This is a genomic window from Planktothrix rubescens CCAP 1459/22 (assembly GCA_904830895.1).
Classification (GTDB): domain Bacteria; phylum Cyanobacteriota; class Cyanobacteriia; order Cyanobacteriales; family Microcoleaceae; genus Planktothrix; species Planktothrix agardhii.
In genome coordinates, this window is record LR882958.1 from 1 (window position 1) to 57671 (window position 57671).

Here is a 57671-nt window from a genome sequence, read left to right on the forward strand (position 1 = left end):
AAAGCCAAACCACTAACAGTATAGAGGAGATAAAATACTGCCATATCGACAAAAACCCCACTAAAACCCACAACCCCAAACCGCAAAAACCGCGTTATAGGCCATCTGGCTAAACGTAATTTAACTAATGTTGTAAATATTCAATATACTGTTTCCAAGTAACTTTGCTTTCTCCTTCCAAGCGTTCTTGGAACACATAACCCACTTCTCCCACCCAACGAATTTGCCCCCGACCTAACACTTCAATCAGGATTTTATAACCAATAGGATCAAGAGTTCTTCCAGCAATTGCCTCCCTTCTCACCATAAAATAACCACTCATCGGATCAGAAACTCTACCAATAACACCGGGTAAAATAATTAAATCCTAAAACCTGCGCTCCCCTCGATAAAAAGCGCCTAATCACACTCCAATCACTAACACCACCGCCTTCAACATGGCGACTACCAACGGCTAAATCCGCACCCCGTTCTATTTCAGATAAAAGTTGTAATAAACTTTCTGGAGGATGTTGTAAATCCGCATCAATTACCCCTAAAATTTCCCCTCTAGCCACTTGCCAACCCCTAATTACAGCAGTTGATAATCCCCCGTTCTTCCTGACGTCGCATCACCCGCAATTGTGGGAAATTCTGGGATTAACTCCGCCGCAACTTTCCAAGTTAAATCCGGGCTATCATCATCAACAATAATTAACTCATATTCATGAGGAATTACTCCGTCTAATAACTGAGTTAATTGTTGAACAATGGTCTAACATTTTCGCTTTCTTTGTAAGTGGGAATGATCAAGGATAATCTAATCGCAAACTCACTAATTTCCGTTGAAATATTGGCTTGGGCAGGAATCTGTAATGGCCCAGTTGGAACCGGAATTAAATTATTGACTTCAGGAAAATTCATATTGGGTTTGACCTCATTAATTGTTACTGTTTACATATCATTAAATCTAACACGACCCGTCTGAACATAATCAAATACTCGATTAATTTGGTTACGTTCAGATTCGGTAATATCTTTATCAGATAAAATAGCCGACATTAATCTCAAATAATCAGCATGACCCAGTTGACCAGAATTGACAATCCGATCCGTCACTTGACTAATTGAGATTTTAGAGCGAGTGGGAAGTGTCCACAACATTTTAATCTTAACCTCTCTAATTTAACTATTGACTAATTTTGCGATAAAATTTGCTAAACTAACGAATTAGGCTCCGCAAAGTCTTAACTATTCTAAACCCTAATCAAATCATTTGGTGGAGATTGCTTTTTATGCAAATTGAACGAATTCCAGTCCTCTCTGATAACTATATTTTTTTACTGCATGATCCTGATCGGAAAATTGCCGCCGTTGTTGACCCCGCAGAAGCCGATCCCGTTTTACAACATTTACAGAGATTAGACGCTGAATTAGTTGCAATTTTTAACACTCACCATCACAGCGATCATATTGGGGGAAATACTCAACTGATTAAACAATATCCCCATCTTACCGTTTATGGAGGTGAAGAAGATCGAGGCAGAATCCCCGGTCAAATGGTATTTTTAAAACCGGGTGATCAAGTTCAATTTGGGGATCAAATCGGGCAAGTTTTATTTGTTCCCGGTCATACAAAAGCCCATATTGCCTATTATTTTCCGCCCCAAAATCCCGATCAACCGGGGGATTTATTCTGCGGGGATACCCTATTTGCCGGGGGCTGTGGCCGTTTATTTGAAGGTACTCCCCAACAAATGTTGACATCTTTAAATCAATTCCGAAATCTCCCAGAAACCACTAGGGTTTGGTGTGCCCACGAATATACTCTTAATAACTTAAAATTTGCCTTAACGGTTGATGCTGATAATCGCTAAAATTATAGTTAATAAAATTAATCAGGACTTATACAAAAAGATTGGCTGATAGAATCCTACAAGAAGTTTTAGAAATAGATTTAGAGAAGTCGGAATTAATTGCCATCCTCGAAAAAAGAACACAAGAAGAAATCAAAAAAGTGTTGATGAGATGGGGAACATAAGTGTTAGAAAAGATAGAAGAAGTCAGCATAGATCTGTGAAAAGGATACAAAAGCTTAGTCTTAAAAAATTTACATCTAAATTAAAAGTATTCCTGATCTACAAATTTGAACTAGAAAAGTAGAGTGTTAAGACTGGAAAACTCAATTATTCATGAACTGGGTAGTTTAGGTTGAAGTCAATAACATCCCCACTTATTTTAGAGGAATGAAATCCGGTTATTAACCCCCCTTAATTAAAATTTTAAGCCCGTTAAAACGCTTATTTGTGTGCATTAATTCGTGGGTTTAATCATCGGATTTATTCTGCCATCATACCAAAAGGAGTCTAATTATGTTACACCAAAGTCTGATCTCTTTAACCCTAATCGGGTTATCGGTGATTACAGCAACTCAAGCAAAAGCTTCAGAGTTGACTATTTCCAATTCTATTGTTAAGTTTCCCTGTAGCATTCACAACAATACGACCCTAAAACAACAGCATTTACCCTCTATTTGTTCTCAAGCTAGGGAGGAAGGTCAAGAAATAATTAAAGATACGGGTAGACCGCCACGAGATTAATATATAGCAAGAGGCAATAGGGAATAGGCAATCTCGCTATAGGTAAATACTTACTGTGAGCAGCTTTTAGCTTTCAAGAATGTCCTAATAGATGCGGCAACTGCTAAGTAGTTGCACAAAATAAATTACCTAGTTGAGAAAGGGAACAGCCCCCCCAAACCCCCCGTGCACGGGGGGCTAGGGGGGGAGGGAACAGGGTATAGGATGTGTAATTAATTTTGTTTAGGTACTTATAAATCCATAATTAGTTGCAAATCCATCTTTTAGTAGAGACGTTGTATACAACGTCTCTACAATTTTAGCGAGAATGATTAAACTCATCACAATTTTTTTTGTTTCTATCACTAATATTAGGATTAGTTTCTAAATAATTAGAAAGCTGATCACAAGCCTGATCTAGTAAAATATCAGGATATTTATTCACTTTATTAGTATCAATATTCCAAATACTAATTCGACTAACTTGATTCGGATCTGTTTTTTGAATTCCGACTAAGCTTTTCCCATCAGGGCTAAAATTAACTGATAAAATAGGTTCTAAACTTGGCTTTAAAGTTGTAATTAAATTTCCATTAACATCCCAAAGCTTAATTGTACCATCTGCACTGGCAGAAGCCAAAATTTTACTATTAGGGCTAAAATTAACTTCATAAATTACTTTCCAGTGTTTTCCTAAAACAACAGAAGTTTGCAGGGGTTCCCAGGTTGAATTTTGCTTTTTCCAAATTGAAATAGATTCTCCATCTTTACTAGCTGCAATCAATTGTCCATCGGGACTAAAACTAACAGAACTAAATCGAATTTTAGCCGCAATTAAGGAAGTGATAAAACGCCCTTTACTGACATCCCATAGGTTAACAGTTTTATCATTACTCGCAGAAGCTAAAATTTTACTATCGGGACTAAAACTTAAATCATTGATTTGTTCTTTATGACCCTCCAAAGTCTGTTTTAAGGTTCCATCAATTCCCCAAATCCGAATTTTATTGTCATTGCTGGCGGTCGCAATAAACTGATTATTAGGGCTAAAAACCACAGTCCAAACAGCCGATGGATGAACAATAGTATTAATTTTCTTACCTTCTAAATCCCAAATTTTTACTGTTTTATCGTCGCTGGCTGATGCAATCATTTTTTGGTCAGGACTAAAACTGACATTATTAACCGTATCACTATGACCCCTAAACGTCTGTTTTACTTCTCCATTTAAAGTCCATAATACAACAACATGATCATTGGTTCTTAAATCTTTGCCAGGAGAAGCAACTAAATCACTATTTTTACCCAAAAAATTACTACTATAAATTTTATAATCTTTCAGTTGAATCATTCGAGGTAGGGCTTGTAAATTCCAAACTCTAACGATACCATCTTGACTTGCAGAAACCAACATCTCTTTTTGCTTAGAAAAACTGACTTGATTAATCCCACCCTTGTGTCCTTGCAGAGTCGAAATTAACAAACCTTCCTTTGTCCAAATTTTAATCATTTCATCCGTATTTCCCGTAGCAATTAAATTACCATCTCGACTAAAATCAACACTATTAACCGCTTGTTGATATCCTGCTAAACTTCTAATTAATTGACCTTCTCGACTCCATAATTTCACGGTTTTATCATCACTCGCCGAGGCAATTATTTGACTATCAGGACTAAAAATAATACTCCAAATTGGTTTAGAATGGGCTGGAATTGTTTTAATGAGTTCCCCCTGGCGAGTCCAAATATTAATTATGCCATCTTCACTTGATGAAGCAATAAGTTGATTATCAGGACTAAAAACAACGCTGAGAACAGGTGTTTTATGTCCATTTAAGGTTTTAATTAAGTTACCATTTAAACTCCAAATTTTAACTGTTTTATCTTTACTTGCGGAAGCAATTTGTTGACCATCAGGACTAAAACTAACCCATTTGACTTCATCTTTATGTCCTTCCAATGTTCTAATAATTGTTCCATCTTTTGTCCAAAGTTTTATTGTCTTATCCTTACTCGCCGAGGCAATAAGTTGACTATTCGGACTAAAGGTAACAAACCAAACAGACTTTTTATGTCCTTTTAAAGTCTGAATAACTTTACCTTCACGATTCCATAATTTAATCGTTTTATCTTCACTTGCAGAAGCAATCAGTTGATTATCAGGACTAATACTCACACTTAAAACATTATTTTTGTCATGTCCATCTAAAATATTTTCCTCTTGAATCACTTGAACAGCAATACTTAATTTGCTCTGAGTTTCTTGCTCAATGGCAGATTTAGGGGTTTGATGAGATAACAACTTTCCGGCGGTGACTAAGGTTAATAAGGCTTCAAGCTAATTATTTTCTGTGGTTAAAGCTGTGTATTTAGTATTTTCTAAAGCTAAGTTAACTTGTTTATTTTTAACTTCTGAAATTCTTAAAAATCCTAATGCTAAGGTTAATAAAAGTGCCATTCCACCACCAATTATCGTCGAACGGGCAAAAAGTTGCCAAAGTTCTTTATTTTTGGCTTCTGCTTGTTGGCGTTTTTTGGTTTCTATCTCCAACTGTTCTAAAATTACAGAACCACGATTTTGACGAATTAAACCGACTAAATAATCATGTACCAGTTGATACCGTTCCACCGGAATTTCAGGTAAAAGAAAAACTAAACCAGAGAGGACAAAAATCTTCAGAACCGTATCCAAATTTTGATTAATATTGTCAAAATGGTTGGTTATTTCTTTGATTCCTCGGACTAAATCAGCGCGAGTTTTTAAAGGACGAGTATTATTTTCATCCGTTAGTAAATAAAGCACTAACTCCGCTAAACTTTTATTACTTAAACCACAATCTTGAATCACTTCATCTAAATAGTCTTCAACTAACTGTTTCTTTTGTCCCGCTTGTTGATATTGTTGTAATGTGTTAATATTTTGAGCCTGCAACTGAGAACCCACAACTTGTAATTCTATTGGTCGAATTTCTCCTAAATCTTCAGCTAAATCTTCAACTAATTTTTCAATTAGAGCAGGTTCAAGGACACATTGAGTTCTTTCTGTTAAACTTTGAATCACAGATTTAGCTTCTTCTCGTGTAAAGTTCCCAATATATGATAGAATGTTTTTATCTAAAATATTATTCCCAATACTTTCTAAATAGCCTTGACGACTACATTCTAATAAATAGTGTAAGTAATCTTCTCGTAAGGATAAAACAATTTTTACATAGGGAATATCTAAGCAATCTTTGATGAATTTATAACAGGTTTGTCGCTGTTGATTATCTTTGCAAGCAAAGAAAAATTCTTCAAATTGGTCAAAGATAATCACAACCCAGAAATTTTGATTGACTAAAGCTCTAATTTGCTCTAAAATTATCTCTTGATTATTGAAAATAGAAGAATCTAACTCAATATTTTTAAACTCCCTAATTCCCTTGGCTAAAGCCCGAGAAAATTCCCGACTAAAATTGGTATAAACTTGCAGTAATACTGGGATACAGTAACGAGTTTCAATCGTATTTTTTTGTAATTCTGGAATAAATCCCGCTTGCAAAATCGAACTTTTACCCACTCCAGACTGTCCATAAATCACTGTTAATCGACAATCATTTCTTCTAATGCGTTCACACAGCCAATTTACCACGGATAAACGACCGGAAGCACTAATTTCGGGATTAATAATTTTGGGGTAGTTAACTGGGGGTAAACCGGGGTTAGTAATGCTTTGAATATGTCCGAGTCTTCCGGCTCCGATAAACGCTCTTAATCTAAATTGTTGTTCAATTTCCCGACGTTTTTGTTTGATTTCATAAGCCATTAAATATTCGCCTTTTTGGAAATATAAATCCTGTAAAAGTTGTAAAATTTTAATATAGAGGTCTGGGTCATAGTGAGGTTTAGTTCGGAGATTTACAGGATCGTTTTCAAGAAGTTACCGTAGCCCGCAGTCAAAATCAAGCCACAATTCCTTCAAATATTGGTTTAGAAAAACGCACTAATCCTTTTTTGCGTTGGGATATTCCCAGTCTACAAATGGCGGTGAATAGCCATGATCCCGTTCAAACCTTTGCTCGTTTACGGGGAATGAAGGATCAATTTTAAGGTTAAATCAAAGTTCCCAATCTTCAATTTGTAAGTTGGGAACTCGACTAAATTCTGTGGTATTGTGAGTGACTAAAACTCAAAACAAATTCTCCCTAATTTCATATTGTCCTTGATTTTCTCGGACTAATGGTTCACCCACCCAGCCACCAATTACCTCCTCAAAAAACCCAGGTTGCCAATTTTCATGTTTCAGGTTTTCACTAGCGGCTTGAAAGATCACAATAGCTTCTAAGTCTCTATCTTTAAATTCTGCTGGCATTTGTACTCGTAATATTCCATCCTTACCAATGCGTCCTTTGAACTGAATACTCTGCATAGCAGCCTCCGGGGTGAATCCTGATCCAACTCAGTCTGTATTGTATAGCAGGGAACACCGGAACAGCCCCCCCAAACCCCCCGTGCACGGGGGGCTAGGGGGGAGGGAACAGGGAGAGTATCCTCAACCGGGGTAAGTTGATCATGGACTTGCGATCGCACCCTAATTTTGTTAATATAGAGTGTTTGGGTTAAAAAAAATATAGGAACTGATCATGGCAAAGCGGACTCAAGTGGTTCTGACCAAAGATGTGATTAAATTGGGAAAAAATGGGGATCTCGTAGAAGTCGCCCCGGGTTATGCTCGTAACTATTTGATCCCTCAGAGTATAGCAGTTCGGGCTACCCCTGGGATTCTCAGACAGGTAGAACGGCGTCGAGAAGAAGAACGTCAACGTCAACTAGAACTGAAACAACAGGCTGAAGCTCAGAAAAAAGCCCTGGAAGCGGTGGGTGTGTTCAAAATTGCCAAACAAGTTGGGGAAGAAAACGCAATTTTTGGTACTGTTACCGAAAAAGAATTAGCAGAATTGATTCAACAAGCAACGGGTCAAGAAGTTGATCGTCGGGAAATTACTCTCCCCAGTATCAGTAAATTAGGAACCTATAAAGCCAATATTAAGTTACATTCTGACGTGACGGCTGATGTGGAAGTTGAAGTGGTTTCTCTGTAAATTTCATCAATTTCAAAGGTTTTTCCCTAAGCCCGAACTTGAGTTCAGGGCTTATTTTTATTCTTGTTCTTTGAAATAAGGTTCTTCAGTATCTAGTATAGCTTTGGCTTTTTCCAGAATATTAATCGCTTCTTGCTGTTGATTCAATTGTTGATAGGCGTGAGCTAGGGTAAATAAATACCATCCTTGATGATAGGAGGTTTCCCAGTCTAAAATCGACTGTTGCTCTGATGTTTTAGCCTGATAAGTGGAGCAGGTTTTAATTAACAAATTTTGAGCTTTTTCTGCTAAATTTCTGGCTTCTGAGGGAGAATTTTGAGCCAAAGAAACTTCTGCCAAAAAATGATAAGCCCGAGCTTCTCGGAAGGGATAACCGTAAGTCCGATTATAATGAATCGATTCTTTAGCAACGGTTTCTAATTCTTGCCATTGTTTTAATCCAAATAAAATATCAGCTAAAGCATTAATAAATTTAGCCACTAAATCCCAACGGTCAGCTTGTTTAAACCCTTCGATAGATTGAGTATAATAGGTTTTAGCTTGATGATAAGCAGATTCTTTTTGAAATCGATGTAAAATTCCGTAACTGTGCCACCAAAATCCAACATAAAATAATAACTGACTATGGCGAATTAAATGATTAGTTTGTTTCCAAAGCTGCAAACTTCGTTCATAATGTTGTAAAGCAACTGGATTAAAATGATCAGAAATTCGACCCAATATAAACTCTAAACCAGCCTCTAGTTCAATATCTAAGGGTTCTCCCCGCTTCTGTAACTCTTGGCGAGCCGATTCTAATTCTAATCTTAAAGGTGAACCAAACTCTAAATTAAAAGAAGAATTCGCCAAAAAAATACCAGCACCACTATCTAATACTTTAACAGAAACTTGCTCTGTCATTTGTTTGATAAACTGTAATAAATCCTCCGTACTAATTTCAAAAGAAACTGAGGTTGACCAACTATGAAAATCAGGAGCCAAGCGAATTAAAGATTGTAAGAGAAAATCTGTAACCCACAATACCAAAGGAAATTCAAATTTCCGGCGAAATTCCTCTCGCATTTGATTCATAATTTTAATCAAAATTTCCAGTTGTTCGTTAGACTCCAAACCGGATATGATTAAAGCTATCGGGGGATTTTCTTCTCTTTCAATGGCTTTAACCAATGTATTATAAAGATTAGTAACATCGGCATCTATGACAATATTTTTAATTAAGTTAGAATGTTGTTCTTCTAATTGTTTAATAAATTTTTCTCTAACCATTCTATAATTACAATGGGCTAAAATCAGAGAAAAATCGTGATTAAATCTGGTGAAAATTCGATTTAAAGTTTTTAAAGAATTTTGGTTATTTGCTTGTATTGCTTTCATAAAATTTGGTTGGCTTCCTTTTCCATAAGGCGATAACTGTACTCAAATGTTTAAGTTGATAGGTCGAATCAATCAGTAAACGTTTACTAGACCACCCTCACATCTCCCACAAGGATGATTCTTGTCGGTTGATTAATTAATCCCCATCTACTGAGTACGGCAATTGATCATTCAATTCAGGAATCGGAATGCACCCAATACTGCGGTTTTACTTTTACCTTCGCAGTTCTATTGATTTTTCCATGTTATAACTTATCCAAACTTTCTACAACAACACGACGAAGAATTTCTGTGACTTCTGCGGCCATTCGAGCATCTAATTCCAATGCTTGCTGAGTAAAATCCCCCTTATTATTAATAGGAATTACACCCCTTAAAGCAAGTGCTAAGGTTCGGAATTCCGCAGGTTTTTGATTAGCATTGGGTAGGGGGTCAATAAACTGTACAAATGCCACATAGCAGAGTTCTACCGTTTGCCGAACTGTACTATCTCCATAACCCATTTTAGAAAGAATAACTGGAGACGTAATCACCTGTTCAATTCCCAAAGTTTTTAACGCCACATCCACATAACGGGCCGGGTCTTCACCTAGGGCTTTAATCAAACAATTGAAGTTTTTTTCTGGAAGGTTAGGAAGTTGAGATTGGGCGGGTAAATAATTATGCCATCCAATTAAAGAAATCAGACGAGTTAAATCATAAGTCGAAATGAAATTATCTCCTTATCAATATCAGGAATTTTTCCCAAGGCAGGATAGGGACTATATTGTAAAGGTTTACGGTTTAAATATTGGGGATAATTTTGAATAGTATTTTGATAGGGAGATTGCTCAAATCCTTGATCTAAAAAAGCAAATTTATCTAAATTCGCCCCAACTTCATGCTCAATTTTCAGAAAATTATCGAATACTTGCTGTCTATTTTTGGCTTGTTCTAAACTGTCGCTATTCATCGAGCATATTTCCTAAGTTAAAAGAAAATTGGGTGCTTCAGTAGAGACGTGCCTGAGCGCAGCGATACCGTAGGCTATTGGCACGTCTCTACTGTTACTTACAACAAATACAGCAAAATGAACAGAATAATCCAAACTACATCAACGAAGTGCCAATATAATTCAGCCGCTTCTGGGCCAAAATGGGACTCTTTGCTATAATGGTCAGTATTGCGCCCGCGCCAGAGAACCGCTAAAATTAATACCACTCCAAAGGTCACGTGCAAACCGTGAAACCCGGTTAAAACATAGAAGCAACTGGCGTATAAATTGGTGGTTAATCCAAACTCTAACTGGCTGTATTCGTAGGCTTGACCTGCTAAAAAGGCTAACCCCATAATTGCTGTAGCAATAAACCAATTTCGCAACCCCGCAGAGTCATTTTTCTTAATAGCAATTGCCCCTTGGTTCATGACAAAACTACTAGAAATCAGAACCACAGTGTTAATCGCTGGTAGTAGTAATTCTCGTTCTGTTCCTTCAGGGGGCCAAACCGGGGACATGGCTCGATAAATTAAATAGGCGGAAAATAACCCCAAAAAGATCATACTTTCCGCCACCAGGAAGACCACCACCCCCAACATTCGCAAATCGGGATGTTCTTCGTGTTCATGTCCAGAGGCAGTTGCCTCCTGTGCATATCCCAGAACGGTTTGAGAATCGTTAATGGCTGAACCTTGCATGAATTGAATTAATAAAAGGGAACACCGGAACAGGGAACAGGGAACAGGGAACAGGGAACAGGAATCAAGATTGATTTCCTAATTCCCAATCCCTTTTAATGACTGGGATCGTTAATGTCTTTTTCCGCTTCTAACACCTTGGTTGAACCGGAGTCTGTAAATAAAGTCGAAGATTTGGCTTGAGACATAGGAATCCCAACCTCTTTGGGACGGTCTCCGGTCATTTGTTTTAACCGTTGACGAATCGCCAAGGTTTTGCGACTACCGTAGTCATAGGGCCCAGTTTTTAATACTGGGGTAACTAAGAAATTTTCAATCGGAGGGGGAGAAGACGTCATCCATTCTAGGGTTAAAGCTTCCCAGGGATTATCGGGGGCTTTCGGCCCTTTGAACCAACTCCAAGCCGCATTAATTAAGAAAGGGAAGGTAGAAACGGCCAGAATATAACTACCCAGGGTGCAGACCTGATTCAGCGTAGTGAATTGGGGGTCATACATCGCCACCCGACGGGGCATTCCCATTAATCCCAAGGCGTGCATGGGCATAAAGGTTAAGTTCGTACCCACAAAGGTGAGAGCAAAGTGAACGATTCCCCAGGGTTCATTCATCATCCGTCCGGTCATTTTCGGGAACCAATGATAAATAGCGGCAAACACCCCAAACACCGCCCCACCAAAGAGAACATAGTGGAAGTGGGCCACGATAAAATAGGTATCGTGAACGTGAATATCAAAGGGAACCGACGCCATCATAATTCCGGTGACACCGCCTATAACGAAGGTAGCCAGAAACCCCATGGCAAAGAGCATGGCACTATTCAGACGCAGTTTTCCGCCCCAAATGGTGGCTAACCAGCCAAACACCTTAATTCCAGTCGGTACGGCAATGATCATTGTGGTGATCATAAAAAACATCCGTAACCAGCCCGGAGTTCCACTGGTGAACATATGGTGCGCCCAGACAATTAAGCCTAAAAAGCTAATGGCTAAACTGGAATAGGCGATCGCTTGATAACCAAAAATCGGTTTGCGAGCATGAACCGGAAGCACATCGGAAATCACCCCAAAAAAGGGCAAGACCATGATATACACCGCCGGATGGGAATAAAACCAGAATAAGTGCTGATAAACAACCGGATCACCGCCCCCGTTGGGATTAAAGAAACTGGTTCCGGCAATTAAATCAAAGGATAGGAGAATTAAAGCCGCTGCTAAAACCGGAGTCGATAACAGCACTAAGGCGGAAGTGGCGATCATGGCCCAACAAAATAGGGGCATATCGTTCAATCCCATGGTGGGAATCCGCATCTTGAAAATTGTGACGGAGAAATTCACCGCCCCCAAAATCGAAGAAGTTCCCAACAATAAAACGCTGAGAATCCAAACTTCCTCTCCGAATTGGCCCGATAACAGACTTAAAGGCGGGTAAGATGTCCAACCAGATTGGGGAGCTTCCACCAAGAAACTAGCTAACAGCAAAATTCCCCCCGGAGGAATTAACCAAAAACCCACGGTATTCAAACGGGGAAAGGCCATATCCTTCGCCCCTACCATTAAGGGGATCAAATAGTTGGCCAAACCGCCACCAGCCGGAACGATCCAAAGGAAGATCATCACCGTGCCATGAACCGTGAATAGGCTGTTATAGACTTCAGGAGTCACAAAATCGGGATCGGGGGTTGCCAGTTCTGTCCGAACGGCCGTGGCCAAGGCTCCACCGACTAAATAAAAGAAAAATGCCGTGACGAGATATTGAATCCCGATGACTTTGTGATCCGTACTAAAACCAAAAAAATCTTGCCAACGTCTTTCTTCCTCATGATGAGGTTTAGGAACATTAGCCGTGAGATCAAGTTGTGCTTGTGCCATAGGAATTCAGTAATCAGTAATCAGTAATCAGTAATCAGTGTTAGAAACAAAATCAAGATTTTGTTGACTCGAAGCAACAGTCAACTGTCTCATCACTGATAACTGTTCACTGTTGACTGATAACTGATTTTCGTTGGCATAGGGGGCTAAAAATTCGCCCTCGCTGAGTTCTGCGGGATTAATCGCAACGGCTGTTTGCAGGTCAGGGTTACTTGCTACTAAATTTTCTGCAACCCAGGCTTGATAATCCTCTGGGGTATCGACAATCATTTGCGATCGCATCGCCCCATGATAACTACCACACAATTCGGCGCAGACAATCGGATAGGTTCCTAGTTTGTTAGGGGTAAACCGGAGTTCTGTAATCCGACCGGGGATAGTATCTTGCTTTAACCGTAATTGCGGAATCCAGAAGGCATGGATCACATCTTGGGCGCTCATATTTAACTGCACTTCTTGACCGATGGGGACATGAAGTTCCCCCGCGTTAATGCCTGTTTCTTTGTAGTTGAAAAGCCAGGCAAACTGTAACCCGGTAACATCCACATTCACGGCCGCGGCTTTCCCTTCTTGGCTAGGAGATGCCCCAATTCCCAAGGCAATTTGGGTGAGTTCTGGCTTCCCCCCCACCCCTCGTTCACGGGGGGCTTGGGGGGGCTGACCGTCGATTAAGGGGGCTGCGATCGCCGCTCCATTCATTTTGCCGTGGGCGTGCATAGAGTGTTGACCCGATGCCATCGGATCAAGTCCCCCCATATTGTTATAGATTTCAAAACGTTAGAGTCGATTAGAGGGTTGCCCCCCTAACCTCTCCTTCAGAACCGTGCATGAGACTTTCACCTCACACGGCTCCTTGATAACTCCACCTTTGTTATAGGTACGATTCAAAACGGTTGATTGTCATAATTCTCAACTGTTTTAGTTAAAGAACCATCACTAGCCGTCTTTGTGTCATGACAATGTTTGTGTAAAAGTTGAAGGTTATCATAGGTGTCTTTTCCACCTAACGATGTTGGTTTAATATGGTCAACTTCTACAATGTCTGTACTTGTGAAATACAAACCACAGTGAGGACAAATACCTTTTTGTTTCTTAATAAGTGTTGCCACTCTTTTAGGAGTCTCAGGATATTCGCCTCGACGTTTACTCCAGTAAATCCAGTCTCCATTGAACGGACTAGCTTCACCCTTAATCTTTGTATGCCTAATGATTGGCGTACTGCTATGGGTGAATAATTTCAATCCATCTTCTGTACTGAAACACCAATTTCTGTCATCTACTGTTCTCCAGTATTTGTCTTTATTGATGTTCCCTTTTCCCCTTCTTCTTGCCCAGGCTCTCAGCTTGTCGTAGGTTTGATGGTCAACCTTTGAGAAGGTTTCTTTACTAACCACTGTTGAGTAATAATTTGACCAACCCCTAATAATTGGATTCAGCTTGCTAATTAGAGCAGCTTGTGGGGCGGTTTTATGGGAATCTATTACATCAGCTATCTTGACAAGATGAGTTTTGATTTTGGCTTTTGAGGGTTTGATTAATGTATTAAAACCTAGCGGTATTCCATTCGTTTTATTAGCACCTCTGTAGTTTCCTACTTTGTACTGTTGTATGTGGAATCCTAGGAACTCAAACCCAACATTTCCATCAATTTCTTTGAAGGTGTGGGTCAATTTTGTTTTACTTGGTTTTAATTCCAGTCCCATGTCACTTAACCAATCAGCAATTATCTCTTGACACTTTTTGACTACGTTTAGATCCTCATGGATTATCACGAAGTCATCAGCGTAACGGATTAGACTAAGGGCTACTCTATTTGCCGTTTTTGCCCCTTTTAGAGTTTCGGCGTATTGCTTAACTCTTTCTTCCATACCATGTAAGGCAATATTCGCAAGTAAGGGTGAAATGACCCCGCCTTGTGGTGTACCATCATTAGTAGGAAAAAGTTCTTTTCCGTCCATGTACCCTGCTTTGAGCCATGTCTTTAGTTGACGGCTTAATGTAGGGTATGTGTGTATTTTGGAGATTAACGCTTTGTGGTCTATGCGGTCAAAGCATTTTGAGATATCAGCATCCAGTACATATTTGTCTTTTTGCTTAATACTGCTAAATATTGCTTCGATTGCATCGTGGCAGGAACGTCCTGGTCTGAAACCATAACTGTTTGGCTCAAATTTAGCCTCCCATTCTGGTTCTAACGCTAGTTTTACTAACGCTTGCAATGCACGGTCGTTTATTGTGGGTATCCCTAATGGACGGGTTTCGGTTGTACCAGGTTTGGGAATATTAACTCTACGAGTTGGTTTTACCTTATTGGTTAACTTTAATCGTCCTACAAGGCTCATACGTTGTTTTGGGTTCAGAGATTTAACTCCATCCACTCCAGCCGTATTTTTGCCTTGGTTATCTTGTGTTACCCGACGAACCGCAATACATTTGGCACTCCAGGAATTAATCAGGGTTTTTTGAAGTTTACGAACTGCTTTAACATCGCCTCGTTCACTCGCTCGAAATATGCGCTTTTGCAACTTGAAAGTTACCTTTTCTAACTTTCGCCAGTTAAGGTCTTTCCATTCCACCGTCTGATTTTTATTCAGCGTTTTAGACATATACATTGCTACTTATTCTATTTCTTTGGAATTACCGAGTATCTGTCAGCATATCCTTGTCATTACAACAAGGCATTCGCTTTTGATACCATCCCTTCCCCATACATCATTCGTTAGCTACTTACTGGATTTCGACCTTTCCAGAGATATATAGGGGTTACTTCGTTCCGATTACACATTTGTTTGAAGTTTTTAGCGTGATGCTGTCCACCGGGTTTATTGGGTTTGTGCTTATAAGTCGGCGTATAAACCGCTTATTCCCTTATCCTTGCCTTTTGGCTTGGTGATAACCAGGTCTTTACCATATTTTCCAATGGGTTTTATTCCTGATTTAGCCTTTTCACCATTATCGGTATCGATGGTTCAGACACATCTTTGCTTGCGCTACGCATGAACTTCTTGCTCGATAGTTACCAAATTTGGCTTTCAGTAGTTCTATCTTTTAACCCCGCTTTAGCTTGATGGATGCTACCCATTTCAAACTAGGGGTTATGCTTTCACCTCAGCACTTGAGGGATGGGACTTGTAAATTTTTATTACTTATCTCTGAATTTCGTAACATTTCGTTATTTTTTGAGATTTTGTGATGTTTCTTTACTCACCCATAAATGTAATCAGTTATCACCAGTCTTAACAACTGGGTTAGCCGTCCCATAAGCCTTTCGGCTTAATTTAGGCTAAACGAATCGCACTATAAATACCAATTCCCAAAACTACCACCGCCGGAATTGCTGTCCAGACGATTTCTAGGGGAATATTCCCGTGAATCGGAGCCGCGTCGGTGTTGTCATCCGGGCGACGACGAAACTTAATTGCCGCGACCACTAGCACTCCTTCTACCAGAAGCACTAAGCCGAAGCTAATGGTCATCATGATATCAAATAGACCATCGACTTGTGCCGCTTGTTCGGTGGCAGCTACGGGTAATAAATTGTGGTTTTGACCATACCAGAGAGATACGAGAGTAATCCCGATCCCCACCAGTAGGGTCAAAATTGAACTCGGAATTTTCACGTTGATTCCTCCTTATTGACCATCCCCAACACCGATATCGGATGGGAAGATACTGCTATATACATACAGGTAATTTTAATGGCTGGTTGAAAAACCTGAACATTAGGGTTGATTGTCTATTTAAAGTCCCGCTTCTACGGTAAAACAGATCACAAAACTCTGGAACGGTATTAAGTAATATTCACAGATTTTCTTTAGAATTGGGTTGTCGGGTCAATTCTCAACCCCCAACTTACCCCCCAAATCGAAAAATTTTCTAAAAGTCTGTTCATCTGCATACCGCATTCTTGACTTAGATAGGTAGAATTAACCATCATGTTTCAATTAGCATTAGTCCAGTTAAATCGGTAGAACCCATGACCCAGACTCTCCTTCATGATCCCAGTTTATCAACCCCCCAGACCCAACAGAACGGCTCTAAAGCCCAGGATAGAATCCGCCGTCTGGTCTGGAAACTGAGTATTGCTACCTTACTATTGATGGCCGTGGGCAGTGCAACCCGAGTGATGAATGCTGGATTAGCCTGTCCTGACTGGCCCTTGTGTTACGGGAAGTTAGTGCCCACCTCCCAAATGAATCTGCAAGTCTTCTTGGAATGGTTTCACCGTTTGGATGCGGCTGGGATCGGACTGGGTGCGATCGCCCTAGTGGGATTATCCTGGTGGGATCGACGGGAGTTACCTAAATGGTTACCCTGGGCTGCTCTATTCGCCCTGGCTTTAATTATATTTCAAGGGGTTTTAGGAGGACTGACGGTGACGCAACTCCTGCGGTTTGATATTGTGACCGCCCATTTGGGAACCGCCTTGCTATTTTTCACCATTCTGCTGATTATCGGTTGTTTGCTGTTACCCTATCAAGGCGCGGCTGGGGTGGGAAAGCTACCGGAAATCAGTCTTACCGCAGCAATTTTAGTCTATTTACAAAGCATTTTAGGAGCCTTAGTGGGTTCTCAATGGGCTTTACATCAATGTTTGGGAACCTCCCAACTCTGTACCGTGATGAATAGTCATCTTTTCGGGGTAGTTCCCCCCACCCTGGCCACCCTAATTCTGATTGTCTTGGTTTGGCGAACTTCTGCCTTACATCCTAAACTCAGAACTTTAGGAAATATCGCCGGAGTTTGTTTAATCGCTCAAATTCTTTTGGGGGTAGCTACCTATAAAATGCGGTTACAGGTGGAACCCTTGACTGTTGCTCATCAAGCCATGGGTGCTACACTTCTGGGAACTTTAGTTTGTTTTAGTATTCTCGCCCTACGGGATCGTCAGTCATCAGTTATCAGTTATCAGTCATCAGTCATCAGTCATCAGTGATGAGTTATCAGTGATGAGTTAATAGTTAATAATTGATGACTATTATGTTTACTTATAACTAATTACTTATCGCTGATTACCGTCAGAAAATCAACAAATTCTATAGGTCATAAATTCATGCAAGAAGTGATTCAAACCCAGGTATCCCGACACCACGAGAATATTTTACAAGTGCTGCAAAGTTATTATCAACTGACCAAGCCTAGAATTATTCTGTTGTTATTAATTACAACCTCCGCCGGAATGTGGTTAGCCTCAAAAGGAGAAGTTGATCCCCTATTGTTATTGGTAACATTAACTGGGGGTGCTTTAGCGTCGGGTTCTGCTAACACCATCAACTGTTTGTATGACCGAGATATTGACTATATTATGGAACGGACTCGCTGGCGGCCGATTCCTTCAGGTCGAGTTAAACCCATTGATGCTCTAATTTTTGCGATCGCTCTTGCTATTACTTCTTTTACCTTACTGACGGTTTTTGCTAACTTATTAACAGCTTGTCTCGCCCTATCGGGAATTGTTTTTTATGTCCTGATCTATACCCATTGGTTAAAGCGTCATAGTGTCCAAAATATCGTAATTGGGGGAGCCGCTGGAGCGATTCCTCCTTTAGTCGGATGGGCGGCAGTTACCGGGGATTTAAGTTGGGCAGCGTGGCTATTATTTGCGATCATTTTCCTCTGGACACCGCCTCATTTTTGGGCTTTAGCCATGATGATCCGAGATGAATATAAGGAAGTTGGGGTTCCGATGTTACCTGTGATTGAAGGGGATGAAGTTACAGCTAAACAAATTTGGATTTATAGCTTAATTATGGTTCCCTCAACGTTATTGTTAGTTTATCCCTTACATACCAGTGGTTTTGTTTACGGGGCGATCGCTCTGATATTAGGGGTGATTTTCCTACAAAAAGCTTGGCAATTATTACAATCTCCCTCAGAAAGAGATGTAGCGCGATCGCTGTTTAAATATTCCATTTTCTATTTAATGCTATTGTGTTTGGCAATGGTTGTAGATAGTTTACCCGTTACTAACTCTATGGTGATGGCATTGAGTGAATCTTTGCCCATGGGATTGCTATAAACCCAATATTTTTAGGGTGGGTGACATCATCAAAGATAACTTAAATTCTGATCTCACCCACCCACTCTGACACTGCTTCGCAAAAGTATAGCAGTCGCCAGACCTATTAGGACAAAGAGTGATGCAGCAAAGCTAGACGGTGAAGTCTTTTCCTCCGAGATCCGGCGTTCCCTCCCCCCCTAGCCCCCCGTGCACGGGGGGTTTGGGGGGGTTTGGGGGGCTGTTCCGGTGTTCCCTGCTATATCAATAAAACCCACACCCATTCTAAACTATAAATTAAAAAGTAGTATCTGTCTTTTGATATAAATTAATCAAAAAAATATGAGTTTTTTATCTAAAATTTAAAATAATTTTACTAAAATCAGGTTTAAAAAAAAATTGTTATTATCAAGGGCAAGTCTTGAGATATTTTTATGAAAAAATTTTTACTGCGTATGTTTATTGGGCTTCTATTTGCCCTATTTGGATTAATCAGTTACTACACCAATGTTGAAAAAAATCCGATCACAGGAGAAGTACAGCACGTTAGTCTTTCTCCCCGTCAAGAAATTGTTTTAGGACTCAAATCCAGAGGACAACTAGCGGAACAGTATGGGGGTTTATATCCCGATTCCACATTACAAAATTATGTCGATGAAGTGGGATTGCGGGTTGTGCAGAAATCGGCGGCGGCTCAATCTTCCTATCCTTTTGATTTTCACCTATTGCATGATCCCAAAATCGTTAACGCCTTTGCATTACCCGGAGGACAAGTATTTGTGACTATGGCTCTATTTAATCGTCTCAACTCCGAAGCTCAACTGGCGGGGGTTTTAGGACATGAAGTCGGTCATGTGATTGGCCGCCATGGTTCAGAACATCTGGCTAGACAACAGTTAGGGGCGGCTTTAGTCAATGCGGTGGGAATTACGGCCAGTGATGACCCTCGGAATGCCCAACAAGCGGCGATTGTGGCTCAAGCGGTGAATCAATTAGTTAACCTTAAGTATAGTCGTGCAGATGAATTAGAAAGCGATCGCTTGGGGTTTGAATTCATGACGAAAGCTGGTTACAGCCCCAAAGGTTTAGTAGAACTAATGCAGATTTTAGGGTCTGCTAATTCGGGGGGGTCTCCACCAGAATTTTTGAGTACCCATCCTAACCCCGGTAATCGGGTAGAACTCCTACAGGCTATAATTACTAAAACTTATCCTCAAGGGATTCCCCGGAATTTAGAAGAAGGACAAGAGCGCTTTGCTCAAGCGGTTCTCACTAACCACTCACAAAATTAACCCCATGAACTATTGGATTTTATATTGGATTTTGATTGTTTTTATGATGGTCGGGATTATTGGAATTGTTGTTCCTTTATTACCTGGAACCAGTTTAATTTTAGGCGCTATTTTAGTTTGGGGAATTGCTACAAAATTCACGGGAATTGTGGGGCCGATGATTGTGGTAATTTCGATTTTAATTTTAAGTATGGTGATTGTCTATTTAGCGACAATTTTGGGATTACAACAGTTTGGGGCGAGTAAATGGGCGCAGTTCGGAGCAATTATTGGATTGGTTGTGGGATTATTCGGACTTTTACCCGCTTTACCCTTTGGAGGGCCGTTATTAGGGGTTTTAATTGGGCCGATTTTGGGTGCTTTTATTGGGGAATTACTCTATCAACGGGATGTTAAATTAATCGAACGAATCAAGCCAGCTTTTAAGGCTAGTATTGGTGTTTTTATCGGTTCAGTTTTAGGCAATGTGATTGAATTGGTCTTAGGAATTGTTGCCGTTGGTATTTTTGTTATTAAGACTTGGCCGTTGGTTTCCACATTGCAACCTTAAAGAATTACGAATCGGTAATAGGTAATACTGATAACTCTTAAACTGATGACTGATGACTGATAACTGATAACTGATTAGGGATTGATTTTGAGTGTGGCTTGAATTTCAAGTAATCCAGGGGATAAAATTAAGTCTTGAATTTTGATATCTGAACCTAGATCAATGATATAATTATCTAGGTGCAGTTCAGTATCAATGTCATAAATTTGGACTTGGGGCTGAACCAACATCAGTTCACGGAAATTAGCAATTTCCAATCCGGTTTTTAATTGAAAAAATAATAGTTCACCTGAGTCGAAAAGCAGTTGGGCGTTTAAAATTAGATGACCGGTTTCTAGGGTAATTTGGGGGTTTTGAATCCGTTGAACCGATTGCACCCAAGAGTCATTTTGCTGCTTTTGGAGATCATAAGTAGACTGGGATGAAGATTGGGTCAAAGCGATCAACAGTGACAAAACAAACTCGTTTAATGCCTGGACTAACATTGGAGCTTGTAGGGATTGATTCAGATCCAATTGATGTAAGTGTAGATTTCCGGTGACAAAAAAAGGTTCTAACAGGTGTAAAGGTTGACCTTTTAAAATTTGACCCAGATTAAACCGAATATTTGACCCTTGTAATTGGACTTGAGTTAAATGTAACCCCTGATAGATGGCATTCTCCGCAGCGACAGACACCCCTGGAATATCCCCGGACAGCAGAGAACGATTACTACCTTCGATATTGAGTTGTAGGTGATCAATTTTGTCAACTTGCGATCGCAACCAAAGCCCAATTGCCTTTGATAATATACTTCCAATTAAGGGTTTGGCCCCAGTCTGAATCAATGCCATAGCTACTCCAGAATCACCCATCCCCACATTATTCCACACCAAACTCAGATTGATAGTAGGATTAATTGCGGATTGCTGTAATATTTGTACATAGTCTCCCTTGGTTTGAATAGATCTACCATTAGTCAAGGACAGTTACCGATCAGCATGGATGAAAGGCTACAAAAAATTATGGCTCAATGGGGTATTGCCTCCCGCCGTCACGCCGAAGAAATGATTCAAGCGGGACGGGTACGGGTGAATGGCAATTTAGCCCAGTTGGGACAAAAAGCCGATCCGAATTGCGATCAAATTGAGGTCGATGGGAAGTCAATTAAACCCAACTACCGACCTGAGCCAGTCTACTTATTACTCCATAAACCGATAGGAGTTGTATCGACTTGTTTAGACCCCAACGGACGACCTGCCGTTTTGGATCTACTTCCGCGTAAAATGCGAGTAGGTCAAGGCATTCATCCGGTTGGACGCTTGGATGTCGATTCTACAGGGGCATTATTACTGACCAACGATGGAGAATTAACCTTTCGTTTAACTCATCCTCGTCATTTGATTCCTAAAACTTATCAAGTCTGGGTTGCCGGAAATCCATCGGATTCAATATTACAGGCTTGGCGTCAGGGTGTGCTATTGGCAGGAAGAAAAACATTACCTGCTCAAGTTCGGTGTATTCAACAAAATTCAGATCACCAGACTTTATTGGAAGTGATTTTATATGAGGGTAGAAAGCGGCAAATTCGCCGAGTTGCCGAACAGTTAGGTTATCCAGTAATTAAATTACACCGAACTGCCATTGGCTCAATTCAACTCCAACCTCCTGAAAAATCCCCATTGCCAGAGGGTCAATATCGTTCTCTGAGTGCCTGGGAAATTGAGTTCTTACGAAATCCCATTTCATCCCCATTGGTTAGTGTGCCCGTTCACCCTGTAGACATCAAGGAGTAAATGATTATGAAAACTGATTTATTTGTCTTACCGTTTAAAATGGCTAAAAATCCTAGCCCAACCCTTAATTCCTATGATCCTGAACTGATTCAGCGATTAGTAGAAATTGGAGGACAACTCAGAGAAACTCGTCTCGGTCATTCCCTCTCTTTAGATATGGTAGCGGCTTACACTCGAATCCGTTCCCATTTATTACAATCTTTAGAAGAAGCTAGGACAGAACAACTCCCAGAACCAGTTTATACTCAAGGGTTAATCCGTACCTATGCTGATGCTTTGGGTTTAAATGGAGTAGAACTGGCTAACTTTTTCCTCCCCGAACCTCAGAAAGTGGGGATGAAATCAAAACTTAATTTCTTGACCCTTCCACAATTAAGACCCACCCATCTTTACTTAACTTATATCCTATTAATTATTTGTGCGATTAATGGGGTTTCTTATCTGAATAAAACCGCTAATTTTGCGAGTGTATCGGGTGAACCCGTTGCCACAACCAACCCACCAGAGGTTAATCCTCAACTTCGTCAGGCGGTCGTTCAGCCAAAAAAACCATCCACTTCCGCTAGTCAATTCGTTTCTTCTCCCCCATCTTCAACGACCCAAAAGGTAACAACAACCGTTGAGAAAGTATCTGAAACGGAGTCCTCCGCCCAATCAAAAACCGAAAAGACAGTAGAAGTGGGGATAGTGGCGAAAGATCCCTCCTGGGTAGTTATTGAAGTGGATGGTAAAACCGCATTTGAAGGTACCTTAGAAGGGGGAACACAACGCAGTTGGAAAGCGAAAGATAAGGTTGTTGTGTTTACTGGAAATGCTGGAGGAGTTCTCGTAACCGTTAATAACGGAGAAGCCAAAAGTCTTGGGGAACCCGGTCAGGTTCAAGAAGTGGTTTTCAAAGCTGAAGATTTATCGAAATTATAATTTGACCTCTCCCCCTCGTAAAATGAGGGGGATTCTATTGATTAGACATTTCCGAATTGGGATTTGTTAGGAATCCTAACACCCCTGAATCAATAAAAACAATCATGTTTCGCTATGTTCTAAATCACAAAAAAGTGATCGCACTATGGTGTGTTAGCTTTATACTCTGTGATTATATGACTAAAACTACTACTCATATCTAGGGATAAATAATGCTAGAAGTTACCTTGTCACAACATTATCAGATTTCTATCCCACAGGAAATTAGAGATTTGTTAAATTTACAAGTGGGGCAAAAGTTTTCGGTTGTTTTAAAAAATGATTCAATTACACTTGTCCCTAAATCTTCTATCCAATCATTCCGAGGTATCTTAAAGGGAGCTAATACTCACAATGTACGCGATCGCAGTGAAAGAGTATGAAGTTTCTTGTTGATACTTGTGGATGGTTAGAATGGTTGACTGATGGTGTATTAGCTGATGAGTTTGCTCCTTATTTAAACGATTCCGATAATTTGATTATTCCTACTTCCATACAATATGAATTGCATAAATGGATATGCCGCGAACGCGATGTGGTGTTGGCTATGGAAATCATTGAACTCACTCAGCAATCTACTGTAATTCCGTTGACTCAATCTCTGGCGTTACTTGCTTCGGAATTATCACAAAAGCATAAATTGAGTTTTGCGGATTCAATTATCTATGCAACAGCCCAGCAAGAAAGTGTCAAGCTTATTACATCAGATAATCATAAGAAAAAGATGGGAGAGTGGAAACTCAGTGTCTTCAGACCTGAGAGGAAACGCGACACAGGGGAATTTATTCCCATTGAAATATCAAAAAATGTGCTAGAATCAAAAACACATGAGTAAGAACAATAAATATCTGCGTGTTGAAGTATCCTAGTATCGGAGAAATCCCGGCTCCCCTGAAACAACGGTTAGATTTAATTTTAACGGCAGTATGACAAGCAAGGAGCAAGTAAAGGCAGGATATGGAGCGTACCGCAATTTGGCTTAGTGATATCTTCTGAAAGTGTTTTGATTCAAAAGTAAAAGTATCGGGAAGATCGGGTTTTTCGTCCGATCAACTCAGTAGACGATATGCGGCAATCGTAGCGAGAATTAGATTAAACTAATCCTGTCCGCAGAATCGAGCGTGTCTTCAGACCTGAGAGTGTCAATTTGAAGGGTTGCCTGATGTAATTTATTTCTCTAAAAAGTCTTAAACCTACACTTGAGACCTGAAAATATTCCCTAATCTCCCACTTCTTCCACCACCCCTTTGATATAGCGCTACGCTTTAGGGAACAGGGAACAGGCCGCGTCGTGAGCTTGTCGAACGAGAACAGGGAACAGTAAGGAGTGAAAGGGTTTCAGGATTCAGAAATGTCCTAACTGTAATGCGTAGCGCTATAACACTAATTGTTGATGAAAATCAAACCCCCCTGCAAGGTTTAACGAGGTTAACGACCGTAGGTTTCGGTCATAAATTTGAGGCGTTCTCCGATTTCTTCGGTTAATACTCCCGGTTGAAAACGCCAAGCCCAGTTACCTTCGGCTTCTCCCGGCATATTCATTTTTGCTTCACTCCCTAAACCCAAAATATCCTGGAGGGGGAAAATCGCTTGATTTGCCACACAGGACATGGCTAACCGAATTAAATCCCAGTGAATGCCATAACCGGAGGTGCAACCTAAATAGCGGGTGACTCGGGCTTGTTCCTGTAAACTACGACGGTTAAACCAACCCACCGTTGTATCGTTGTCATGGGTTCCGGTATAAACCACCCAATTTGCTGAACCGTAATTATAGGGTAAATAGGGATTACCGGAACCGGAATCAAAGGCAAAATGTAGAATTTTCATCCCGGGTAAACCATATTTATCCCGCAATTCTTCCACTTCTTGGGTGATAACTCCCAAGTCTTCGGCGATAATTGGTAATTCGCCTAATTTCTCATTTAATAAACTAAAAAAGGCATTTCCCGGTGCGTCTACCCATTGACCATTCATAGCGGTTGTTTCCCCTTGAGGAACGGCCCAAAATGATTCTAAACCCCGAAAATGATCAATTCTAACTAAATCTAAATAGCCTAATAAAGATTCAATTCGTTGCAGCCACCAATAGAATCCGTCCTGTTGCAAACGTTCCCAATTATAAACTGGATTTCCCCACAATTGCCCGGTGGCACTAAAATAATCCGGTGGAACTCCAGCCATTAATGCGGCTTCTCCGGTTTCTTCATCTAAACAAAAGATTTCAGGATGTGACCAAACATCGGCACTATCATGGGCAACATAAATCGCTAAATCTCCAAAAATTTGGATGCCTTGTTCATTGGCATAATGTTTGAGTTTTGACCATTGTTTGAAGAATTGAAATTGGAGAAATTTATGATAATAGATAGGTTTGGCTAACTTTTCTCCCCATTTATGTAAGGATTCCTGTTTTCGCAGGGCAATTCCTGTTTCCCATTCATTCCAGCTTTCTCCATTAAATGCCTCTTTAAGTGACATAAAAATGGCGTAATCATCTAACCAATAGTTACTGCGGGAACAAAAACGATTAAATTCTTCTTCCTGTTCTTCTGTGGCATTGGTTTTAAAGGTAATACAAGCTTGATGAAATAGTTTTTCTTTAAAGGCTTTAACCGCGTCAAAATTAACAATATGATCGGGAAAATGCGGCGGATTTGCTAAGTCTTCATCGGTTAATAATTCATCCTCTTTTAAGAGTTCTAAACTAATTAATAAGGGATTTCCCGCAAAAGCAGAATAGGATAAATAAGGAGAATTGCCAAATCCAGTCGGGCCAAGGGGTAAGACTTGCCAAAGTTTTTGGGCACTTTGTTTTAAAAAGTTAACGAACTGATAGGCAACCGGGCCAATATCTCCAACGCCAAAGGGACTGGGTAAGGATGTGGGATGCAGTAGGATACCGCTAGAACGGGGAAATGACATAAGGATTAACGATAGAGGTTATACAAATTTGCCAGGGATCAAGTCAAGTTGCAATTGAACATCACATCAACAGATTAGATCCATCTTCTTGATCTTACGACTAAGGGGAAGTCCTTTTTTATAAATTTTTTCAGGGAGCAGTGCAATAAGGATCATGTTCAGAGGGTCTTTATTCTCTTTCAGTAGAGGAGGCTTGAAGATTAAATCATGAATTTATTATGAAATTATTATGATTCATTTATGAATAAAACTAGCAATTTTAGCGGATAAAAATACTTGAATATAGAAAGATTTTATGGTAAATTCAAAATAATAAAGTCCGGTTCCATCATTTCTTTGATCCGATTAAGTTCTATTAAAATTATGCTCACTGCTTTTACGGCTGCACTCTTACTGATTACTATTTCGGAACTTGGGGATAAAACATTTTTTATTGCGGTTATTTTATCATCAAAATATAACAGAAAAGTTGTATTTGCTGGAGTAGTCGCTGCCTTGGCAACGATGACAGTTATTTCCGTGGCGGTGGGACAGATATTTTCCTTTTTACCTCAGATTTATATTCATTATGCCGAGATTATTTTGTTTGCTCTGTTTGGGGTAAAACTCTTGTATGATGCTAGTAAAATGCCCAAGGAATTGGGTACAAATGACGAACAGGTAGAAGCGGTAGAAGCGGTAGAAAAAGCAGATAGTAAGTTTGCTAAAGGCAAAACTAAATGGAAAATTTTATTAGAATCTTTTATATTAACTTTTGTGGCAGAATGGGGCGATCGCACTCAAATTGCGACGATTGCCTTAGCGACCTTTCATAACCCGATAGGGGTGATTATGGGGGGAATTGTCGGCCATACTATTTGTGCGGCTATTGCGGTCTTAGGAGGGAAATTAATAGCCGGAAGATTATCGGAACGGACGATTACTATTATTGGGGGTTGTTTGTTTTTGGTGTTTAGTGCGATCGCATTATTCAGAGGGGTTGAAAGTTCCGTTGCTTAAGATTAACTTTCTAAAGCATTAAGAGCTTTAATTGTGGGTTCAAATAAATCGCTTACAATTAGATAAATTAACGGTTAATCATCAAACCCTTGATTAACTCTAGTTTTTTGATTAACCCTTCCTGATCTATCCAACCCACATAGCCACCGAATTGAAGTTGATCATCACTATCTAATACATAAACATGATGCACGTTAATAGCATTAACAAATAAATAAATTTTCCCACTTTTATCAGGAAATTTTAAATAAAGATCTGCCTTTGAAATATTATAGTTATTATAATTGCGTTGAATTCCCATCACTTGAGATATAGGTGTCATCCCCTTAACTTGAGATAAATGGTGAATTACGGTTTTTAAGAAATTTTGAAAAATCACTTTTTGTTGATTCAAAATATTATTAGTAATTAATCGAGCAGTTTGAGAACAATTCCAATAATTACTATGGGCATCACTAGAACCTAAAACCATTGCTAAGTCAGGTTGGCCTAAACTTCTAGCTGTTTTTTCAGCCAAGTTAACATCCTCTAATAAATACTCATCTGTAAATTTCAGACAACTATTTTCAGCTAGATGTAAACTTGCTTTTAAAGGATAGGCAATTAAGTCCGAAGCATGAATTAAATTGAGCCATCTTAAAGGCTGTTCAGAAGAATAGGAATGAGCAAATTGATTGACTTTTTCGGGACGCACATCTAACATCATGTTAATCAATAAAATGGGCGAACCCATAAGGGTGATACTCTTCAAATTAACCTGATTTTTAAGTTTCACATCTGTCTGATTTTCCAATTCTCGAATCATAGCTCGAATAGATAAAGCGGGATCTTTCGCTGAAAATCGATCTGAAAATAAAATATCCCATAGAATCACAGTTCCTAACGAATGGGCAACAATATGAAGTTCAGAATCATTCGGGTTTTCCTTAATAAAATTATAGAGTTGTTGAGCGATTGTTTTGCGAATTTCTCGACCCTTATCAGGATTCATATAGGTAAAGAAATCTCCAAGAAATTGAGAAAATAAGCCTTCTCTAAAGGTTCGATATCGAAAAATCTCTTCACTAGCAATTTTAGGATATTTCTTTTTAACGGCTGCTAAATCCTCATCAATACCATTCCATATTTTTCCCATATCTGTTAAAGCAGAACCCCAAAAACTAGCATAAAAATGAGGATTCTTTTCTTCCCGGTGACTAAATTCTGTTTTGATCAGTTGTTGTAAATTTGATGAGTAGCAAGCATCTCTGGTGGCGACACCATGAATAAAAAATACAAGCATAATCGAGAATAGGTAAAGTGTTTTAGGGTTGAGTTAGTATTTAATTATAGTATAGCAATTATAAATGATTAAACCAATCATGATCAATTTCAACCACTTCAATCATTTTTGTTTTGAGATTTAATATTTTTTTTTAGACTAAACCATTATTGTCAAGTTGATTCAAAATATTATTAGTAATTAATCTAGCAGTGTGAGGACAATTCCAATAACTATTATGGGCATCACTAGAACTCACAGCCATTGCTAAGTCATTTTGACCTAAACTTCTAGCTATTTTTTCAACCCAGTTAACATCCTCTAATAAATACTCATCTTCAAATTTTAGATAACTATTTTCAGCCAGATGTAAATTCGCTTTTAAAGGATAAGCCATTAAGTCGGAACCATGAATTAAATTAAGCCATCTTAAAGGCTGTTCAGAAGAATAGGAATGAGCAAATTGCTCGACTTTTTCGGGACGCACATCTAACATCATGTTAATCAATAAAATGGGCGAACCCATAAGGGTGATACTCTTCAAATTAACCTGATTTTTAAGTTTTACATCTGTCTGATTTTCCAATTCTCGAATCATAGCTCGAATCGATAAAGCGGGGTCTTTCGCTGAAAATCGATCTGAAAATAAAATATCCCATAAAATCACAGTTCCTAACGAATGGGCAACAATATGAAGTTCAGAATTATTAGGGTTTTCCTCGATAAAATCATAGAGTTGTTCAGCGATGGTTTTGCGAATTTTTCGACCCTTATCAGGATTCATATAGGTAAAGAAATCCCCCATAAATTGAGAAAAGAAACCTTCTCTAAACGATCGATATTTCAAAAACTCTTCACTATCACTTTTAGAATATTTCTTTTTAGCGTGTGCTAAATCTTCATCAATCCCATTCCATATTTTCCCCATATCTGTTAAGGCAGAACCCCAAAAACTAGCATAAAAATGAGGATTTTTTTCTCCCCGTTGACTAAATTCTGTTTTGATAATTTGTTGTAAATTTGATGAGTAGCAAGCATCTCTTGTGGCGACACCATGAATAAAAAATACAAGCATAATCGAGAATAGGTAAAGTGTTTTAGGGTTGAGTTAGTATTTAATTATAGTATAGCAATTATAAATGATTAAACCAATTTTGATCAATTTCAACCACCTCAATCATTTTTGTTTCGACTCCTAAATTCAAATCTTTGAGAATTTGACAAAGTTGTTCCCCATCAATTAAATCTAATACAGGCGCACCGTCACGGGTGGCTTCTTGTTTGGCTGAACTGGTAAAAGTTCCTGTGGTTAAAAATAAACCTTTATCGGTTCTTCCTACCATAGCACCTCGGAAATCTCGAATTTCAGAAGGGCCAACGGAACCCGTATAACGTTTACATTGAAAGAATACTTGAAAACTCAATAAGGCAATTTTTAAGACTCCAATTCCATCAATTCCCCCATCTCCTTTTCTTCCGGTTACTTCAACTTTAATAAAGCCAGATTCTCTTAAAATTCGTTGACATAATCTTTCAAAACTATCGGGAGGAATTTGTTGTAAAATTTTCAAGAGTTTTTCTGTCCAAATATCTGAGTCAATAGGAATTTGATCGTTAATTTTTATAAACTCATGCTCTGACGTATTATTCGTAAAATCAATATTAGAGGGAGTAATTTTTATTTCTTGATCATTTTTATTTCCTGAAATTAATTGAGATTTCTGTTGTGTTGATTTCTGAACAACTTTATTAATTTCTGTAATATCAATTGCTTCGAGGTTACGTCCTTTTTCGGTTAAAGACCAGACCCCTCGACGTACATTTTCTAATGCGCCATAAATTCTTAAGTTAGTTCTAGCCCAAGCTAAACGATAAGCTATTTCGGTATTCGGCCCTTGTTTATGTAGTATATTTTGTTGAACATCTGAAAAATTTCCAAGTTCGCAGACTTTATCATAAATTTCCTGAACAGTTCCAGAACCACCTAAAGTTTTTAGAGCTTTTATGAGTGGTTCTATCAAATCACTAAGGCTTGGAATAATAGGGGATTGATTCATGGTTTGAGAAGTTGCGATCGCATCAACCTACTATGATACACTATAAGTTAGAGACATCTATCCTGAATTAGAAAAATAATTAAACTATAAAAACATTCCTAATGCTGAAGCAAATTAACTTAAAAAACTGGAAAAGTTTTAAAGAAGCAACCTTATATATAGATCCAATTACTATTTTAATTGGAACTAATTCTAGTGGCAAATCTAATATTATTGATGCTTTGGATTTTTTAAGTCGTATTCCCGAAGCAAAATCCTTAGAATCTGCTTTAATTGGTGATAGTCATACCCCAGGAATTCGAGGAGGGTTAGAATGGGTAGTTAGAAAACCTGAAACTCAGTTTACCTTAGAAGCAGTTATTAGTGGAGAATATAAACAGGAAGATGAGAAAGTTGAATTTGATTGTCTTTATAGTATTACAAGTGAAATAGAACCTAAAATACAATTAATTAATGAATTTATAAAATTAATTAAATCCAATGATAATAATGGAATTAATAACTCATCAGAAAATACGGTTTTAGAAGTTCTCAAAAAAATATTTATTATTAACCCAATTCCTCAGAATATGAGAGACTATTCTCCCCTATCAAAAATTTTAGAACAAGATGGCTCAAATATTGCTGGAGTTTTAGCCGCCCTTCCTGAACCAGAAAAAGAAAAAATAGAACAAACTTTACTCAATTATTTATCCCAACTTCCTGAAGGAGATTTACAACGAGTTTGGGCGGAACCTGTGGGAAGATTAGGCAGTGATGCCATGTTATATTGTGAAGAAAAATGGGGTGAAAATCAAGAACCTTTATTAGTGGATGCGAGAGGAATGTCCGATGGAACATTAAGATTTTTAGCGATTTTAACGGCTTTATTAACTCGTCCCGAAGGTAGTTTAATTGTGATTGAAGAAGTTGATAATGGTTTACATCCTTCTCGGGCTGGTTTGCTGTTGAAAATGTTAAAGGAAATAGGAAAAAAACGGAATATCGATATTTTAGTCACAACTCATAACCCGGCTTTAATGGATGAATTAACCCCTGATTTTATTCCTTTTGTTATGGTTGCTTATCGAGATCAAGATACCGGAGAAAGCCAGTTAATTCCCCTAGATGAAATTGAAAATTTACCTAAATTAATGGCTTCGGGATCTTTAGGAAAAATCACTCAACAGGGATTATTAGAAAAAAGTTTAGCTAAACATAACGAATAGAATTTATGATAAAAGTATTGATTTTTGATACTTCTATCCTTTGTGTTTGGTTAGGAGTTCCAGGTAAAGAAACCTGTGGTTCAAAAGAAAATTTTTGGAATAAAGCCAAAGTTGAGAAAATTTTACAACGAGAAGAAAAATTAAAAACAACGTTTGTTTTACCCTTAGCTTCTATTATTGAAACGGGAAATCATATCGCTCAATCTTCTAATCTACGATATGAAACTGCTCTAAAATTAGCAGAATTAATGAAATTAACGGCTGATAATCAAACCCCTTGGGCTGCATTTACCCAACAGTCAGAGTTATGGAATTCTGAACAAATTAAACAACTGGCGGATGAATTTCCTCAGTTAGCCACGCAAAAATTATCCCTCGGAGATGCAAGTATTAAGCGAGTTGCAGATTATTATGCAAAGTCGGGTTATGAAGTCGAAATTCTGACGGGAGATGGAGGATTAAAGTCTTATGAACCTGCAAAACCTCCCTTAATTCCTCGGCGCAAACAAAAGTAAATTTAAGCATCCCCCGTCATAAGTACCTGAACAAAATTAATTACACATCCTCTACCCTGTTCCCTCCCCCCCTAGCCCCAGGGCTGTTTCAAAGTCAGGTGAAAAAGAGTAAAGAAAGAGCGATCGCCACCTGATAAAATGGAGAGCGATCACCATTTTTTTCTAAAATAAAGATGCTAACAAGTTTAATAGAAAATTTAAAAGAAGTCAAGGATTTCCGAAAAAATCAGGGAAAAAGGTATAGTTTATGGGAAGTGCTATTAGTAGTAGTTTTAGGGGTGATGTCAGGGCATCAAGGATATCGAGAGATGGAATATTTTGTCAAAGCCAACGAAGTTATCCTGAAAAGAACATTCAATATCTATAGCCAAGGAATGCCATCTTATTCAACAATAAGGAGGGTGATGAGAGGAGTAGACGAGAAGGATTTAAGCAAAATAGTAAAAGAATGGTCAAGAGAGAATTCTCCTAAATTAAAGGGAATAGAGGGATTAGCAATAGATGGAAAAAGTTTAAGAAGTACGGTAAAAGACCCAGGCAATCAGCAGCAAAACATGGTAATAATGGTATCTCTATTTAGTCAAGAAACCGGATTAGTATTAGCGACGGAAAAGTTCGAGAGTAAAACCGGTTCAGAACAAGCTGTAGCCCAAGGGATAATAGAAGAATGTGGTCTAAAAGGAAAGTTAATAACTGCGGATGCGTTACATTGTAATGTCACCACAGTCCGAAAGATTATCGAGAGTGAAAACGATTATTTAATCGCGGTTAAAAAGAATCAAATCAAACTGTATAATCAAATTGAAAAAATTACAAAAACGACGAAAGCTGAAAGTATAGATACTCAAAAAGAGAGGGGTCATGGACGAGAAATAACTCGTCGGGTATCAGTGTTTAAAAATTCGATAAAAATTGAAAGCCCTTGGGAACATATTCAAAGTATAATTCAGGTAGAAAGGTGGGGATACAGAGGAAAAAAGCCTTATAGAGAAACGGTTTATTATATAAGTAGTATCTGGGAAAAGGCGGATTTTTTTTCCAAAAAAATTAAAGGGCATTGGGGGATTGAGAATCAAGTTCATTGGGTAAAAGATGTGTTATTTAAAGAGGATAGTATGAAAATTCATCAAGTACAAGCCGCGACTAATTGGGCACTGCTCAACACCCTAGGATTGAATATTTTCAGAGGTTTAGGATTTTTGTCAATAACAGAGGGAAGAAGGTGGTTAGGAAATCATTGGGAGAAATTAGTGGCTATCTCTTAATCCGAAGGTTAAAAATGAAAAAATAGAGCAATTAATTTAGGAAAAATAGATAAAAATCGGGAATGTAAGTCTTACTCCATAGGGAATAAGAATATTTATGCTGCTTAGATAATACCTCCTATAATTAATATTAATATAGCAATTATATGAAATATTAATTATTCGGAAAATAGCTATCATGTTTGAGAATTATGACCCAAAAGTAGGCTATAATTTTCAAACATGAAACAGCCCTGCCCCTAGCCCCCCGTGCACGGGGGGTTTGGGGGGGCTGTTCCCTCTCTCAACTAGGTAATTTATTTTGTGCAACTACTTATCAAAGATTAACGGGGGATGATTTCAATTACTCATAAGCATCCATTGGTAAGCAGGAACAGATAAAATTGCGATCGCCAAAAGCATTATCAATTCGTCCCACAGACGGCCAGAATTTATGTTCTTTTGTCCAGGGGGCGGGATAGGCCGCTTGTTCACGGGAATAGGGATGATTCCATTCACCACACAGTAATGAAATTGCCGTATGGGGAGCATTTTTTAACATATTATTAGTGGCATCCATCGCCCCCGATTCTATCTCGGAAATCTCCTGATAAATGGCAATCATCGCATCACAAAACCGATCTAATTCGGCTTTAGATTCGCTTTCAGTCGGTTCCACCATCATAGTTCCCGCTACTGGCCAGGATACCGTGGGCGCATGGAATCCATAGTCCATTAATCGTTTAGCAATATCATCAACTTCAATACCCGCAGATTTCTTCACGCCCCGCAAATCTAAAATACATTCATGGGCAACAAATCCCTGATTTCCCTTGTACAAAATCGGGTAATATTTATCTAAACGACTGGCAATATAATTAGCATTTAAAATTGCCAGTTTTGTCGCTTCTGTTAATCCCTTTGGCCCCATCATGGCAATATACATCCAAGAAATCACCAAGATACTCGCACTCCCCCAAGGAGCGGCGGAAACGGCCCCAGTTTGACTTCCCTGGATGTCTACGACCCCATGACCGGGGAGGAAGGGAACTAAATGGGAGGCTACCCCAATTGGCCCCATTCCTGGCCCACCGCCCCCGTGGGGAATACAGAAGGTTTTATGCAGGTTGAGGTGACAGACATCGGCGCCAAAATCCCCGGGGCGACATAACCCGACTTGGGCGTTCATATTTGCCCCATCCATATAAACCTGTCCGCCGTTGCTGTGAATGATATTACAAATATCTTCAATTCCGGTTTCAAAGACACCGTGGGTTGAAGGATATGTTATCATTAATGCTGCTAAACTTTCTTGATGTTTTTCGGCTTTTGCTTGCAAGTCATCAATATTAATATTGCCTTGATCATCACAAGCAACAGGAACTACTTTAAACCCGCACATCACAGCACTAGCCGGGTTTGTACCGTGGGCAGATTCGGGAATTAAACAGATATTGCGGTGAATTTCTCCCCGACTTTCGTGGTAGTGGCGAATTACTAATAATCCAGCATATTCTCCCTGGGAACCTGCATTTGGTTGTAAAGAAATTCCGGCAAATCCTGTTATTTCACCCAACCAGTTTTCTAATTGTTCAAACAGAATTTGATAGCCATGGGTTTGCTCTTTTGGGGCGAAAGGATGGAGTTTTCCAAATTCCGGCCAAGTTACCGGAATCATCTCCGCAGTGGCGTTAAGTTTCATTGTACAGGAACCCAAAGGAATCATGGAAGTAGTTAAGGATAAATCCTTAGTTTCTAAACGATGAATATAGCGCAGAAGTTCGGTTTCTGAATGGTAACTGTTGAAAACCGGATGGGTTAAATAGGCAGATTTTCGGGTAAATGCGGTGAGGTTTTCTGATGGGTTTAAAACATCTTCAACCGTAAAATTTAATTCAGATTCGGCAAAGATTTCCCATAAATCAATCACATCTTGAATTGTGGTGGTTTCATCTAAACTAATACCAACGATTTGATCATTAATCACTCGGAGATTAATTTCTTTGGTTTGGGATGCTAACAGAATTTCCGTTAAGGATTTTTCCCCTAATTCTACTTTAATTGTATCAAAAAAGGGTTCTGTTCCGATGGAATAGCCTAACCGTTTTAACCCTTCTGCTAAGGTTAGGGTTAACTGATGGATATTTTGGGCGATTTCTTGAAGTCCAGACGGCCCATGATATACCGCATACAAACTAGCAATTACCGCTAATAATACCTGGGCTGTACAAATATTACTGGTAGCTTTATCGCGGCGAATATGTTGCTCACGGGTTTGTAAAGCTAACCTTAACGCCGGGTTTCCTTGGGCATCTTTAGAAACACCAACCATCCGACCGGGGACGTTGCGTTTATAGGTTTCTTTGGTAGCAAAATAGGCCGCATGGGGGCCGCCATAACCCAATGGAACCCCCAACCGTTGGGTACTTCCGACGGCAATATCTGCTCCTAATTCCCCAGGAGGTGTTAATAGGGTTAAACTTAAAATATCCGCCGCCACTGTAACTAAAGCGTTATGTTTATGGGCGGTTTCTATGAAGTTACGATAGTCATAAATTGTGCCATCAGTAGTAGGATATTGTAGTAGACATCCAAAGATAGATGTGCTAAAATCAAAGGTATGATGATCTCCAATAATAATCTCAATGCCTAGGGGAATCGCACGGGTTTTAACTACGTCAATGGTTTGAGGGTGACAATCTTGGGAGACAAAAAATCCCGTAGCTTTGGTTTTAGAAACCGCATAACTTAGACTCATGGCTTCGGCGGCGGCCGTAGCTTCATCGAGTAAAGAAGCGTTAGCTATTTCTAATCCAGTTAAGTCGATAATTAGGGTTTGAAAGTTTAGTAAGGCTTCTAAACGACCTTGGGCAATTTCAGCCTGATAGGGGGTATAAGCCGTATACCAACCGGGATTTTCTAGGATATTTCTTTGAATCACTCCGGGTGTGATACAATCGGAATATCCCATGCCAATAAAAGAACGATAAACTTGATTTTGAGATGCGATCGCTTTTAATTGATTTAAAGCCGCATATTCGGTTTGAGCTTCTGGTAATTTTAAGCTATAATTGAGGCGAATAGTTGAAGGAATTGTTTGATCAATTAAAGTTTCTAAACTAGAAACCCCCAACAATTCTAACATTTGTTGAATCTCAACAGGATTGGGGCCTAGATGCCGTTTGGCAAACCCCTGGAATTGAGGAGCTTTTTCGTTACCCTTGGGGGCGGAATATGGCATGGTTTCCATCTGGGTGTTCGCTGAGGAAGTAATCTCTAACATGAAACTCCGAATGATTCAACTATTTACTTTTCCTAAAATTAGTTTAGCAAAGTTTGAAGAAAAGAGATAGGAATAGTCGATAAATTCTCTGTGTCTTTGTGTCTTCGTGGTTAAATTAATCTTGATCCTCGCTCCTACTTTTGAATCATTAATTTATAGCCTTGAGGATCAATTTAACCACCAAGACACCAAGACACAAAGGAATTGTTAATAATAACCTGCTTATTATCTATATTCTGGTTGGTGAAAGTGTTCAGAAGGTTCTCCTGGGAAAAAGTTAGTGTCTAAAACTTGGTCTAGGGTATAGGGACATTCCGTGGGAAAATCCTGATCATTCAGGGAGGTTTCGCGTACAGCTAAGTCAATGCCACTTTGATAACCTTTGTGTAATGCTTCAGGAAGATAGGGTTTTAAACTGGGATTTTCTGTTAATAAATAGCCAATCTCTCGGCGTTGTTCGCGCAGGGTCACAAACCAACTTTTAGAGCGTTTATTGGGTTGAAACTGCCACTTGAGTAAATGACCGAGTAAAATTCCTAAACGGTTTTTTAACTCCTGGCGTTGTTGCTTTCCCAAAGATTGAATCTCCTCAGCCAAATTGATAATATCAAGGTGATCTAATGCGCCTTCCCGTAACAGTTTGGCTTGTTGCTGTGTCCATCCATAAAAGTCTTGTTCATAAAGAGAGAAACCTGTTTGAAAGGATGCGCTCTGTTTTGTATCCATAATATTAATTCAGAGGATAGTAGGAATTATATTGTTTTTTAAAATAGGTGTCAAATTGTGCGATCGCAACTTCAACAAAAAAGCAAGCACATCTTTCTTCCGGCTTCGGGATATTACCAGAGAATAAAAAGTACGAGGAGAAAATATAAATTTTCTGCTATAATGGGTAAATAATGGCGTTCCACTAGATGGCTATGTCTTCCATAGAAATTACACAGGCAATTTCACAAATTTCGGAATTATTTGATTTAGCTTTAAATGGAGAAGAAATTATTATTACAGAAAATAAAAAACCTTTGTTGAAATTGGTTTTATTTCGGCAAAAACAATCTCAACGTCCGGCTTTATTTGGAACAGATAAAGGAATTATTTCTATTACTGATGATTTTGATGATCCTTTAGAAGAATTTCAAGATTAGAAATGCAAGTTTTATTAGATACTCATGCACTGATTTGGTTTTTCTCAGGGAATGAAAAACTCAATGGGACGGCGCGAAATTTAATTGAAGATATAAACAACATCAAATATATTAGTGTGGCAAGCGTTTGGGAGATGGCAATTAAGCAAAGTCAAGGAAAACTAACTTTATCGGTATCATTAGAGCACTATATAGCAGAAAAACTCCAGCTAGAAGATTTTAATTTACTACAAATTAAACTGAGTCATTTAAACTTGGTTTGTCAATTACCTTTTTATCATAAAGATCCCTTTGATCGATTGTTAATTGCACAAAGTATCGTTGAAAATATTTATATTATTAGTCAAGATTCTATATTTAATTTATACTCAATTCACAGAATAGAGTAAGTGTTTGTGCATAGTGATCGCTCCGTTTCATTCTACTCTTATTTCTAAGTAGAAGTACGGGAGATCGGATTAATTTAACCACCAGAAACCCTCAGAAACCGGGTTTCTTCAACTATCTTTTGATGATTCAACAAAGCTGATGACAGAAACCCGGTTTCTGCCTTAAAAACCTTTATAAGTGGGTTTCCTGGCGTTAGTGGGACTAGGACTATTTAGTTGACTTGTACCACACACCGACTAAAATACTACTTTAACGATTATAATTAACCTGGGATTGCTATATTTTTGACATCAACTCAAAAAATCCTGAATATGAATATCTATTGCACTCGTCCCGGTTGCCCTAACCCTCATAACCATTTCCCCGACTTCCAATATAATATAACCCCAGAAAGGCAACTGTTTTGTCGTACTTGTGGGATGCCCTTAATCTTAACTGCAAAGGGACGACATTATCAACCCTTCCAAGCCTTGGGAAAAGGAGGATTTGGAGCCACTTTTGTATCCGTTGATTTAGATTCAATTAATCAACGGTACTGTGTAGTAAAGCGATTAGAAATTCAACCGCGTTACACACCGAAAGAGGTTGAAGGTATTAAAAAAGCTTTTGAACGGGAAGCTAAAGCTTTGGCAGAATTACATGGAAATCACCTGCAAATTCCTGACCTCTACGATTATTTTATCTTAACAGCACCCCAATTTAATTCCTATATTTCACAAGATTGCAATTATTTAGTTCAACAATATATTAAAGGTCAAGATTTAAGTCAGGAATTAGAGAAACAAGGTCGTTTTTCAGAAACCCAGATTTTAGAAATCTTGGAGCAAATTTTACCGACATTAGAGTTTATTCACGATCAAAAAATGATTCACCGGGATATTAAACCGAGTAATATTATTCGCCGTCAGGATAATCAAAAGCTTTATTTAATTGATTTTGGTGCAGTTAAACAAGTCACCCGAGGAGTAATATCTCCAGAAAAATCTCTAGTGTTTGGGTGTGAGGGATATGCGCCACCAGAACAAAAACCTGGACAACAAGTTTATCCATCCAGTGATTTATACGCACTGGCGGCTTCTTGTGTTCAATTACTGACTAATCAACATCCACAAAATTTACGCGATACTTATACTCTCAAATGGAATTGGAGATCTATATCTCCTGGCGTTAATCAGGATTTAGCTAATATTTTAGATAAAATGCTCAAACCTGATCCTAGTCATCGGTTTCAGTCGGCAAGGGATGTGATAACTGCTCTAAATAATAAAAATCAGGCTCCAACACCTAATGGTTATTCTAGGAATAAGAATGCTAAGACAACAAGAATTATCAGTCAATCCCAACCTCGAACTTTATTAATTTTAGCAATTGTTTTAACAATTATTGTAATTGTAATTACTCAAATAACACCGCCACCCACAACAACATCCCCCAACCCCGCAGCCCAAATTTCCTGGCAAAACCCCACCCTGGTTTCGAGTCTCAACGGACATTCAGATGATGTCGAGTTTGTAGCCTTCAGTCCCGATGGTCGGACGTTAGCCAGTGGGAGTTCGGACACGACGATTAAATTGTGGGATGTGCAGAGCCAAGAGCAAATTGCTACTCTCACCGGACATTCAGGATCTGTCTACTCTGTAGCCTTTAGTCCCGATGGTCGGAGGTTAGCCAGTGGGGGTGAGGACAAGACGATTAAATTGTGGGATGTGCAGAGCCAACGGCAAATTGCTACTCTCACCGGACATTCAAGTTGGGTCAACTCTGTAGCCTTCAGTCCCGATGGTCGGATGTTAGCTAGTGGGAGTGTGGACGGGACGATTAAATTGTGGGATGTGCAGAGCCAACGGCAAATTGCTACTCTCACCGGACATTCAGATGTAGTCTGGTCTGTAGCCTTCAGTCCCGATGGTCGGACGTTAGCCAGTGGGGGTGGGGACAACACGATTAAATTGTGGGATGTGCAGAAGCAACAGCAAATTGCTACTCTCACCGGACATTCAGATTTTGTCGGGTCTGTAGCCTTCAGTCCCGATGGTCGGACATTAGCCAGTGGGAGTGATGACACGACGATTAAATTGTGGGATGTGCAGGGCCAAGGGCAAATTGCTACTCTCACCGGACATTCACATTTTGTCAGGTCTGTAGCCTTCAGTCCCGATGGTCGGACATTAGCCAGTGGGAGTTTGGACACGACGATTAAATTGTGGGATGTGCAGAGCCAAGGGCAAATTGCCACTCTCACCGGACATTCAGATGTAGTCTATTCTGTAGCCTTCAGTCCCGATGGTCGGACATTAGCCAGTGGGAGTTGGGACACCACGATTAAATTGTGGAAAAGACAGTAGGGGTAGATTTATTTACTTTGAATTTCCTTAATTTTCCAGGCATTCGGGTCAATGGGTGCGGTATAACCTTGACTCACCGCCCAAGCACAAAAACCTCCATATTGAGGAACGTATTTTTCAGGATTTTGAACAAATAAATCTCGATTTTCTGCCGTAGAAAATTGCCAATTAACATTCCCCCATTGATAATTAAAGTTAGGATTCCCCGGAATCGCTTGCTCTTGTTGAAAATAGGCAACAACATCAAACCCTTTCAAAGCTATGGAATTTTCGGCATAAAATACTCCCGAAATCCGATCAGATGGCGTAGAATTTGGAGTATTTTGGGGTGGGGGTGGGGTTAAATTAGAATTTGAATTAACCGCAGGTTGAGGACTGGAAATAACAGTTTCCACGTTAAGATTAGAACTACAACTAACTGTTAATCCCAGTATTAATATTGAAGATGTGATTAAAATTGTAAGAGTTGGGTAATTCATCGTTTTATTAATTAGAAATTTATTGGTGTTAACTTAAGTCATAATGCCCTGAACGCGCATTTCGGGCTGTAGAGACGTTGCATACAACATCTCTACTTTTTTAACCCTTTTTAACTGGTTTGAGCTTTTAGCCCGAAATTTATTTCCGGGCGCTGTGTGACTGGGGTTGAGTGCAATAAAACCCAACCTACGTTGGTTAAATTGGCCATTTTCCCATCCATTCTCCCCCCCGAAACCGCCAACGGGGAAATAATAACCGCATCATCACCCAAGCGGATAAATAAACCGCCAACCACACTAAACCATAATTTTTAATGAAAGTAATTAAATCAAATTCAGTTTTAGGAATATTGGGTAAACCGATATTTGCAATTAATAAAGCTAAAACTAATCCCTCCACAACTCCGGCATAAAATTGGAATATTCCTGGCCAATCATGATCCCAAAAATATTTTTGCAGAAAATCATATAATACATCCCAAGCTATTCCCAATAAACCCACATAAAACACAATCCAAAAATAAACAAAATCAGACTTAACGCCTAAATATCCCCAAGAAAAAGGCAAAGAAACTAAAATTCCCACCGTTGCTAATAGAAAAATTCGCGTTTGCCAGCGTCCGAATAAAGTTGGAGTCATGATCATTAATAATACAGTGATCTCAAGTTCTAAACCTTGATTATTGCGTTCTAATTTTTTCACTAAACCATAACAAATTTTATACCAATTTTGGGATTTTCCTTGCTCAACAATGCGTCGCCATTTCTTCCGACTAGCTGTTGTTGTTCCACCCCAAGCCTGCAATAATTCCCGTCGTAGTAAGGGATCTGCCGCCTCTAACATAGCCCGCATATCACCGCCCCAAGTCCCTTTAGGCCAGTTAAAAGGTTGAAATTCCCAATCATTATCAACCTGGCGTTGGGCTGACTCAAATCGGTTGCCCTTGCGAGGTTCTCGGTTTAAATGAATTACTTTAATATCAGGCTGGATTTTATGGGCTTCATACAACCGTTCAAATATTTGTGATGCCACAATTCCCGATCCTCGAATCACAACCGTGCCGCCATATTTTTCTAACTTCTGATAAATATAATCATGGGATTCATAACCTTGAACCACTGTTTTTTCCTTTCCAGATTCTTCAGGATATTCTCGACGATATTGTTCCAGATCAGTTAACAGTTTAATGGCTGGATAACCCGTACTGAGATGAACATATTTAGCCAATAAAAATTGGTAATTATCCTGACCCGATGACGAGCTACAATAGGCAATACAATAGCGACCATCTTCTGTTTTCCGAATGCTGCGAATACTACCATATTCAAGCATTTTATCCCAACTAATGCGATCGCCTTCTCGATCCATTGACTCAAATACATCTTTAGCACGAGGAGTATAGGTATCTGCATAAATAGGTTCAGCAAAAATCTGCCACAAAAATCCTAATGCTGCACCAGCTTGTCCAGAAAAAACGGCTTTCCAGGCATCTCTTAGGGCGTATCCCGGCCATCCCCAAATATTATCAGGACAGGAATCCGACCCAGAACGAATCCGTTTATATCGAGGAATTTGGCAATTGCGAAGTAAGGTTTCATAGCGTTTATAAGGTTTATCTTGAATGCTCAAAACCTTAATATTTTCCGGTTTAACTCCAGCAATTCTCAGCATATCAACCCAGACAAAACTGCCCATTCCTCCCCCACAAGCAACATATTCTGTTTCCCGGCATGGAATTCGACTATTACTAATTTTATCAACGGAAACCCGTTCTTCATTCCAAAAATCGAGAGTATCAGGAAAACTGCGAGGTTGACCCGATACCGCCGGGCTGGTTTGCGGTTCTAAAATACCCGTATAGGGGTTAAAGGCGATAGAAGATTGAGGACTCCCTGACTGCCGGACATTCGATGCTGAAACTACCTGAGATTGGGGATTAAAAATCGTTGAAGTGCTTTGAATTACAACGGTCGCATTGGGATCTCCAGGTGGGATGAGAATAACCGTAATCGTGTAGTTTCCGATTCTGAGTATATCTCCATTTTTTAACGGGCGTCGTTCTTTCCGCAGCTTTTTATCGTTGAGTTCAGTGCCATTGGCACTTTTATCCTCAAGATAAAGTACACCATTTTCTAAGGTAATCTGAGCATGAAACCTAGAAACCTGCTGAGTAGAATCTAATAAAACCACAGGAGAAACCGTTTCGCCATTCAGGTTGGCGGGAAGTTGACTGAGATCTCGTCCTATCCCCACGGGTAGGTTGAAAACCTGTTCTTCCTGCTCCCCGGTAACGGTGTTTTCCGAAATGAGTTTGATTTGCATAAATTTGATCCTCCAATCTACACGCTCACGTCTGATTATTTTACTGTGAAATTTCTGAACCGACTGGACTTTAAAAAACAATTAAATCTAAAATCAATACAAAGTCAATAGGATTTGAGATAAGTTCATTTCTGAATCATTAATTGATAGCCTTGATGGATGATTTTTACAGGCTCAGAGATGGTTTTCAGAAATTGATCAATTCCTTTACGAGTATCTTCTTCCGGGTGTTCAGGATCTCGATATTCATAATCATCAAAAATCATAATTCCTCCCGGTTTTAGTAAATTCCAAGATAGTAACGCATCCTGTAAGACCACCGAAGCTAAATGACAGCCATCAATATAAACAAAATTGTAGGTATTAGGAATAAGAGTTGATAATATTTCTTGGGAATATCCTTCTAATTTGGTTACTTTTTCAGCTACTCCGGTTTTAGCAATATTCCCATCAAATTCTGGCTTAAAACTTAAATCAATACAGGTTATTTTTGCCGTAGGATGGGTTAAAATATGATCCAGTAACCAACAAGCCGACATCCCTTGAAAACTACCAATTTCTAAGCCTTGAATTTCAGGAATACTCGCGAAAGAATATAATGCTTTTTCCCAATTGAGAATATTAACACTAAACCAATCTTTGGTAAAATGATAATCTTTCTCCAAACTAGCATTCCATCCCCTTAAGTAATGGGATTTTTGATGGGCTTGGATGGCGGTTTCTAATTCCCCAATTTCCGATACAAAGTTCCCTAAATGGGTATGAGCATGGGGTAAATTAGGACTTAATAGGAGGGCTTTTTGAGAAGCTGCGATCGCTTCTTCCCATTGTTTTTTATAACTATAAGCTCGACTTAAAGATAAATAGATAAATGGATTTTTATCTTCTACTTTCAGCGCATCTTGATAATAAGCGATCGCTTCATCCCATTGTTGTAATTTAAACTTAATTTCCGCAATTTGAAAATGGGGTAAATAGGCGGTCGGATTTAATTCTATCACTCGCTGATAACAATGAATTGCATTTTCCCATTTTCCTAATTGTTTATGAGCATTCGCCAAACCCATATAGGAATTAAATAGTTGATCATTCCTTTCCACCGCTTGACTATAAAATTGAACAGCATTCTCCCACTGTTGGAGTTGCATATAAACTTCTCCTAAGTTATGATAGGGTTCATAAGCATTAGGGTTAGCCTGAATAGCATTCTGATAACAAAAAATTGCGGGATTAATTTTCTGTTTTTGAAATAGTCTATTTCCCAAGTTCAAATATTCAGTAAATGTCCCTAAACTTGGTTCTAAATGTAAGGCTTTATACCAGAGTTCATCTCCGTCATCCTGTTGATCAATTTGGATCAAAACCTTGGCTAAATTTCGATAATTCACCGCCAGATTAGGATTATATTCAATTGCTTTTCGATAATTGAAAATTGCCGTTTCCCAGTCTTGTTTTTGACTATAAACATCTCCTAAATTTCCATAAACTTCGGCATAATTAGGCTGTAATTTCAGGGCTTTTTGATACCAAAATTCCGCCTGTTCAAAATCCTCTTGAATTTGCCAAATTACCCCTAAAGTTTTAGAAATTGGTGCATATTCTGGATCTAAATTAAGAGCCGCTAAACAAATAGAAAGTGCTTGATCAACCTGTTGATGAGCTAAATGATAATTAGCCTGTTGATACAAATATTTAACAAAATTCTTTGAATTTAAAGATGAGTCCATGGGGTCAGTTTTAGTCAAGGTGTTGAGGGTTTAGGTTGACAGTTATTAGGTTAACCATCAACTGAAACCGCCATCTATTTTTTAATCAACCTAAACGGTGATTACTTTCCATTTGAACAGTGCTTTCTTCAGGAGAAGGTGAAGTTAATAAAGGACTATTTTTCGGTTTTAATACCGCTTGAATGGTTCTTAAAAAACGATTGGGTTTAGGTACTTGACCATTTAATAATTGACGTTCTTTTACTTTTTTCGCCAAATTACGCATCACGGATAAATCCAATTCATCAATGAAATGATCCGCAATTCTTTCCCCCATGAATTCAATCGCTTCAGAATACTGTTCCATCAAAGATTCTACGGCTTGGGAAGCATCCGTTGTGATCTGATCAGAAACGGGATTTTGATCAATAATAGGTGGTTGAACTTCTACGGTAGTTTGGACTCGATTTAGGCGATGATTTAAGAAACTTTGATATTCGTCAACGGTCATCCCCAAATTATAAATATGATGATGAACATGATCAATTAAGTCAACTTCCGCCGGGACAAATAGATCATTTTGTTGACAAATTCCATGCAAACTCGCCCAAGTTTTGAGGGTATTAGCATCATGGAGTTGATAGCGGTCTAACAGTTGAGTGGTTGTCATATTGGTTTCGGGAGTTGGCTTAAAATCACTCATGGATTCATCCTCATTTACAGCTATATCTGACAGTTTGTTTAACACTTTTAATTACATTTAATTTAGCATAATAAGTACCAAAAAACCAAATATTTTGATCTGATTTTCCCTGAGATGTTCAAGGATATAGCAATGAGCAGGTTATTGTTCACAACAACTTCCGTGTCTTTGTGTCTTTGTGGTTAAATTAAGTCTTACCGTTGTCAACATAGCCACAATAACTGCTATAGCATCCCGTTGAGTCAATTACCTAAAATTATCACCTCAACTTTTGTATTATCACCGATTTTGGCAAAATTGTATCCGGTTTTCTTTCCCCTTCCCATTTCCTAAAACTTTGGATAAAATTATCCATAATCGGGATCACACCAATTTGCCATTATTGAAATCCAACCCTTTGCTATGCCAATCTACGATTATTTCTGTCCCAGCAACAACCAAACCATAGAAGTGATGCACTCCTATACCCACGAGATTACCACCTGGGGCGAGGTTTGTCAGTTAGCTAACTGTGACCTCGGAGATACTCCTAAAGATGCTCTAGTTCGTCGGGTGGTGAGTGCGCCGATGCTATCTATTCCTACTTCTAATGCTGATTACAAAAACGCCGGATTTACGAAGTTAGTCAAACGAGATCAAGGAGTTTATGAAAATGTCACGGATTCGGATTAACTGAACTAGATTGATGTTTAGCTTTTTCTTTTTTTGGATCACCCATAAATCCCTTTAACTTCTGGTGAAAATCAGGATGTTTTAGGGATAATTTATCTGTTTCATTTGGTTCTAATCCATGGCTTTCTGGGGTTTTATCTGTTATTAATGTATCTTTGTTTTGACTTTCTGATAACAAGTTTTGGGGAAACCTATTACAAATTAAACGTTCAAATTCTGAAGTAAAATGATAAATTTTTTTCCCTCGCCGTTGCCAAGATATTAAGATATATTCCACAGAAATCGCTTTATAGCGTCCCTGATATAAAGATTCCAAAATAGCGGGTAGAAACCAATCTGGATCATATTGTTTTTCCCAGCGCTTAATAATTTGTTCTGGGGTCTGGTCTGCTAATTCAAAACCATAATATTTGAGCAGATCAGAGGGATTTACCGAACTAGAAATGCTCCAAGGATCTTCCCGAGTCGCTGCTGCGAGATATTTACGGGGTTCTTCATCGTTAAAAGGAAATTCTAAAGCAAACAGAAAAATCACCTCCTTGGCATTATGATCATAAATCTTACACCCTAATTTTCTATTTCAGGAGTAGAACCAAAATAGGGGTCTGGAGTTCCGATCCAGTTAAAATCACTAATTCTGAGATTAATACTGCCAATCCGACGCACCGGATTAATCCTCAGCATCACCCCATAGGTACGGCGACTATATTCTAAGGTTAATTCATTATTTAATGATAAACCACTATCCAAATTAACTGCCGATTCAATCCCAGCCCTTAACCCCCCATAAAGTTGTTGAACTAATCCCATACTTAATACTCGTTGATCGACTAAACGATCAAACAAAAAGGGCGATTGTCCATCCAATATCACTTGAGTATAAAATAGGCTAAACCCCGTATAGTCTAAAAAGTCTTTAGAAAAATGACCCAATTGTCCTTGCACCCCGACAGAGGTACTCAGATAGGATTGGGAATAATCTTGACTATATTGGGTGGTGACTCCTCGGGCAATTAAGGCTAATTGTACAAAGGGAATCACGGGTCGAGGGGTATAACGTAAACCTTCCGTAGCCGTTGGTGGTAAGCCTTCTCCCCGCCATAATAATACCGGATAAATTAAAGTTCCCAACGCCTCATAACGATCTAAAGTGACTCGATTATTCAGACGAGTGGGTTTGAGTAATTCCGGGCGATCGCTATCAGCATTTACCGATTGATAGGATGTTTGAAAGCTAAAGGTAGCCCCCTGGTCATTTAAAGCAATCTTAGGAGAAGTCAGCACCGTCCCTAAACTACTCCAAACGGTACGATACCCCAAAGTTCCGTTAAACAAACGGTTACGGTAACTATATTCTCCATTCAGGGCAAACCCAGCCCCCAATTGTTGGCGGACTCGGATACTACCGCGAAGGGCTTTTTCATTCAGATCGGGGAAATTTTCTAAGGTATTTATGGATAAAAACCCACTTAATGCCGTAGTTGGGGTAATTGATCCCGAAATCCTTGCTTCTAACCCCAAGGTTTTCGGATCGAAGGGGGTGACATGATCTTGAAAAGCCCGTTGGATTAATAATCTAGGCGCCACTTGCAGGGTCAACGGGCCAAGGGGAACCGAAGGTAGATTACCTTGAATATAATATCCCCCAAAGTCCCTGAGATCATAACCAAAGGAAAAGGGTAGGGGTTCTTTTTGGCTTCGATCAATGACGGTACGTTCTCGAAACAGAGGTAGGTTAAAGGATTGATCCAGCACCAGTCGGGATTTGGTGGTGATCAGTTCATCCCGTAGGGGTGAAACTCGGTTAAATCGGGCGGTATCGGCTCTTAATTCTAGTTCCGGGGGGGAAAAGGGATCATTGGTCAGTCGCACCTGTTGGGCTTCCCATCCCCCATCCCCAAACAGATCAATCCGTTCGGCGGCAAATCTCAAGCGATTCACACTGCCTTTTACCCCAAAGGTTTCCCCCCCTCCGACCGAGACTCCGGCGTTAAGCCCCCCATCAGCTTTGACTTTGGCTAAGGGTTGGGCGGCGGTAATTCGGTCGCTGATCGGGGCATTTAGTAGGGGAGTAACCCCTGGAGTTAGGGGGTCAACTACGGTTAAATCGGTGTCGGCGGAGGGGGTATAAACAACGCCGTTGGCTTGGTAAACTGACCCGGTACCGACAACGAAGTTATAGTCCATGCGATCGCCCCGAATCACCTGATTTCCCCGGGTTAGGGCCACATTCCCTTGGGCAATCACTTGACGGGTATTTAGGTTAACTTGGGCCTGCTCTGCATTAATTAAGGACTGGCGAAACCTCACCATCACGTTCCCTTGGGCGGTGACGATTTGCCTTTGTTGATCATATTCTTGCCGATCGGCGGTGATTTCGACTATATCTGCGGGGGTGGGAACTGGAATAACGGTCGATTCTTGGGTGGGAGTTTTAGGGGGGGTGACAACTATTCTGTTACAAGGACTCTGACAGGAATTATCGCTATTGGTAAAGGAAAAGGAGGCATCAAACCGATATTGATTCTCGGTTAAAGGTGGGGCGGTTTCTATGGTGACGGCCGACCCCAGTAGTTCTGCGGATACAGGGTCGGATGCCTGAATCTGATCTTCAGGTAAAGGATAGCTGATGGTTCTTGGGGTTTTTACCCGGGAAGATATTTGTGGTTCTAATCCGATTATCCCCGTTTCAGTGGTCTGTGGTTGGGGAAGATGACGAATCATTGGGGGCAGGTCAGGGGGTGGTAGCGGGTAGGGCATATTTGCTGTAACGGAATTTCACAGAATAGCCAGAACTCAACCCCTTTAGGGAACAGGCTAAAACAATGTCATTAGCTATCAGCCCATCGGGATGATCACTAATGACACTCCAGGTTTTTATCATATCAGGGATTTTGTTCACAGAGGTTGTCGGCATCTGGTTTTGATTTTCAAGCCCTAACTTCTGTTTGGACAACTTCCATGTTTCTCTACTCTAAGTCTCTGCGTTTCGGGTTCCGGGCTGGGTCATTCGACAGGAATCCAAACACGAATAAACTAAAGAAGAACAGAACTACGATATTAACAACGATTTTTAGGGTCAGCATTTGTGAATTTCTCCGAGGCTGCAAGAGTTTATTTATAGCTGTTATGCCGTAAGCACAACTTTACCATCATATCCCAAAATACCAACTGGTTTAAGGATTCTTTTTCTACCCCCTTGACACAAGTTCATTTTGTGTTATTATTATAATGGGGAATCTATGCTCGCCTATAAAGCCTTTTTTCGGTTTCGGCATCTGCCAGAAGGGTTAGAACAATTACGTTACAGTATTCTTCCCATTACCCATTCCCGATCACGGATTTAAGAGGATGACGCAGATTAACACAGATTAAAATCCGTGAAATCTGTGAAATCCTCCTAAATCCGTGATCCCTATTACCCCATTACTCATAATGAGTTAACCAATACCAAGTTTTAGCGATCGCCTCCTCAACTTTAACCATAACCTGATCTAACCATCCTAAAATCTTCTCTAGGGGATGTTGAATATATCCGGTTGATGTCACCTGAGCTTCTAGCCAGTCGGGGGAATCGGTCGCAGTTGCGGTTTTCTTGGATTCTATAACACAGTTTTGCGTTTTTGTCAAGGGGTTTTGAGAATTTTCAGAAATTAAACCGATATTTTCCGGGGTCGTTTTTGTGGGGAAACGGTTTAAGGAAGATTGAAGTTTCTGAAAAATCCGATTATTTTCGATAGGGTTATTTTGGGTCTTAGGTTTTTTGAGTTTGGATAAAATATTATTTGTCCGAGTATCAATAGTTGACCAGGGGTCTTCTAGGGAAGAAGATTTTGAATTGGAAATTACCCCGGAATATTCTTCGGGGATATGCTCAGAATTAATAGTATGCTGATGGTCTTTGAAGAAATAATCTATCGCCGCCAGAATTAGGGACTGAACTTTATAAAAATATTGATCAAAACCCGTTTCTAGGGAAGATGAAGATTCTGATTTTACCGATAAATGGGGATGTTTCCAGGTTTGAATTACGGTTTTTCCCAGGGTTTGACTTTGTTGGACTAAGCTATGGGTAGCTTGGGAGATGGGAATAATAGAATAATCTTCGACTTGCGCGATCGCAAAATCTAAGTTATGAATAAATTCAGGAGAAGGCTGGGGGAGAGAAACCGACTCAACAAAATTAGATTCTCCAAAACAATTAATTTTGACTGCTACAGGACTGGTTTGTACCCAACATAGGACTTGCCAAAATCCTCGAATGGCAGATACAACATTAATAGGATGGCTAAAAGGTTGTAACTGGGGTTGGAAAGGTTTGGGATGTTGTGCTGAATTTCGATAATAATAGTGATAGTCTGCGACTTCTAAACTAATCCGTTGTTGAAGTTGATATTGTTGTTCAACGGTGAGACTATCTAAAATTTGATTATCTTTTTGAACTAATACTAAGGTTTGGGAATCAATTTTACTAGCTACCCCTTGAATTTCTCCTGCTGCGGGTTGGGAAATTATCGAATTTTCAAAGCCTCCCGTGTACGGGGGGTTTGGGGGAGCGGTTTCGGTGGTAACGGTATTTAGAATATGAATAATAGGAGTATCAACATTAGGAGGTTGGGACTTGACCTCAGAATTGAGTTGGGGTAAATGCTGTTTAATCGCCGTCCCTAATTTTTGGGTAGTGACTCGAACGGTTTGCAGGATAAAATAAACTGGGTATAGTGCTGTTTGCAGGGTAATCTCGGTGGCGAACTTAAAATAGCGCCAACTGCGACTGCCCTCATCGGTAAATTTCTGTGCCGTCTGAGAGATAAAATTAAAGAATCGACTTTTGTATGGCCCGGATTCAGCAACAGACATGGTTACACCAAGTTTGATCTATATTCTCCCCTATTAACTATAACATTGACATACTCCCCACGCATAAATGCGGGGGATTCTTGTTCATGGTTCACAGAAATCCACTTGCTATCTCTGGTTTCCCATCAATAGTAGAGGCGGTCTTCTCCCCATGCTTTCCCGATTGCTCGGCAGATCCCTTTTGCCCAAAGGTACTGTTTTGGCACTTTATTCCCAGAATTCCCATGCCTTTTTTAAGAATATTAATTGCCGCATTTGTATCACGACAAATCTCTATTCCACAATTAGCACAGGAATGGGTTCTGGTACTCAATGACTTTTTCACCCGATAACCGCAACTAGAACAATCTTGAGAAGTATAGTTAGGCGAAACAGCCACAACTGCCTTATCCCATATTTTTCCGTAGTAGTCTAACCATTGGGTGAATTGATACCAACTAGCATCGGAAATCGACTTAGCCAAGTGATGATTCTTGACCATGTTCGACACCTTTAAATCTTCATAGACAATCACATCGTTAGAGTGAACTACGCACCGAGCTTGCTTAATCGCCCAGTCTTTGCGCTGTCTTTGAATCTTCAGGTGGGTTTTACCCAGTCTTTTCCGAGCTTTATGATAATTATTAGATTGGGGTTTCGCCCCTTTCACAAACTTTTTACTTAATTGTTTTTGAGCTTTTTTTAACTTCCGCTCAGATTTTCTTAGGAATTGGGGATATACTACAGCATTGTCATTTTGATCTTTAAAGAAATACTTTAATCCCAGATCTAACCCGACAACATTGCCAGTGTATTCAATTTGTTCTTTGCGGTCAGTATCAAAGCAGAATTGGGCATAATAGCCATCTGCTCTTTTGACCACGCGAACACGATTAATTTTTAATCGAAATAGGTCTTCCCTTGTTTCATTGTTGCAATAAACAGACAAAGTTCCGATCTCAAAACCATCGGTGAAAGCAATATTCATGCAGTCATTAGATAGTTTCCATCCCGAAACTTTATATTCTACAGAGCGACAATGTTTTTTGAATTTAGGATAGCCTTTTTTCTTTTCTTTCTTTCTGCAACGACTGTATAAACTAGAAATAGAAGCATAAGCTCTTTCTGCACTAGCTTGACGAGCCGCCGAATTTAACTTTTTGGCAAAAGGAAATAATGCGGCTAAGTCTTTGCATAGCGCATACAAACCAGCCTTACTTACCCCTTGATTATCCATCCAGTACCGAACACATTTGTTTCTAATGAATTGTGCGGTACGAATGGCTTCATCAAGAGCTAGGTATTGCTCCTTGGTTCCGTGCAGTAGTTTGGCTTCTCTAACTATCATGATTCTATTTTATCATAAGGTATTGCAGATAAAGCTATTTTTGTGACAAACTTCTTCAAGGTGGCTAAAGGCTCTCCTGAGCGTAGTCGAAGGGCCACCACCGTGTTCATCCCCACGCCTAAAGTCGGGGGCTTTCCACTCGCTTTTTGGTAAATGTCTTTTTCTACCCCTACCCTGCAATTAAAGATTTCGGAAGTTGCTCAACGGTTACGTCTGTTGACTCAAATTAATCTGCAACTCCATTGGCAAATTATCAACCCTGGGGAGTCTGATCACCCAGTTGAAATCAATGAAAAAGGACATATTCCTTGGGCGGCGGGAAAACAGGTTTTGAAATTAAGACAAAAAATTATAGTTCCCAGGGAGTTACAGGGTTATCCGTTAACAGGTTTAACTTTAAGATTAGTCTTAAGTTGGTGGGCACAGGATGCTCAAATCTATATTAATAACCAGTTTGTACAAGCCGGAGACTTGTTTGATAGTTATACCCGCATTCTATTAAGTTCGTCGGTACAGCCTGGGGATGAATTTGAAATAGAGTTATCTTTAATTAGTCCGGGACACGACCGAGGAGCATTAGTTAATTCCTGCTGTTGGTATGAACTTTCCGACTCCTCAAAAATTGATCCTAGTTTCTTAGCTGACGAGTTAGAAATTTTAGGGATATTTTTAGCATCGGAAAATCACCAACCCGACCTAGAAACCGACTTAACTTCCCTAGGGAAGATTTTAGATATCATTTCTGGCTATATCCTCCCAAAAGTCCCCCGTACACGGGGGGTTTGGGGGGGACAAAATCTAACTGAATTTGAAAATAGCCTGACCCAAGTTCGTCAGATATTAAAATCAGTTATCCCTAAATTAGACACCTACAAAATTTCCCTACTCGGTCACGCCCATTTAGACTTAGCTTGGCTATGGCCGATAACAGAAACCTGGATAGTCGCGCAAAAAACCTTTGAGTCAGTTTTGCAATTACAAACAGACTTTCCCGAATTAATCTTCTGTCATTCCTCCCCTATTCTTTATGAATGGATAGAAAAACATCGTCCCGATTTATTTAGTCAAATTCAAGATAATATTCAAAAAGGAATCTGGGAAATCGCCGCCGGACTCTGGGTAGAACCAGAATTGAATATTATTAATGGAGAATCTATCGTCCGTCAGGTATTATACGGACAGCGATATGTTTTAGAAAAAATGGGTCAACTTTCCACCGTCGCTTGGCTACCCGATACCTTTGGTTTTTGCTGGCAATTACCCCAAATTTTCCAACAGGGCGGTATTGATTATTTTATTACCCAAAAACTGCGTTGGAATGATACAAATAAATTTCCCTACGGGTTGTTTGAATGGCAAGGGTTAGATGGAACTAAAATTATTAGTTTCATGACCGCTTTAATTGGTGAACGAGTTGACCCGGTGAAAATCTTTAAATATGCTCTGGAATGGAAAACCCAAACCGGATTAAATCAGAGTTTATGGTTGCCCGGAGTTGGTGATCATGGGGGCGGGCCGACCCGTGATATGTTAGAAATAACTAGACGCTGGAATCAATCTGCTATTTTTCCAGAGTTTAAGTTTCAAAAGGTCAAAGACTATTTAATAGAAGTCCTAAATAATGCCCCCGCACCCCTTCCGATCTGGCGGGATGAATTATATTTAGAATTCCATCGCGGTTGCTATACTACCCACGCAGATCAAAAACGGTTTAATCGTCGGGGGGAAACCCTATTATATGAAGCAGAACTATTTGCAACTATAGCTACCCTTTACTCCGGTTCTATTTATCCCCAGCAGGAAATAGAAACAGCTTGGAAGCAAATTTTGTTAAACCAATTTCACGATATCCTGCCCGGAACTGCCATTACTGAAGTCTACCAGCAGGCAAATCAAGACTGGGAAACCGCCATCAAAACCGCCGAGGAAATTCTCCACCAGTCCTTCGATGCCATTGTTGCCTCTATTTCTGTTAACTTCCCCTCCCAACCTGACGCCCAACCAATTTTTATCTTTAATTCCCTGAACTGGTCACGCTCAGAAGTCGTGGCTGTGCCTATTCCTAATTCCGATAGCTGTTGGCAAATTTATGATTACCAGGGAATACCCCAAACCGCCCAAACACGGGGGGAAAGGTCGGAAAAACCGCAACTGCTATTCCTGGCAAAAAATGTTCCGAGTCTGGGATATCAGGTCTATTGGTTGGGGCGCAAACAGGCTGAAACCCTTGAAATCTCGCAGAAATACCCCTATATGGGCAAACCTATTCCTAATTATACTGAAAGTATAGCAGAAAAAAACGAGGTTGTCAAATATTATCAGTTAGAACCTAAAAATATTAGCTTTGAAAATGATATTTTGCGGGTAATTGTAGATACGGAAACCGGAAATTTAGAACAGGTTTTCGACTTAATTAATCAAAGAAATATCCTCCAACTAGGACAGGGAAATCAATTACAAGTCTTTGCAGATTCAGGACAATATTGGGATGGGTGGAATATCAACCCCAATTATCAAGAATATCCCTTAGATTTACCGCAATTAGAATCAATTGAATGGATAGAATCAGGGCCGATAGTTTGGCGACTGAGAATTATTAAACGGTTAAATCAATCAGAGTTTTGCCAAGATTATATTTTAGAACAAGGTTCACCCCAATTAAAAATAGAAACCACCGTCAATTGGCAAGAACGTCATACTTTAATTAAAGTTGCTTTTCCCCTAACTATTACGGCGGATTTTGCTAGTTATGAAATACCCTGTGGTGTAATTCAACGACCTACTAACCCCAAAAACCCCCCAAGCCCCCTGCCCCCCGTGTACGGGGGGTTTCCGGAGGGGAAAGCGAAATGGGAAGTTCCGGCAATTCATTGGGCAGATATTAGTACACCTGATTATGGAATTAGTATATTAAATGATAGTAAATATGGTTATGATGCTCAAAGCGATCAACTGCGATTAACATTATTAAGAGGTTCAACCTGGCCCGACCCAGAGGCCGATTTAGGATGGCATCAATTTAGTTATGCAGTTTATCCCCATGGGGGAGATTGGAAACAAGCAAAAACTGTTCAAAAGGGCTATGAATTTAATCGGCCGTTACAGGTTAAAGTCTATCCGCCTATATCCTCAACCGCTAATTTAGAATCATCGAGTTGCCAGAGTTTCCTAGAGTTAGGGTCTGATCATTTAATTTTAATGGCATTCAAACAGTCAGAAACTAAGTCCAAACAATGGATATTAAGATGTTATGAATGTCAGGGAGAAGAAACTAGGTTAGAATTACAGAATAATCTGGGATTAACTATAGACTATTCTGTAAATATATTAGAACAACCCCAGGAAACAACTGTTTCTATATCTGCTTGGAAAATAGTTAGTTTTGCTCTAACTTCTAGGGATAGCTAGATATAATATAGCAATCCTAAATAGATTGTAATATTTTAATAGGGAATAGGGAATAGGGAACAGGGAATGATTGTTTCTTAGATGTCTTGAGTTTGGATTCTGATCAAATTGCGGAGCCAGATTTGAAAGGGAACATGATTAGAATGCTTAGACCAAATTTGCATATAGTTATACTTACCCAAATCAATTGGGGGGTCAAATATGGTGATCTTAGCAATATTCGCAAATATCAAAGCAATCCGACGGGGTAAAGTCAAAATCATATCGGTTTGACCAACAATTAGAGCCGCAGATAGGAAATGGGGTAACTTTAACCTGACTCGACGTTTGACTCCCAATTCTTCTAAAATGTGATCAACATGACTTTTAGATGATTTCTTAATTGAGTTAATTGGTAAGCCTGTAACCGTAATTAAAGCGTGCGGCCAAGCAATATAGGATTCCAGAGTAATACCTTGTTTAATAATAGGATGTTCTAGCCTGACGATCGAAACAAAATCCTCCGTAAATAAATTTTGATATCCAAATTCATTAGTTTCATCTAAATGTGCTATCCCCAAACCGAGATCAAGCTCTCCACTTTTGATCCGATCCAAAGTTTCAGGATGCCAGTCATAACATTCGATATCAAGATAAGGATTCTTCAAAGAAAGTTCTCTTAAAACCGAAGGCAGAATCACAGTGGTGGCGTAATCTGAAGCGGCGATCCGAATCGTCCCCCGAGCTAATTCGGGGATAAAAACAGGTTCTTCAATTAACCTTTCGATATCAACTAGGATGCTTTGTTGCTGATTGACTTAAATTCAATTTTTGGCTGGCTTTAGTAACATTAACTTCCTCCAGTAGAACTTTTAAAACTATTAACAAATTTAAGTCTATTTGCTTAATATCTATTTGCTGCATATCTATAATTCAAAATATTCATTTTACAAAATAACCAAGTTAACCTGATAATTCAACTTGTATTTACAAATAGGAATTTTATCATGGCTGAATTTAACAATGGCAGTCTCAAAGGTGGCTTCGGATTTCAAGATCAAGGTACTCGTAAAACTACCAATCCTGATGGTACTGTTTCTACTGTTTCCTATTCTGCTTTGAGAACAGCTAATTTTGATGGTAATGGTGCTCATACAGGTAAGGGTTTTGTTTCCATTGACGGGCAGGAAGTAGGTTATAGCGTGACAGGGACTTACAAAGTTAACAATGATGGCACATTTTCTCTGGATGCTACCCAGTCTTATGAAGATGGAAGAACATCTCAACCATACAAACAGTTTGGTGTCGTGATTCGCGGTGGTAATGAAATCCTTGTCATCCAAACAACTGATGGTAAAAACCAAAGCGGAAAATATCAGAGCCAGACTGATTACTAAGAGAAATAAAGAGAATTTTTAAGTCAAAAGCTTAAATTGATCCTCACCTCCGTCAAGCTTAAACTTGCTTTGACGGAGGTTTCTCAATTCACAGGAACCTGATTTTGTATCCAAACACTAAGAATTTAGATTAACAAATTTAAGTCTATTTGTTGCATATTAATTTGCTGCATATCCATAATTAAAAATATTCATATTGCCAAAACAAAATTTTCTAAATTTCATAGTAAAATTCCAAAGCACAGGTAAAAGTTGTGTGAATTAAAAAAACACAACTTTTTTGGGAATAATGAAATAGATGAAACTGATGTTGAT

At 39.3% G+C, this 57671-nt stretch carries 49 protein-coding genes and 4 pseudogenes; 23 read left to right on the top strand and 30 right to left on the bottom strand.

Translation table 11 applies throughout. The annotated features are described in order from the left end of the window. A pseudogene (locus NMG86_RS00005) lies at positions 1-903 on the bottom strand (polyprenol monophosphomannose synthase); the annotation flags it as partial. 30 nt (positions 904-933) lie between these two features. Then, a complete protein-coding gene (locus tag NMG86_RS00010; RefSeq protein WP_026788132.1) occupies positions 934-1143 on the bottom strand; it encodes a hypothetical protein in 210 nt (69 codons plus the stop codon). Between the two features lie 131 nt (positions 1144-1274). On the opposite strand from NMG86_RS00010, the pseudogene gloB reads away from it, so the two are divergent. The 3 genes and pseudogenes from gloB to NMG86_RS00025 all read left to right on the top strand — a co-directional run. Next, positions 1275-1850, top strand: a pseudogene (gloB, locus tag NMG86_RS00015) (hydroxyacylglutathione hydrolase); the annotation flags it as partial. A 47-nt stretch (positions 1851-1897) separates the two neighbouring features. Next, a complete protein-coding gene (locus NMG86_RS00020) occupies positions 1898-2020 on the top strand; it encodes a hypothetical protein (RefSeq protein ID WP_274518401.1) in 123 nt (40 codons plus the stop codon). 331 nt (positions 2021-2351) lie between these two features. After that, on the top strand, positions 2352-2579 hold the full coding sequence (locus NMG86_RS00025) for a hypothetical protein (protein ID WP_026788136.1): 228 nt from the start codon (positions 2352-2354) through the stop codon (positions 2577-2579). 298 nt (positions 2580-2877) lie between these two features. Here the strand turns inward: NMG86_RS00025 and NMG86_RS00030 are convergent, their stop codons facing one another. Then, positions 2878-4860: a WD40 repeat domain-containing protein gene (locus NMG86_RS00030; RefSeq protein ID WP_052338587.1), complete on the bottom strand. Its 1983-nt coding sequence runs from the start codon at positions 4858-4860 to the stop codon at positions 2878-2880. 36 nt (positions 4861-4896) lie between these two features. Then, positions 4897-6363: an ATP-binding protein gene (locus NMG86_RS00035; protein WP_499103380.1), complete on the bottom strand. Its 1467-nt coding sequence runs from the start codon at positions 6361-6363 to the stop codon at positions 4897-4899. Positions 6364-6452: 89 nt separating this feature from the next. Here NMG86_RS00035 and NMG86_RS00040 point away from each other — a divergent pair. Beyond that, positions 6453-6647, top strand: a pseudogene (locus NMG86_RS00040) (hydroxyacylglutathione hydrolase C-terminal domain-containing protein); the annotation flags it as partial. A 79-nt stretch (positions 6648-6726) separates the two neighbouring features. On the opposite strand, the gene NMG86_RS00045 reads toward NMG86_RS00040, so the two are convergent. Next, positions 6727-6966 carry a hypothetical protein gene (locus tag NMG86_RS00045; protein WP_026788134.1) on the bottom strand — a complete coding sequence of 80 codons (240 nt, stop codon included), beginning with the start codon at positions 6964-6966 and terminating at the stop codon, positions 6727-6729. A gap of 214 nt (positions 6967-7180) precedes the next feature. Between NMG86_RS00045 and rplI the strand changes: the two genes are divergently transcribed. Then, the gene (gene rplI / locus NMG86_RS00050; protein WP_026788135.1) at positions 7181-7639 is read left to right on the top strand and encodes a 50S ribosomal protein L9; all 459 of its coding nucleotides are present in this window, start codon (positions 7181-7183) and stop codon (positions 7637-7639) included. A 57-nt stretch (positions 7640-7696) separates the two neighbouring features. Here the strand turns inward: rplI and NMG86_RS00055 are convergent, their stop codons facing one another. From NMG86_RS00055 to NMG86_RS00090, 8 genes and pseudogenes are all read right to left on the bottom strand, one after another. Next, entirely contained in the window at positions 7697-9013 is a 1317-nt protein-coding gene (locus NMG86_RS00055; protein WP_499103382.1) for a tetratricopeptide repeat protein, read from the bottom strand. A gap of 245 nt (positions 9014-9258) precedes the next feature. Further along, entirely contained in the window at positions 9259-9618 is a 360-nt protein-coding gene (locus tag NMG86_RS00060; protein ID WP_026795364.1) for a hypothetical protein, read from the bottom strand. An 86-nt stretch (positions 9619-9704) separates the two neighbouring features. Next, positions 9705-9965 carry a hypothetical protein gene (locus tag NMG86_RS00065; protein WP_052338589.1) on the bottom strand — a complete coding sequence of 87 codons (261 nt, stop codon included), beginning with the start codon at positions 9963-9965 and terminating at the stop codon, positions 9705-9707. Positions 9966-10063: 98 nt separating this feature from the next. Further along, the gene (locus tag NMG86_RS00070; protein ID WP_026795365.1) at positions 10064-10687 is read right to left on the bottom strand and encodes a cytochrome c oxidase subunit 3; all 624 of its coding nucleotides are present in this window, start codon (positions 10685-10687) and stop codon (positions 10064-10066) included. A gap of 95 nt (positions 10688-10782) precedes the next feature. Further along, positions 10783-12555: a cytochrome c oxidase subunit I gene (gene ctaD, locus NMG86_RS00075; protein ID WP_026795366.1), complete on the bottom strand. Its 1773-nt coding sequence runs from the start codon at positions 12553-12555 to the stop codon at positions 10783-10785. Between the two features lie 27 nt (positions 12556-12582). Next, entirely contained in the window at positions 12583-13311 is a 729-nt protein-coding gene (locus NMG86_RS00080) for a cytochrome c oxidase subunit II (protein WP_052338590.1), read from the bottom strand. Between the two features lie 128 nt (positions 13312-13439). Continuing rightward, a complete protein-coding gene (gene ltrA, locus NMG86_RS00085; RefSeq protein ID WP_026796660.1) occupies positions 13440-15167 on the bottom strand; it encodes a group II intron reverse transcriptase/maturase in 1728 nt (575 codons plus the stop codon). A 684-nt stretch (positions 15168-15851) separates the two neighbouring features. Then, positions 15852-16175, bottom strand: a pseudogene (locus NMG86_RS00090) (cytochrome c oxidase subunit II transmembrane domain-containing protein); the annotation flags it as partial. Between the two features lie 356 nt (positions 16176-16531). On the opposite strand from NMG86_RS00090, the gene NMG86_RS00095 reads away from it, so the two are divergent. The 4 genes from NMG86_RS00095 (at position 16532) to NMG86_RS00110 (ending at position 20395) form a co-directional block, all read left to right on the top strand. After that, positions 16532-17491, top strand: a complete 960-nt coding sequence (locus tag NMG86_RS00095) for a COX15/CtaA family protein (RefSeq protein ID WP_026796734.1) — start codon at positions 16532-16534, stop codon at positions 17489-17491. A gap of 117 nt (positions 17492-17608) precedes the next feature. Beyond that, positions 17609-18574 (top strand): heme o synthase, encoded by a 966-nt coding sequence (locus NMG86_RS00100; protein WP_026795368.1) that lies wholly within the window; start codon positions 17609-17611, stop codon positions 18572-18574. Positions 18575-18987: 413 nt separating this feature from the next. Beyond that, positions 18988-19845, top strand: a complete 858-nt coding sequence (locus NMG86_RS00105) for a M48 family metalloprotease (RefSeq protein WP_026796735.1) — start codon at positions 18988-18990, stop codon at positions 19843-19845. Positions 19846-19849: 4 nt separating this feature from the next. Further along, positions 19850-20395 carry a DUF456 domain-containing protein gene (locus tag NMG86_RS00110; RefSeq protein ID WP_026796736.1) on the top strand — a complete coding sequence of 182 codons (546 nt, stop codon included), beginning with the start codon at positions 19850-19852 and terminating at the stop codon, positions 20393-20395. Positions 20396-20469: 74 nt separating this feature from the next. Here NMG86_RS00110 and NMG86_RS00115 read toward each other — a convergent pair whose 3' ends face one another. Next, positions 20470-21357 (bottom strand): LmeA family phospholipid-binding protein, encoded by an 888-nt coding sequence (locus NMG86_RS00115; RefSeq protein WP_052331089.1) that lies wholly within the window; start codon positions 21355-21357, stop codon positions 20470-20472. Between the two features lie 18 nt (positions 21358-21375). Here NMG86_RS00115 and NMG86_RS00120 point away from each other — a divergent pair, with 18 nt between their 5' ends. The 4 genes from NMG86_RS00120 to NMG86_RS00135 all read left to right on the top strand — a co-directional run bounded on the left by NMG86_RS00120 (position 21376) and on the right by NMG86_RS00135 (position 23965). Next, the gene (locus NMG86_RS00120; protein WP_026796737.1) at positions 21376-22170 is read left to right on the top strand and encodes a pseudouridine synthase; all 795 of its coding nucleotides are present in this window, start codon (positions 21376-21378) and stop codon (positions 22168-22170) included. 6 nt (positions 22171-22176) lie between these two features. Beyond that, positions 22177-23091 carry a RodZ domain-containing protein gene (locus NMG86_RS00125; protein WP_026795370.1) on the top strand — a complete coding sequence of 305 codons (915 nt, stop codon included), beginning with the start codon at positions 22177-22179 and terminating at the stop codon, positions 23089-23091. A 212-nt stretch (positions 23092-23303) separates the two neighbouring features. Continuing rightward, positions 23304-23513: an AbrB/MazE/SpoVT family DNA-binding domain-containing protein gene (locus NMG86_RS00130; RefSeq protein ID WP_026788150.1), complete on the top strand. Its 210-nt coding sequence runs from the start codon at positions 23304-23306 to the stop codon at positions 23511-23513. Beyond that, the gene (locus tag NMG86_RS00135) at positions 23510-23965 is read left to right on the top strand and encodes a type II toxin-antitoxin system VapC family toxin (RefSeq protein WP_087882239.1); all 456 of its coding nucleotides are present in this window, start codon (positions 23510-23512) and stop codon (positions 23963-23965) included. Before NMG86_RS00130 ends, NMG86_RS00135 begins: the two co-directional genes overlap by 4 nt. A gap of 593 nt (positions 23966-24558) precedes the next feature. Here the strand turns inward: NMG86_RS00135 and malQ are convergent. Continuing rightward, positions 24559-26055: a 4-alpha-glucanotransferase gene (malQ, locus tag NMG86_RS00140; protein ID WP_026796738.1), complete on the bottom strand. Its 1497-nt coding sequence runs from the start codon at positions 26053-26055 to the stop codon at positions 24559-24561. Positions 26056-26418: 363 nt separating this feature from the next. Between malQ and NMG86_RS00145 the strand changes: the two genes are divergently transcribed. After that, the gene (locus tag NMG86_RS00145; RefSeq protein WP_026788153.1) at positions 26419-27054 is read left to right on the top strand and encodes a TMEM165/GDT1 family protein; all 636 of its coding nucleotides are present in this window, start codon (positions 26419-26421) and stop codon (positions 27052-27054) included. 67 nt (positions 27055-27121) lie between these two features. Here NMG86_RS00145 and NMG86_RS00150 read toward each other — a convergent pair whose 3' ends face one another. The 3 genes from NMG86_RS00150 to NMG86_RS00160 all read right to left on the bottom strand — a co-directional run bounded on the left by NMG86_RS00150 (position 27122) and on the right by NMG86_RS00160 (position 30372). Then, positions 27122-28336: a hypothetical protein gene (locus NMG86_RS00150; RefSeq protein WP_026796739.1), complete on the bottom strand. Its 1215-nt coding sequence runs from the start codon at positions 28334-28336 to the stop codon at positions 27122-27124. Positions 28337-28469: 133 nt separating this feature from the next. Then, positions 28470-29390, bottom strand: coding sequence for an alpha/beta hydrolase family protein (locus tag NMG86_RS00155; RefSeq protein ID WP_043938945.1), 921 nt, complete (start codon positions 29388-29390; stop codon positions 28470-28472). A gap of 58 nt (positions 29391-29448) precedes the next feature. Next, positions 29449-30372, bottom strand: coding sequence for a restriction endonuclease (locus tag NMG86_RS00160; protein ID WP_043938944.1), 924 nt, complete (start codon positions 30370-30372; stop codon positions 29449-29451). 101 nt (positions 30373-30473) lie between these two features. On the opposite strand from NMG86_RS00160, the gene NMG86_RS00165 reads away from it, so the two are divergent. From NMG86_RS00165 to NMG86_RS00175, 3 genes are all read left to right on the top strand, one after another. Next, the gene (locus NMG86_RS00165; RefSeq protein WP_026788156.1) at positions 30474-31580 is read left to right on the top strand and encodes an AAA family ATPase; all 1107 of its coding nucleotides are present in this window, start codon (positions 30474-30476) and stop codon (positions 31578-31580) included. Between the two features lie 5 nt (positions 31581-31585). After that, positions 31586-32095: a hypothetical protein gene (locus NMG86_RS00170; RefSeq protein WP_026788157.1), complete on the top strand. Its 510-nt coding sequence runs from the start codon at positions 31586-31588 to the stop codon at positions 32093-32095. Between the two features lie 173 nt (positions 32096-32268). Next, positions 32269-33360 carry an ISAs1-like element ISPlr1 family transposase gene (locus tag NMG86_RS00175; protein ID WP_026795269.1) on the top strand — a complete coding sequence of 364 codons (1092 nt, stop codon included), beginning with the start codon at positions 32269-32271 and terminating at the stop codon, positions 33358-33360. A 343-nt stretch (positions 33361-33703) separates the two neighbouring features. On the opposite strand, the gene gcvP is transcribed toward NMG86_RS00175, so the two are convergent. Together gcvP and NMG86_RS00185 are read right to left on the bottom strand one after the other, a co-directional pair. Next, on the bottom strand, positions 33704-36589 hold the full coding sequence (gene gcvP, locus NMG86_RS00180) for an aminomethyl-transferring glycine dehydrogenase (RefSeq protein ID WP_420884295.1): 2886 nt from the start codon (positions 36587-36589) through the stop codon (positions 33704-33706). A 258-nt stretch (positions 36590-36847) separates the two neighbouring features. After that, complete coding sequence (locus NMG86_RS00185; protein WP_042154484.1) at positions 36848-37348, bottom strand: DUF29 domain-containing protein; 501 nt, start codon at positions 37346-37348, stop codon at positions 36848-36850. Positions 37349-37536: 188 nt separating this feature from the next. Between NMG86_RS00185 and NMG86_RS00190 the strand changes: the two genes are divergently transcribed. The 3 genes from NMG86_RS00190 (at position 37537) to NMG86_RS00200 (ending at position 40502) form a co-directional block, all read left to right on the top strand. Further along, on the top strand, positions 37537-37767 hold the full coding sequence (locus NMG86_RS00190; protein ID WP_233423098.1) for a type II toxin-antitoxin system Phd/YefM family antitoxin: 231 nt from the start codon (positions 37537-37539) through the stop codon (positions 37765-37767). 2 nt (positions 37768-37769) lie between these two features. Continuing rightward, positions 37770-38156 (top strand): type II toxin-antitoxin system VapC family toxin, encoded by a 387-nt coding sequence (locus NMG86_RS00195; protein ID WP_026796742.1) that lies wholly within the window; start codon positions 37770-37772, stop codon positions 38154-38156. Positions 38157-38468: 312 nt separating this feature from the next. After that, positions 38469-40502, top strand: coding sequence for a serine/threonine-protein kinase (locus tag NMG86_RS00200; protein ID WP_237747570.1), 2034 nt, complete (start codon positions 38469-38471; stop codon positions 40500-40502). A gap of 8 nt (positions 40503-40510) precedes the next feature. Here the strand turns inward: NMG86_RS00200 and NMG86_RS00205 are convergent, their stop codons facing one another. From NMG86_RS00205 to NMG86_RS00220, 4 genes are all read right to left on the bottom strand, one after another. After that, positions 40511-40981, bottom strand: coding sequence for a YHS domain-containing (seleno)protein (locus NMG86_RS00205; protein WP_043939470.1), 471 nt, complete (start codon positions 40979-40981; stop codon positions 40511-40513). Between the two features lie 196 nt (positions 40982-41177). Continuing rightward, positions 41178-43304, bottom strand: coding sequence for an FHA domain-containing protein (locus NMG86_RS00210; protein ID WP_337587920.1), 2127 nt, complete (start codon positions 43302-43304; stop codon positions 41178-41180). A 125-nt stretch (positions 43305-43429) separates the two neighbouring features. Then, positions 43430-45049, bottom strand: a complete 1620-nt coding sequence (locus tag NMG86_RS00215) for a tetratricopeptide repeat protein (protein WP_148292405.1) — start codon at positions 45047-45049, stop codon at positions 43430-43432. Positions 45050-45116: 67 nt separating this feature from the next. After that, positions 45117-45713 carry a hypothetical protein gene (locus NMG86_RS00220; RefSeq protein WP_026796745.1) on the bottom strand — a complete coding sequence of 199 codons (597 nt, stop codon included), beginning with the start codon at positions 45711-45713 and terminating at the stop codon, positions 45117-45119. A 402-nt stretch (positions 45714-46115) separates the two neighbouring features. Here NMG86_RS00220 and NMG86_RS00225 point away from each other — a divergent pair, with 402 nt between their 5' ends. After that, positions 46116-46385 carry an FmdB family zinc ribbon protein gene (locus tag NMG86_RS00225; RefSeq protein ID WP_026788164.1) on the top strand — a complete coding sequence of 90 codons (270 nt, stop codon included), beginning with the start codon at positions 46116-46118 and terminating at the stop codon, positions 46383-46385. Here NMG86_RS00225 and NMG86_RS00230 read toward each other — a convergent pair. The 5 genes from NMG86_RS00230 to NMG86_RS00250 form a co-directional block, all read right to left on the bottom strand. Further along, on the bottom strand, positions 46369-46920 hold the full coding sequence (locus tag NMG86_RS00230) for a hypothetical protein (RefSeq protein WP_051340323.1): 552 nt from the start codon (positions 46918-46920) through the stop codon (positions 46369-46371). The two genes, NMG86_RS00225 and NMG86_RS00230, sit on opposite strands and share 17 nt — an antisense overlap. Before the next feature lie 32 nt (positions 46921-46952). Then, positions 46953-49145, bottom strand: coding sequence for a DUF3769 domain-containing protein (locus NMG86_RS00235; protein ID WP_026788165.1), 2193 nt, complete (start codon positions 49143-49145; stop codon positions 46953-46955). Between the two features lie 209 nt (positions 49146-49354). After that, positions 49355-49471 (bottom strand): photosystem II reaction center protein I, encoded by a 117-nt coding sequence (locus NMG86_RS00240; protein ID WP_071782591.1) that lies wholly within the window; start codon positions 49469-49471, stop codon positions 49355-49357. 340 nt (positions 49472-49811) lie between these two features. Beyond that, on the bottom strand, positions 49812-51245 hold the full coding sequence (locus NMG86_RS00245; protein WP_026795386.1) for a hypothetical protein: 1434 nt from the start codon (positions 51243-51245) through the stop codon (positions 49812-49814). A 91-nt stretch (positions 51246-51336) separates the two neighbouring features. Next, positions 51337-52572, bottom strand: coding sequence for an RNA-guided endonuclease InsQ/TnpB family protein (locus NMG86_RS00250; protein WP_026796746.1), 1236 nt, complete (start codon positions 52570-52572; stop codon positions 51337-51339). A 153-nt stretch (positions 52573-52725) separates the two neighbouring features. On the opposite strand from NMG86_RS00250, the gene NMG86_RS00255 reads away from it, so the two are divergent. Beyond that, entirely contained in the window at positions 52726-55980 is a 3255-nt protein-coding gene (locus NMG86_RS00255) for an alpha-mannosidase (RefSeq protein ID WP_026796747.1), read from the top strand. A 77-nt stretch (positions 55981-56057) separates the two neighbouring features. Here NMG86_RS00255 and NMG86_RS00260 read toward each other — a convergent pair whose 3' ends face one another. Next, entirely contained in the window at positions 56058-56759 is a 702-nt protein-coding gene (locus NMG86_RS00260) for a LysR substrate-binding domain-containing protein (protein WP_081694424.1), read from the bottom strand. 207 nt (positions 56760-56966) lie between these two features. Here NMG86_RS00260 and NMG86_RS00265 point away from each other — a divergent pair, with 207 nt between their 5' ends. Further along, positions 56967-57356, top strand: a complete 390-nt coding sequence (locus tag NMG86_RS00265; protein ID WP_026788170.1) for a hypothetical protein — start codon at positions 56967-56969, stop codon at positions 57354-57356. The last annotated feature ends 315 nt before the right edge of the window (positions 57357-57671 follow it).

Excerpts from the sequence above, each read along its gene's own strand:
- NMG86_RS00010 (WP_026788132.1), bottom strand. The coding sequence starts at position 1,143 with ATGTTGTGGACACTTCCCACTCGCTCTAAAATCTCAATTAGTCAAGTG.
- NMG86_RS00025 (WP_026788136.1), top strand. The coding sequence starts at position 2,352 with ATGTTACACCAAAGTCTGATCTCTTTAACCCTAATCGGGTTATCGGTG.
- NMG86_RS00035 (WP_499103380.1), bottom strand. The coding sequence starts at position 6,363 with ATGGCTTATGAAATCAAACAAAAACGTCGGGAAATTGAACAACAATTT.
- NMG86_RS00045 (WP_026788134.1), bottom strand. The coding sequence starts at position 6,966 with ATGCAGAGTATTCAGTTCAAAGGACGCATTGGTAAGGATGGAATATTA.
- rplI (WP_026788135.1), top strand. The coding sequence starts at position 7,181 with ATGGCAAAGCGGACTCAAGTGGTTCTGACCAAAGATGTGATTAAATTG.
- NMG86_RS00055 (WP_499103382.1), bottom strand. The coding sequence starts at position 9,013 with ATGAAAGCAATACAAGCAAATAACCAAAATTCTTTAAAAACTTTAAAT.
- NMG86_RS00065 (WP_052338589.1), bottom strand. The coding sequence starts at position 9,965 with ATGAATAGCGACAGTTTAGAACAAGCCAAAAATAGACAGCAAGTATTC.
- NMG86_RS00070 (WP_026795365.1), bottom strand. The coding sequence starts at position 10,687 with ATGCAAGGTTCAGCCATTAACGATTCTCAAACCGTTCTGGGATATGCA.
- ctaD (WP_026795366.1), bottom strand. The coding sequence starts at position 12,555 with ATGGCACAAGCACAACTTGATCTCACGGCTAATGTTCCTAAACCTCAT.
- NMG86_RS00080 (WP_052338590.1), bottom strand. The coding sequence starts at position 13,311 with ATGGGGGGACTTGATCCGATGGCATCGGGTCAACACTCTATGCACGCC.
- ltrA (WP_026796660.1), bottom strand. The coding sequence starts at position 15,167 with ATGTATATGTCTAAAACGCTGAATAAAAATCAGACGGTGGAATGGAAA.
- NMG86_RS00095 (WP_026796734.1), top strand. The coding sequence starts at position 16,532 with ATGACCCAGACTCTCCTTCATGATCCCAGTTTATCAACCCCCCAGACC.
- NMG86_RS00100 (WP_026795368.1), top strand. The coding sequence starts at position 17,609 with ATGCAAGAAGTGATTCAAACCCAGGTATCCCGACACCACGAGAATATT.
- NMG86_RS00105 (WP_026796735.1), top strand. The coding sequence starts at position 18,988 with ATGAAAAAATTTTTACTGCGTATGTTTATTGGGCTTCTATTTGCCCTA.
- NMG86_RS00110 (WP_026796736.1), top strand. The coding sequence starts at position 19,850 with ATGAACTATTGGATTTTATATTGGATTTTGATTGTTTTTATGATGGTC.
- NMG86_RS00120 (WP_026796737.1), top strand. The coding sequence starts at position 21,376 with ATGGATGAAAGGCTACAAAAAATTATGGCTCAATGGGGTATTGCCTCC.
- NMG86_RS00125 (WP_026795370.1), top strand. The coding sequence starts at position 22,177 with ATGAAAACTGATTTATTTGTCTTACCGTTTAAAATGGCTAAAAATCCT.
- NMG86_RS00130 (WP_026788150.1), top strand. The coding sequence starts at position 23,304 with ATGCTAGAAGTTACCTTGTCACAACATTATCAGATTTCTATCCCACAG.
- NMG86_RS00135 (WP_087882239.1), top strand. The coding sequence starts at position 23,510 with ATGAAGTTTCTTGTTGATACTTGTGGATGGTTAGAATGGTTGACTGAT.
- malQ (WP_026796738.1), bottom strand. The coding sequence starts at position 26,055 with ATGTCATTTCCCCGTTCTAGCGGTATCCTACTGCATCCCACATCCTTA.
- NMG86_RS00145 (WP_026788153.1), top strand. The coding sequence starts at position 26,419 with ATGCTCACTGCTTTTACGGCTGCACTCTTACTGATTACTATTTCGGAA.
- NMG86_RS00150 (WP_026796739.1), bottom strand. The coding sequence starts at position 28,336 with ATGCTTGTATTTTTTATTCATGGTGTCGCCACCAGAGATGCTTGCTAC.
- NMG86_RS00155 (WP_043938945.1), bottom strand. The coding sequence starts at position 29,390 with ATGCTTGTATTTTTTATTCATGGTGTCGCCACAAGAGATGCTTGCTAC.
- NMG86_RS00160 (WP_043938944.1), bottom strand. The coding sequence starts at position 30,372 with ATGAATCAATCCCCTATTATTCCAAGCCTTAGTGATTTGATAGAACCA.
- NMG86_RS00165 (WP_026788156.1), top strand. The coding sequence starts at position 30,474 with ATGCTGAAGCAAATTAACTTAAAAAACTGGAAAAGTTTTAAAGAAGCA.
- NMG86_RS00170 (WP_026788157.1), top strand. The coding sequence starts at position 31,586 with ATGATAAAAGTATTGATTTTTGATACTTCTATCCTTTGTGTTTGGTTA.
- NMG86_RS00175 (WP_026795269.1), top strand. The coding sequence starts at position 32,269 with ATGCTAACAAGTTTAATAGAAAATTTAAAAGAAGTCAAGGATTTCCGA.
- gcvP (WP_420884295.1), bottom strand. The coding sequence starts at position 36,589 with ATGGAAACCATGCCATATTCCGCCCCCAAGGGTAACGAAAAAGCTCCT.
- NMG86_RS00185 (WP_042154484.1), bottom strand. The coding sequence starts at position 37,348 with ATGGATACAAAACAGAGCGCATCCTTTCAAACAGGTTTCTCTCTTTAT.
- NMG86_RS00190 (WP_233423098.1), top strand. The coding sequence starts at position 37,537 with ATGGCTATGTCTTCCATAGAAATTACACAGGCAATTTCACAAATTTCG.
- NMG86_RS00195 (WP_026796742.1), top strand. The coding sequence starts at position 37,770 with ATGCAAGTTTTATTAGATACTCATGCACTGATTTGGTTTTTCTCAGGG.
- NMG86_RS00200 (WP_237747570.1), top strand. The coding sequence starts at position 38,469 with ATGAATATCTATTGCACTCGTCCCGGTTGCCCTAACCCTCATAACCAT.
- NMG86_RS00205 (WP_043939470.1), bottom strand. The coding sequence starts at position 40,981 with ATGAATTACCCAACTCTTACAATTTTAATCACATCTTCAATATTAATA.
- NMG86_RS00210 (WP_337587920.1), bottom strand. The coding sequence starts at position 43,304 with ATGCAAATCAAACTCATTTCGGAAAACACCGTTACCGGGGAGCAGGAA.
- NMG86_RS00220 (WP_026796745.1), bottom strand. The coding sequence starts at position 45,713 with ATGAGTGATTTTAAGCCAACTCCCGAAACCAATATGACAACCACTCAA.
- NMG86_RS00225 (WP_026788164.1), top strand. The coding sequence starts at position 46,116 with ATGCCAATCTACGATTATTTCTGTCCCAGCAACAACCAAACCATAGAA.
- NMG86_RS00235 (WP_026788165.1), bottom strand. The coding sequence starts at position 49,145 with ATGCCCTACCCGCTACCACCCCCTGACCTGCCCCCAATGATTCGTCAT.
- NMG86_RS00240 (WP_071782591.1), bottom strand. The coding sequence starts at position 49,471 with ATGCTGACCCTAAAAATCGTTGTTAATATCGTAGTTCTGTTCTTCTTT.
- NMG86_RS00245 (WP_026795386.1), bottom strand. The coding sequence starts at position 51,245 with ATGTCTGTTGCTGAATCCGGGCCATACAAAAGTCGATTCTTTAATTTT.
- NMG86_RS00250 (WP_026796746.1), bottom strand. The coding sequence starts at position 52,572 with ATGATAGTTAGAGAAGCCAAACTACTGCACGGAACCAAGGAGCAATAC.
- NMG86_RS00255 (WP_026796747.1), top strand. The coding sequence starts at position 52,726 with ATGTCTTTTTCTACCCCTACCCTGCAATTAAAGATTTCGGAAGTTGCT.
- NMG86_RS00265 (WP_026788170.1), top strand. The coding sequence starts at position 56,967 with ATGGCTGAATTTAACAATGGCAGTCTCAAAGGTGGCTTCGGATTTCAA.